The organism is Buttiauxella sp. (genome assembly GCF_049686335.1).
GTDB lineage: Bacteria > Pseudomonadota > Gammaproteobacteria > Enterobacterales > Enterobacteriaceae > Buttiauxella.
In genome coordinates, this window is sequence record NZ_JBAVHX010000025.1 from 1 (window position 1) to 57671 (window position 57671).

General features: G+C 51.1%; 53 protein-coding genes and 1 riboswitch (1 of these 54 running past the window's edge). Of the genes, 26 read left to right on the forward strand and 27 right to left on the reverse strand.

Annotated features, from left to right (window positions below; translation table 11 throughout):
- Positions 1-163 precede the first annotated feature (163 nt).
- Entirely contained in the window at positions 164-1030 is an 867-nt protein-coding gene (murI, locus tag WBL83_RS16295) for a glutamate racemase (protein ID WP_424590137.1), read from the reverse strand.
- Positions 975-2846, reverse strand: a complete 1872-nt coding sequence (btuB, locus tag WBL83_RS16300; RefSeq protein WP_424590222.1) for a TonB-dependent vitamin B12 receptor BtuB — start codon at positions 2844-2846, stop codon at positions 975-977. Before btuB ends, murI begins: the two co-directional genes overlap by 56 nt.
- Before the next feature lie 70 nt (positions 2847-2916).
- Positions 2917-3111, reverse strand: a riboswitch (cobalamin riboswitch).
- Between the two features lie 108 nt (positions 3112-3219).
- On the opposite strand from btuB, the gene trmA reads away from it, so the two are divergent.
- Complete coding sequence (trmA, locus tag WBL83_RS16305; RefSeq protein ID WP_424590138.1) at positions 3220-4320, forward strand: tRNA (uridine(54)-C5)-methyltransferase TrmA; 1101 nt, start codon at positions 3220-3222, stop codon at positions 4318-4320.
- Positions 4321-4365: 45 nt separating this feature from the next.
- On the opposite strand, the gene WBL83_RS16310 is transcribed toward trmA, so the two are convergent.
- Positions 4366-4722 carry a YijD family membrane protein gene (locus WBL83_RS16310; protein ID WP_424590139.1) on the reverse strand — a complete coding sequence of 119 codons (357 nt, stop codon included), beginning with the start codon at positions 4720-4722 and terminating at the stop codon, positions 4366-4368.
- Between the two features lie 10 nt (positions 4723-4732).
- Positions 4733-5374 carry an HTH-type transcriptional repressor FabR gene (gene fabR / locus WBL83_RS16315; protein ID WP_139881287.1) on the reverse strand — a complete coding sequence of 214 codons (642 nt, stop codon included), beginning with the start codon at positions 5372-5374 and terminating at the stop codon, positions 4733-4735.
- Between the two features lie 196 nt (positions 5375-5570).
- Between fabR and sthA the strand changes: the two genes are divergently transcribed.
- The gene (gene sthA, locus WBL83_RS16320; protein WP_424590140.1) at positions 5571-6971 is read left to right on the forward strand and encodes a Si-specific NAD(P)(+) transhydrogenase; all 1401 of its coding nucleotides are present in this window, start codon (positions 5571-5573) and stop codon (positions 6969-6971) included.
- Here sthA and oxyR read toward each other — a convergent pair.
- The 5 genes from oxyR to argC form a co-directional block, all read right to left on the reverse strand.
- Positions 6954-7871, reverse strand: a complete 918-nt coding sequence (oxyR, locus tag WBL83_RS16325; protein ID WP_424590141.1) for a DNA-binding transcriptional regulator OxyR — start codon at positions 7869-7871, stop codon at positions 6954-6956. The genes sthA and oxyR overlap by 18 nt on opposite strands.
- 265 nt (positions 7872-8136) lie before the next feature.
- On the reverse strand, positions 8137-9510 hold the full coding sequence (gene argH / locus WBL83_RS16330; RefSeq protein WP_424590142.1) for an argininosuccinate lyase: 1374 nt from the start codon (positions 9508-9510) through the stop codon (positions 8137-8139).
- Positions 9511-9636: 126 nt separating this feature from the next.
- Positions 9637-10854, reverse strand: a complete 1218-nt coding sequence (locus tag WBL83_RS16335) for an argininosuccinate synthase (protein ID WP_424590143.1) — start codon at positions 10852-10854, stop codon at positions 9637-9639.
- Positions 10855-10884: 30 nt separating this feature from the next.
- On the reverse strand, positions 10885-11658 hold the full coding sequence (gene argB, locus WBL83_RS16340; RefSeq protein WP_424590144.1) for an acetylglutamate kinase: 774 nt from the start codon (positions 11656-11658) through the stop codon (positions 10885-10887).
- 19 nt (positions 11659-11677) lie between these two features.
- Entirely contained in the window at positions 11678-12682 is a 1005-nt protein-coding gene (gene argC / locus WBL83_RS16345; protein WP_424590145.1) for an N-acetyl-gamma-glutamyl-phosphate reductase, read from the reverse strand.
- A gap of 184 nt (positions 12683-12866) precedes the next feature.
- Between argC and argE the strand changes: the two genes are divergently transcribed.
- Together argE and ppc are read left to right on the forward strand one after the other, a co-directional pair.
- On the forward strand, positions 12867-14018 hold the full coding sequence (gene argE, locus WBL83_RS16350) for an acetylornithine deacetylase (protein ID WP_424590146.1): 1152 nt from the start codon (positions 12867-12869) through the stop codon (positions 14016-14018).
- A gap of 238 nt (positions 14019-14256) precedes the next feature.
- Complete coding sequence (gene ppc / locus WBL83_RS16355) at positions 14257-16908, forward strand: phosphoenolpyruvate carboxylase (protein WP_424590147.1); 2652 nt, start codon at positions 14257-14259, stop codon at positions 16906-16908.
- A gap of 67 nt (positions 16909-16975) precedes the next feature.
- On the opposite strand, the gene katG is transcribed toward ppc, so the two are convergent.
- The 4 genes from katG to metB form a co-directional block, all read right to left on the reverse strand.
- Positions 16976-19162, reverse strand: a complete 2187-nt coding sequence (katG, locus tag WBL83_RS16360; protein ID WP_424590148.1) for a catalase/peroxidase HPI — start codon at positions 19160-19162, stop codon at positions 16976-16978.
- Between the two features lie 245 nt (positions 19163-19407).
- Entirely contained in the window at positions 19408-20298 is an 891-nt protein-coding gene (metF, locus tag WBL83_RS16365) for a methylenetetrahydrofolate reductase (protein WP_424590149.1), read from the reverse strand.
- 276 nt (positions 20299-20574) lie between these two features.
- Positions 20575-23007, reverse strand: coding sequence for a bifunctional aspartate kinase/homoserine dehydrogenase II (locus tag WBL83_RS16370; RefSeq protein WP_424590150.1), 2433 nt, complete (start codon positions 23005-23007; stop codon positions 20575-20577).
- Between the two features lie 2 nt (positions 23008-23009).
- Positions 23010-24170 (reverse strand): cystathionine gamma-synthase, encoded by a 1161-nt coding sequence (metB, locus tag WBL83_RS16375; protein WP_424590151.1) that lies wholly within the window; start codon positions 24168-24170, stop codon positions 23010-23012.
- Positions 24171-24432: 262 nt separating this feature from the next.
- Here metB and metJ point away from each other — a divergent pair, with 262 nt between their 5' ends.
- Positions 24433-24750, forward strand: coding sequence for a met regulon transcriptional regulator MetJ (metJ, locus tag WBL83_RS16380; RefSeq protein ID WP_034461414.1), 318 nt, complete (start codon positions 24433-24435; stop codon positions 24748-24750).
- Positions 24751-24936: 186 nt separating this feature from the next.
- Here the strand turns inward: metJ and rpmE are convergent, their stop codons facing one another.
- Positions 24937-25152, reverse strand: a complete 216-nt coding sequence (rpmE, locus tag WBL83_RS16385) for a 50S ribosomal protein L31 (protein WP_424590152.1) — start codon at positions 25150-25152, stop codon at positions 24937-24939.
- A gap of 208 nt (positions 25153-25360) precedes the next feature.
- Here rpmE and priA point away from each other — a divergent pair, with 208 nt between their 5' ends.
- The 7 genes from priA to rraA all read left to right on the forward strand — a co-directional run bounded on the left by priA (position 25361) and on the right by rraA (position 33398).
- The gene (gene priA / locus WBL83_RS16390; protein WP_424590153.1) at positions 25361-27556 is read left to right on the forward strand and encodes a primosomal protein N'; all 2196 of its coding nucleotides are present in this window, start codon (positions 25361-25363) and stop codon (positions 27554-27556) included.
- Between the two features lie 165 nt (positions 27557-27721).
- Positions 27722-28756: a DNA-binding transcriptional regulator CytR gene (gene cytR / locus WBL83_RS16395; RefSeq protein ID WP_424590154.1), complete on the forward strand. Its 1035-nt coding sequence runs from the start codon at positions 27722-27724 to the stop codon at positions 28754-28756.
- Positions 28757-28845: 89 nt separating this feature from the next.
- Positions 28846-29850 (forward strand): cell division protein FtsN, encoded by a 1005-nt coding sequence (ftsN, locus tag WBL83_RS16400; RefSeq protein WP_424590155.1) that lies wholly within the window; start codon positions 28846-28848, stop codon positions 29848-29850.
- 90 nt (positions 29851-29940) lie between these two features.
- Positions 29941-30471 (forward strand): ATP-dependent protease subunit HslV, encoded by a 531-nt coding sequence (hslV, locus tag WBL83_RS16405; RefSeq protein WP_064541694.1) that lies wholly within the window; start codon positions 29941-29943, stop codon positions 30469-30471.
- A 9-nt stretch (positions 30472-30480) separates the two neighbouring features.
- On the forward strand, positions 30481-31815 hold the full coding sequence (hslU, locus tag WBL83_RS16410; RefSeq protein WP_424590156.1) for an HslU--HslV peptidase ATPase subunit: 1335 nt from the start codon (positions 30481-30483) through the stop codon (positions 31813-31815).
- Positions 31816-31890: 75 nt separating this feature from the next.
- Complete coding sequence (gene menA / locus WBL83_RS16415) at positions 31891-32820, forward strand: 1,4-dihydroxy-2-naphthoate polyprenyltransferase (RefSeq protein WP_424590157.1); 930 nt, start codon at positions 31891-31893, stop codon at positions 32818-32820.
- Between the two features lie 92 nt (positions 32821-32912).
- Positions 32913-33398 carry a ribonuclease E activity regulator RraA gene (rraA, locus tag WBL83_RS16420; RefSeq protein ID WP_424590158.1) on the forward strand — a complete coding sequence of 162 codons (486 nt, stop codon included), beginning with the start codon at positions 32913-32915 and terminating at the stop codon, positions 33396-33398.
- A 168-nt stretch (positions 33399-33566) separates the two neighbouring features.
- Here the strand turns inward: rraA and zapB are convergent, their stop codons facing one another.
- The gene (gene zapB, locus WBL83_RS16425; RefSeq protein WP_120066733.1) at positions 33567-33806 is read right to left on the reverse strand and encodes a septal ring assembly protein ZapB; all 240 of its coding nucleotides are present in this window, start codon (positions 33804-33806) and stop codon (positions 33567-33569) included.
- A gap of 443 nt (positions 33807-34249) precedes the next feature.
- On the opposite strand from zapB, the gene WBL83_RS16430 reads away from it, so the two are divergent.
- The 4 genes from WBL83_RS16430 to fpr all read left to right on the forward strand — a co-directional run bounded on the left by WBL83_RS16430 (position 34250) and on the right by fpr (position 38615).
- Positions 34250-35101, forward strand: a complete 852-nt coding sequence (locus tag WBL83_RS16430) for an MIP/aquaporin family protein (RefSeq protein WP_424590159.1) — start codon at positions 34250-34252, stop codon at positions 35099-35101.
- A gap of 21 nt (positions 35102-35122) precedes the next feature.
- Positions 35123-36637, forward strand: coding sequence for a glycerol kinase GlpK (gene glpK, locus WBL83_RS16435; protein WP_424590160.1), 1515 nt, complete (start codon positions 35123-35125; stop codon positions 36635-36637).
- Between the two features lie 95 nt (positions 36638-36732).
- The gene (glpX, locus tag WBL83_RS16440; protein WP_424590161.1) at positions 36733-37743 is read left to right on the forward strand and encodes a class II fructose-bisphosphatase; all 1011 of its coding nucleotides are present in this window, start codon (positions 36733-36735) and stop codon (positions 37741-37743) included.
- Between the two features lie 125 nt (positions 37744-37868).
- Positions 37869-38615, forward strand: a complete 747-nt coding sequence (fpr, locus tag WBL83_RS16445; RefSeq protein ID WP_424590162.1) for a ferredoxin--NADP(+) reductase — start codon at positions 37869-37871, stop codon at positions 38613-38615.
- 14 nt (positions 38616-38629) lie between these two features.
- Here fpr and WBL83_RS16450 read toward each other — a convergent pair whose 3' ends face one another.
- Complete coding sequence (locus tag WBL83_RS16450; protein WP_034461428.1) at positions 38630-39049, reverse strand: DUF805 domain-containing protein; 420 nt, start codon at positions 39047-39049, stop codon at positions 38630-38632.
- 114 nt (positions 39050-39163) lie between these two features.
- Between WBL83_RS16450 and WBL83_RS16455 the strand changes: the two genes are divergently transcribed.
- On the forward strand, positions 39164-39763 hold the full coding sequence (locus tag WBL83_RS16455; RefSeq protein ID WP_424590163.1) for a YiiQ family protein: 600 nt from the start codon (positions 39164-39166) through the stop codon (positions 39761-39763).
- A 110-nt stretch (positions 39764-39873) separates the two neighbouring features.
- The gene (gene tpiA, locus WBL83_RS16460; protein WP_424590164.1) at positions 39874-40641 is read left to right on the forward strand and encodes a triose-phosphate isomerase; all 768 of its coding nucleotides are present in this window, start codon (positions 39874-39876) and stop codon (positions 40639-40641) included.
- 47 nt (positions 40642-40688) lie between these two features.
- Here tpiA and WBL83_RS16465 read toward each other — a convergent pair whose 3' ends face one another.
- The 5 genes from WBL83_RS16465 to cpxP form a co-directional block, all read right to left on the reverse strand.
- The gene (locus WBL83_RS16465; RefSeq protein WP_424590223.1) at positions 40689-41447 is read right to left on the reverse strand and encodes a CDP-diacylglycerol diphosphatase; all 759 of its coding nucleotides are present in this window, start codon (positions 41445-41447) and stop codon (positions 40689-40691) included.
- Between the two features lie 96 nt (positions 41448-41543).
- Complete coding sequence (locus WBL83_RS16470) at positions 41544-42533, reverse strand: sulfate ABC transporter substrate-binding protein (protein WP_424590165.1); 990 nt, start codon at positions 42531-42533, stop codon at positions 41544-41546.
- A 159-nt stretch (positions 42534-42692) separates the two neighbouring features.
- Positions 42693-43655 carry a 6-phosphofructokinase gene (gene pfkA, locus WBL83_RS16475; protein WP_424590166.1) on the reverse strand — a complete coding sequence of 321 codons (963 nt, stop codon included), beginning with the start codon at positions 43653-43655 and terminating at the stop codon, positions 42693-42695.
- Positions 43656-43838: 183 nt separating this feature from the next.
- Positions 43839-44741, reverse strand: a complete 903-nt coding sequence (gene fieF, locus WBL83_RS16480) for a CDF family cation-efflux transporter FieF (RefSeq protein ID WP_424590167.1) — start codon at positions 44739-44741, stop codon at positions 43839-43841.
- A gap of 124 nt (positions 44742-44865) precedes the next feature.
- Positions 44866-45363 carry a cell-envelope stress modulator CpxP gene (gene cpxP, locus WBL83_RS16485; protein WP_424590168.1) on the reverse strand — a complete coding sequence of 166 codons (498 nt, stop codon included), beginning with the start codon at positions 45361-45363 and terminating at the stop codon, positions 44866-44868.
- Between the two features lie 150 nt (positions 45364-45513).
- On the opposite strand from cpxP, the gene cpxR reads away from it, so the two are divergent.
- From cpxR to trmL, 3 genes are all read left to right on the forward strand, one after another.
- Entirely contained in the window at positions 45514-46212 is a 699-nt protein-coding gene (gene cpxR / locus WBL83_RS16490) for an envelope stress response regulator transcription factor CpxR (RefSeq protein WP_034461436.1), read from the forward strand.
- Complete coding sequence (gene cpxA / locus WBL83_RS16495) at positions 46209-47579, forward strand: envelope stress sensor histidine kinase CpxA (RefSeq protein ID WP_424590169.1); 1371 nt, start codon at positions 46209-46211, stop codon at positions 47577-47579. The genes cpxR and cpxA overlap by 4 nt, the downstream gene beginning before the upstream one ends.
- Before the next feature lie 89 nt (positions 47580-47668).
- Positions 47669-48142 (forward strand): tRNA (uridine(34)/cytosine(34)/5-carboxymethylaminomethyluridine(34)-2'-O)-methyltransferase TrmL, encoded by a 474-nt coding sequence (gene trmL / locus WBL83_RS16500; protein WP_424590170.1) that lies wholly within the window; start codon positions 47669-47671, stop codon positions 48140-48142.
- On the opposite strand, the gene cysE is transcribed toward trmL, so the two are convergent.
- The 5 genes from cysE to WBL83_RS16525 all read right to left on the reverse strand — a co-directional run bounded on the left by cysE (position 48139) and on the right by WBL83_RS16525 (position 51310).
- Complete coding sequence (gene cysE, locus WBL83_RS16505; protein ID WP_064541738.1) at positions 48139-48960, reverse strand: serine O-acetyltransferase; 822 nt, start codon at positions 48958-48960, stop codon at positions 48139-48141. The genes trmL and cysE overlap by 4 nt on opposite strands.
- A gap of 94 nt (positions 48961-49054) precedes the next feature.
- Positions 49055-50074 (reverse strand): NAD(P)H-dependent glycerol-3-phosphate dehydrogenase, encoded by a 1020-nt coding sequence (gene gpsA / locus WBL83_RS16510; protein ID WP_424590171.1) that lies wholly within the window; start codon positions 50072-50074, stop codon positions 49055-49057.
- Positions 50074-50541: a protein-export chaperone SecB gene (gene secB / locus WBL83_RS16515; protein ID WP_139881178.1), complete on the reverse strand. Its 468-nt coding sequence runs from the start codon at positions 50539-50541 to the stop codon at positions 50074-50076. Before secB ends, gpsA begins: the two co-directional genes overlap by 1 nt.
- 60 nt (positions 50542-50601) lie before the next feature.
- Entirely contained in the window at positions 50602-50853 is a 252-nt protein-coding gene (grxC, locus tag WBL83_RS16520) for a glutaredoxin 3 (protein ID WP_124022207.1), read from the reverse strand.
- Positions 50854-50878: 25 nt separating this feature from the next.
- The gene (locus WBL83_RS16525; RefSeq protein ID WP_424590172.1) at positions 50879-51310 is read right to left on the reverse strand and encodes a rhodanese-like domain-containing protein; all 432 of its coding nucleotides are present in this window, start codon (positions 51308-51310) and stop codon (positions 50879-50881) included.
- A gap of 245 nt (positions 51311-51555) precedes the next feature.
- Here WBL83_RS16525 and gpmM point away from each other — a divergent pair, with 245 nt between their 5' ends.
- The 5 genes from gpmM to WBL83_RS16550 all read left to right on the forward strand — a co-directional run bounded on the left by gpmM (position 51556) and on the right by WBL83_RS16550 (position 57574).
- Positions 51556-53103, forward strand: a complete 1548-nt coding sequence (gene gpmM, locus WBL83_RS16530; RefSeq protein ID WP_424590173.1) for a 2,3-bisphosphoglycerate-independent phosphoglycerate mutase — start codon at positions 51556-51558, stop codon at positions 53101-53103.
- Positions 53104-53112: 9 nt separating this feature from the next.
- Positions 53113-54396 (forward strand): murein hydrolase activator EnvC, encoded by a 1284-nt coding sequence (gene envC, locus WBL83_RS16535; protein WP_424590174.1) that lies wholly within the window; start codon positions 53113-53115, stop codon positions 54394-54396.
- 48 nt (positions 54397-54444) lie between these two features.
- Complete coding sequence (locus tag WBL83_RS16540) at positions 54445-55356, forward strand: divergent polysaccharide deacetylase family protein (RefSeq protein ID WP_424590175.1); 912 nt, start codon at positions 54445-54447, stop codon at positions 55354-55356.
- Positions 55357-55428: 72 nt separating this feature from the next.
- Positions 55429-56661, forward strand: a complete 1233-nt coding sequence (locus WBL83_RS16545) for a glycosyltransferase (RefSeq protein ID WP_424590176.1) — start codon at positions 55429-55431, stop codon at positions 56659-56661.
- Complete coding sequence (locus WBL83_RS16550; RefSeq protein WP_424590177.1) at positions 56654-57574, forward strand: hypothetical protein; 921 nt, start codon at positions 56654-56656, stop codon at positions 57572-57574. The genes WBL83_RS16545 and WBL83_RS16550 overlap by 8 nt, the downstream gene beginning before the upstream one ends.
- A 51-nt stretch (positions 57575-57625) precedes the next feature.
- Here WBL83_RS16550 and tdh read toward each other — a convergent pair whose 3' ends face one another.
- Positions 57626-57671, reverse strand: the end of a protein-coding gene (gene tdh, locus WBL83_RS16555; RefSeq protein ID WP_424590178.1) for an L-threonine 3-dehydrogenase. 980 nt of this gene lie beyond the right edge of the window; only the last 46 of its 1026 coding nucleotides appear in the window; its start codon lies beyond the right edge, outside the window; it ends in the stop codon at positions 57626-57628.

Here is a 57671-nt window from a genome sequence, read left to right on the forward strand (position 1 = left end):
ATATTACGTTTTCCTCTTTCAGAGTCAAGCATTTATTTTCGCTTTTCGTCTGACTGACGGGCCGGTTTGTAAGCCGTTGTGCCGTGTCAGTGGAGGCGCAGTATAGGGATTTTCTGGGAGCTGACAACCCCTATTTTCAATTTTTATTTCAACCGTCGTTTTTTTATTCAAAATCGCCGGAAACTGGCAGTTTTTCTAGCGTTGGAAAGCCATAACGCTGCAAAACGGGCGTTAATTGTGCAATCTCAGGCGTTAACCCCATACAGAAAGCAATATTCTCATCCGCAGATGTTGCATCCGGAGATTCATGCTCCAGGAGCCATACAGTACGGCGAGCAATCGCAGCACCTGAATCTATCAACCTTGTGCCTTCAGGAAGGACTTGCAGCAACTCTTCTTCTAATAGAGGGAAATGGGTGCAACCTAATACGACTGTATCTGGCGGCTCCTTCATTCGTAGCCACGGTCGAAGAATCTTGCGCAGTTCCTCAAGGTCAACAGGCTGACCATGTAACTTGGCTTCTGCTAATTCCACCAGTTCTGCCGAGCCGAGCATTTCGATTTTGCATTCCGATGCAAAGCGCGCCACCAGCTCATGCGTATAAGGACGGCGAACCGTACCGCGTGTCGCCAGTAAACCCACAACACCATTAGTCGTCAAACGCGCAGCAGGTTTAATCGCAGGAACAACGCCTACAACAGGGAAGGCGAATTTTTCTCGCAGAGCGGGGAGCGAAACGGTACTCGCAGTATTACAGGCGATGATGGCGAGGGCGAGTGGGTAACGTTCCTGAACCGCAGTAACAATTTCTACTACGCGCTCAACAATGAACTCTTCGCTTTTCTCGCCGTAGGGGAAAGCTACGTTATCGAAAGCATAGATATAGTGCAGGTCAGGCAAAAGCTGCCGGACTTCATCATACACAGAGAGCCCACCGACACCGGAGTCAAAAACCAGTACGGTGGGACGTGTATTAGAAGGTATAGCTGCCAGAGAGGTAGTATTCCCGTCCTGGGGTTTGATAGCCATAAACCGTCTCGTAATCTTTATCGAACAGGTTGGCGATTCTACCACGAACGGTTAACTGAGAGGTGACTGGATATGAAGCGGCAACATCAACTGTGCTGTAACTCGGCAAAATTTGCTGAGTCGGGTTATAAGCAGAGGTGTTGTTGTCATAGCGTTTTCCGTAATACTGCCACGCGATATCCATATTCAGGTTAAACATAGTCCAGTCGAGCTGGTACTTTGCCTGGCGCTTTGCGCGACGAGCCAGCACTTCATCATTCTGGTCATCACGTGGATCCATATATTGCAGCGTGACCTTATGAGTAAAGATGCCAGTATCAACGCTCCCCGTCCATTCAACTCCTTTAATGGTCGCAGACTTGATGTTGTCATAAGCTCCATCATAGGTGACCGGATCGGAATAATAGGTAATCAGGTTATCAATCGTGTAGTGATAAGCCGACAGGCGCCAGTCCACTGGCCCGGTCAAACCTTCAAGCCCTGCTTCCCATTGTTTGGACTCTTCTGGTTTCAGGTTTGGATTTGAGTCGATACCAAAGCGCGTCGAACCGTACTGCTGCCCCAGAGATGGCGCAAGGAAGCCTGTACCGTAAGAAACCGTTGCGCGATACCCTTCAACAAACTCCCAGCCTGCCGCCGTCTGCCATGTACCGTGCCAGCCGAATTGCTCGTCATGATCTTCACGACCTGAGGCTTCTAACGTCACATCCCCAAACTGCTGCTGCCCACTCAGATAGACGCCAGTGTTGTCGCGCTTATAGCTATCAGACATCGCGGTGTCTGAAGAGGTCAGACGCTGTTGCTGCCAGTCCACTCCAGCACTGATAGAACCATTCCCCACAAGGAAGTTGTTACCCCATTGGATATTGCTCTGGGTCATACGGTCGAGCGTGGTGCCATCGTTATAGCGGCCATACTCGCTGCTATAGTTGTAGTCCTTCACTTTTTGATAGCTTGCCAACAGCTGCGAAGAGTAGATCCCGGAATGAAAACGCAGGCCTGCATCGTAGTTCTGGTTATAGAGTTGATGCTCATCGGCGCTATACGCTGGCGTATAAGGAGGCGCACCTAAATCGTAATCACTGTTGTTGGTGTAGCCATAGGTACGGAAGAAGCCATCAAACTCATCGCTAAATTTGTGCTCAAGACCCGCCCAATAACTTTTGCTGCGGTAGCCATCGCTGTCGTTATCACCGCTATAAGTTGAGTGCGGCTGCACGTTGAAGCCTTTGGTGGATTCATAAGCACCAGAAACGGTCGCCACCGTATCACCAAAACGTTTACGCAAAGTACCATCGTATTGCTGGTAGCTATTCGAACCGACACCGGCGTTGATCTGCGATTTTTCTTCATCGGTCTGGGTGATGATATTCACCACACCACCAATCGCACCGGAACCATAAACGGCAGAGCGCGGGCCACGAATGTATTCCACTCGCTGCACTAAAGAGATAGGAATTTGGCTAACGTCAGAGGTATTGGATATGCCAGGACGCGCAAGCGGAACGCCATCCACCAGCACTAATACATGGCTGGCGCTCGTTCCGCGAACAAACATAGAGGAGCTCTGCCCCAAACCGCCGTACTGCACAATATCGACACCCGGTAAACGACGCATCACATCATTGAGTGACTTTGCCTGCCATTGGTCGATCTCTTCCCGGGTAACGATATCGGTTGGAGCCAGAACAGTATTCACCGGTTGCTGAAAACGATTTGCTGTTACCACCAGGTTTTCTTCAGAATTGCTGTCTTGCGCCCAGCCTGAAAAAGCCGTTACGGACAGAGCCGTAAGCAGCGAAAGTTTTTTTACCATCATTTTTAATAAGCATCCGCTTTCAAATAAGGATGCCGCAGACATAACCGATAGCACGCGATAGTTATGCAGATTGCGACGTATACCGGCAGGTCTTCGGGCTTGGATGTGTTTTACGGATCCGGATGATGACTTCCCACTTTTATAAGCAGTGTCTGCATATTGCACTCATCCCACAATTCCTTACCGCTGCGCGTCAGCCCCAGAATTACACTGGGTTCCCTTTTAACTCATATAAAAAGAGGCCGGAATCGCTATGCTACGATTTTGTTAATAAGTTTGTCTAGAAACATCAAAATGCAACAGCACTGGACATCACGTGCCTATTCCCTACAATCGCCGCGTAGTTTGACTTCATTAACAGGTAGGCGCTATGACCCCCGAACATCTCCCAATTGAACAGTACGACGCGCAACTGGCCGAAAAAGTCGCCCGCTTGCAAAGCATGATGGCCCCTTTTGCGGCACCCGCGCCGGAGGTGTTTCGCTCGCCGGTCAGCCATTACCGGATGCGTGCTGAATTCCGCATCTGGCACGATGAAGACGACCTGTACCACATCATGTTTGACCAGCAAACCAAACAGCGTATTCGGGTCAATAGCTTCCCGGCTGCGAGTTCGCTGATCAACGCGCTGATGCCTGCCATGCTCGACGGTGTTCGTTACATCCCTGCCCTACGCCATAAACTTTTCCAGATTGATTATCTGACGACCATCAGCAACCAGGCGGTGGTTTCCCTGCTTTATCATCGCAAGCTGGGGGAAGAGTGGCAGCAGCATGCTGAAACACTCCGCGACAATCTGCGCGCGCAGGGTTTCAACGTTCATTTAATTGGTCGCGCCACCAAAACTAAGATTGAGCTTGATCAGGACTTTATTGACGAACGTTTAACCGTGGCCGGTAAAGAGATGATTTATCGCCAGGTTGAGAACAGCTTTACTCAGCCTAATGCGGCGATGAATGTTCATATGCTGGAATGGGCGCTGGATGCGACGCAAGGTTCTAAAGGCGACCTGCTGGAACTGTACTGCGGCAATGGCAACTTCTCGCTGGCTCTGGCACGTAATTTCAATCAAGTTTTAGCGACGGAAATTGCCAAACCTTCTGTTGCTGCGGCGCAATACAACATTGCCGCAAACCAAATCGATAACGTACAAATTATCCGTATGGCAGCGGAAGAGTTTACTCAGGCGATGAATGGCGTGCGCGAGTTTAACCGCCTGAAAGGTATCGATCTGAAAAGCTATCAGTGCGAAACCATTTTTGTCGATCCCCCTCGCAGTGGTCTGGATGCTGACACCGTGAAAATGGTACAGGCGTATCCGCGCATCCTTTATATCTCCTGCAACCCGCAAACACTTTGCGAGAACCTGGAAACATTGAGCGAAACCCATAACGTGTCACGCCTGGCGCTATTCGACCAATTCCCGTACACGCACCATATGGAATGCGGCGTGTGGCTAACACGCAAATAGCAAAACGGACGCCTCGGCGTCCGTTTTTGTTTCTGGCTCAGCTAATTATTCAGCGACCTGCGATTTACGCGCGCGGACTTTAAAACCAATCCAGAACAACAGAGCGACTGAAAGCACCGCTGGCAAGAAGTTAGAACCAATCGCCGGATATTCAGCACGCACAACCGCGCTATACAGCAATACACCCAACACGAAACACGCGGCGGCAATACTTGGCAAACCCACCGGCATGGTGCGGTTTTGATAGCGTTGATGCAGACAGTACACGGTCAGCACCAGCGCGATAATTGGAAAAATGGAAAATGGCACCACCGAGCTAAACACCGCGGCAAACGTACCGTTTATCGCAAGGCCTGCAATAAACGCTAACCCGAGCGTACCTCTATCTTGTAACTGTTTCATTGCTCTTCCTTCACTCTTCAGATAGTTGAGCTAATGCCATTTTTTCTTGCTCCCGGCGATACCAGTAATACGCACCTTTAGAAATCATGCGCAACTGAAGCACCAGACGCTCTTCAAGCTGACGACGTTGATCGGCATCAACGTCCAACGCTTCGGCACCAGCACTAAAGACAATCGTAACCATCGCTTCTGCCTGCGCCTCAGTAAAGCTGCGCGGCATGCGATTTTCGAGTTCCAGATAGTCAGCAAGTTCCGCAATAAAGTGCTGAATTTCACGCGCGACGGCGGCACGGAATGCGGCTGACGTTCCAGAACGTTCACGCAACAACAAACGGAACGCGTTGGGATTATTACCGATAAATTCCATAAATGTTGAGACGGAAGTACGAATTACGCTCCCGCCTTTGGCAATTCTTTGACGAGCCTGGCGCATTAACTGGCGCAGCATCAGGCCGCTCTCGTCGACCATCGTCAGCCCAAGCTCATCAACGTCACGGAAATGGCGATAAAACGATGTTGGCGCAATACCCGCCTCACGAGCGACCTCGCGCAAACTCAGGCTGGCAAAACTCCGTTCAGCACTTAACTGGCTAAACGCGGCTTCTACCAGAGAACGCCTGGTTCTTTCTTTTTGTTGCGCTCTTACACCCATCATGTTGCCTGAATCTCTTAAATCGAAACCGCACTATACCAGAGATTAACTTAACTGGTTTTATACGGGATCGTGAATGATTGTTTACGCGACCTTCCTCGCGTTACGCAGCAAAAAGCACAACGACAATTGGGTTATCACGGCGTTGATGTTACCATCGTGTTGCTTTTATGTATAAGAACAGGTAAGCCTTACCATGTCACACACCTACGATTATGACGCAATAGTAATTGGTTCCGGCCCAGGCGGCGAAGGCGCTGCAATGGGGCTGGTGAAACTTGGAGCAAGGGTAGCCGTCGTCGAGCGCTACCATAATGTGGGTGGCGGTTGTACTCACTGGGGAACCATCCCCTCGAAAGCCCTCCGCCACGCAGTTAGCCGCATTATCGAATTTAATCAAAACCCTCTATACAGCGACCACACTCATCTTCTCCGTTCTTCCTTCGCCGACATTCTTAATCACGCCGACAGCGTTATTAATCAACAAACACGCATGCGCCAGAGCTTCTATGAGCGCAACCGCTGTGAGATGTTGCAGGGCGATGCACGTTTTGTAGATGAACACACTATTTCACTGGAATGCCACGATGGTTCAGTGGAGATGATCACCGCTGAGAAATTCCTGATTGCTTGCGGCTCAAGGCCTTACCGTCCGCCAGAAGTCGACTTCAGCCATCCACGCGTGTACGACAGCGATTCGATTCTCAATCTGCATCATGAACCACGCCACGTCATTATTTATGGTGCGGGGGTGATTGGTTGCGAATACGCGTCAATTTTCCGTGGCATGAACGTCAAAGTTGATTTGATTAACACCCGCGATCGCCTGTTGGCGTTTCTCGATCAGGAGATGTCCGATTCGCTCTCCTACCACTTCTGGAACAGCGGCGTGGTCATTCGCCACAACGAAGAGTTCGAGAACATCGAAGGCGTGGAAGATGGCGTCATTGTTTCGCTGAAATCTGGCAAAAAAGTGAAAGCCGACTGCCTGCTATATGCCAACGGGCGTACCGGTAACACGGATTCATTGTCACTGGAAAATGTCGGACTGGAAGCCGATGGACGCGGTCTGTTGAAGGTCAATAGCATGTACCAGACTGCGCAGCCGCACATTTACGCTGTGGGTGATGTCATTGGTTATCCAAGCCTGGCTTCAGCGGCTTACGATCAGGGTCGAATCGCGGCGCAAGCGATGGTCAAAGGCGAAGCGACTGCCCATCTGATTGAAGATATTCCAACGGGTATCTATACCATTCCGGAAATCAGTTCCGTCGGGAAAACTGAACAGCAGCTTACCTCGATGAAAGTGCCGTACGAAGTGGGACGCGCGCAGTTCAAGCACCTGGCTCGGGCACAGATAGTTGGAATGAACGTGGGTACGCTGAAAATTCTCTTCCATCGCGAGACGAAAGAGATTTTAGGTATTCACTGCTTCGGTGAGCGCGCGGCTGAGATTATTCACATCGGCCAGGCGATTATGGAGCAGAAAGGTGGCGGTAACACAATTGAGTACTTTGTTAACACCACCTTCAACTACCCGACGATGGCGGAAGCCTATCGGGTTGCAGCACTAAACGGCTTAAACCGCCTGTTTTAACGCTGGCTCAAAATGGCCATCCATGTGCGTACGGATGGCCTCTGCGAGTTGCTCATAGCGACCACGCAGTGGGGAACCCGGACGATAAACCAGGCCGATAGTACGGCGCGGTTCTGGTTTATAACACGGCAGATAAACGACACCATCCCGGCAGCGCTCATTCGGCACGGCCAGCGCGGGTAACAAGGTAATTCCGCTCCCAGCAGCCACCATGTTACGCAGCGTTTCAAGGCTGGTCGCACGGAAATGCGTATCTTCGTCAGCACCCGCTTCAAAGCAGAAACCCAGAGCCTGATCGCGCAGGCAATGCCCGTCTTCCAACATCAACAGCTTTTCACCTGCAAGATCCGACAATGGCACGCGATCGCGGTCTGCCCATGGGTGATCCTGGTAGATCGCCAGCATCATCGGCTCGTCGAATAACGGCACTTCGATAAACGCTTCACTCTCTTTCACCAAAGCCAGAATCGCACAATCAAGCTTGCCGCTATCAAGCTGCGCGAGCAGTTGATGGGTTTGCGCTTCGTGAAGGTACATTTCTAGTTTGGGGAAAGTTTTGTGCAGCATCGGGATAATCTGCGGTAACAGATAAGGCCCAACCGTTGGGATCAAACCAATGTGCAGCGGTCCTGACATCGCTTCACCCTGTTGGCTGGCCATCTCTTTGAGGACTTTTACTTCGCGCAGAACGGTACGAGCCTGATCCACCAGCAGCAAACCCGCTTGAGTGAACAGGACTTTTCGGCTGGTGCGTTCAAGCAGCATCACACCGAGTTCATCTTCAAGTTTACGAATCTGACCGCTCAGCGTTGGCTGACTGACATGGCAGGCATCCGCTGCCCGACGAAAGTGACGATGTTCAGACAACGCCACCAGGTATTCAAGATCACGAATATTCATTCTCTATCCTCCGTCGCCATGATAGCCCATGGCGATAGAAATCATAGCAATGAACGATTATCCCTATCAACCATTGATGGTAAATAATAGCCAGCAACAGCACAAACCATCCATGACCGTGGTTTTGCTACAGGGACGACCTATATGCCTGAATAAGTACTGAAGCCAACGTGAGTTTTTTAGCGGACATTATGTCCGCTTTTTTTTATCCGTTAAAAACAAAAAAACCTGGCACCAGACCAGGCTTTTCTTAGTGTGCAAAGATTTAAACCAGACGTTGTTTCGCGTCAGCAATCGCCTGTGCAACCTGCTGCGGAGAGACACCGCCTTTTGCTGCACGTTTATCCAGGCAAGATTGCAGTGATAAAATCGGATACACATCATCACCGATAGTCGCACTGAATTTTTGTAAATCGGCGAGCGGCAACGCTTCCAGCGCTTTGCCCTGGCGAATCGCTTCCACGACAGCTTCACCGACAATGTGGTGCGCTTCGCGGAACGGAACACCTTTCGCGACAAGGTAATCCGCCAGCTCCGTGGCATTGGCATAGCCCTGCTCGGCAGCTTCTTTACAACGCGGACGTTTCACCTGAATACCATCCAGCACCAACACGGACATATGCAGGCAATCGAGCCAGGTGTCGAGCGCGTCGAACAAGCCCTCTTTGTCTTCCTGCATGTCTTTGTTATACGCCAGCGGTAGCCCTTTGAGGGTCATCATCATGCCTGTCAGCGCACCCTGAACACGGCCACATTTGCCACGGATAAGCTCCAGCGCATCCGGGTTTTTCTTCTGCGGCATCAATGACGAGCCAGAAGTCACGCGGTCAGACAGCTCAACAAATCCTGCTTCGCCGGTGTTGAAGAAAATCAGATCTTCAGCGAAACGCGACAAGTGAACCATGCCGATAGAGGCATCAGAAAGCAGTTCCAGCACGTGATCACGGTCAGACACGCTATCCAGGCTGTTACGGGTTGCTGAAGCGAAACCTAACCAACCGGCCAGTTGCTCACGATCGATTTCATACGCGGTACCCGCCAGTGCGCCGCTACCCAGAGGGCTAACGTCCAGACGCTCAAGCGTGCTCTGCAAACGACTTTCGTCACGCGCCAGCATTTCTACGTACGCCAGACACCAGTGGGCAAACGTCACAGGCTGCGCACGTTGTAAGTGCGTATAGCCCGGCATCACCGCATCCTGATTGTTTTCTGCCGTTTCAATCAGCGCCTGTTGCAGTTGGCGAGTCGCCCCCAGCAATTCACTGATTTGCATTTTGCACCACAGTTTAAGATCAGTGGCGACCTGGTCATTACGGCTACGGCCAGTGTGGAGTTTCTTACCCAGCGCACCGACTTTATCGATGAGCTTGCCTTCCACCCAGCTGTGAATATCTTCCGCATCGCTTTCAAGAATCGCCTGCGGATTTGCCTGCACTTCTTCCAGCAGGAAGTTCAGTGCCTGCTCAAGCTCCAGTTGCTCTGCAACTGTCAGAACACCAACCGTGACCAGCGCTTTGGACCAGGCGACAGAACCGACAATGTCTTGTTCAGCCAGTCGATAATCAAAGCGCAATGAATCATTGAACGATTTGAAACGCTGATCTGCTGCCTGAGTAAAACGTCCACCCCAAAGTGCCATTTTGATGCTCCATTAAATTATCATCTTGTCCCCTCACCCCGGTCCTCTCACCCAGGGAGAGGGTGAAAACCGGACAATCCCCTCTCCTGTGGGAGAGAGTTAGGGTGAGGGTAATTATTTAAACCATTACTTCTTCAATTCGTTCAATGCACGAATACGTGATGACAACGAGAACAGACGGATAAAGCCGCCCGCGTGGCTGTGGTCATAAACTTCGTCTTCACCGAAAGTAGCAAATTCTTCGCTATACAGGCTGTTCGGAGATTTTTTCTGCGTCGCCGTGACCTGACCTTTATAGAGCTCCAGCACCACTTCGCCGTTCACTTCAGAAGCCAGTGATTCTGCGGAAGCCTGCAGAGATTTACGCAGCGGTGCGAACCAACGACCATCGTAAACCACGTAAGACATTTCCTGACCCAGTTGCTCACGCCATTTGAAGCTATCGCGGTCTAAAACTAACTGCTCAACACCACGCAATGCAGCCATCATGATGGTGCCTCCTGGGGTTTCATAGCAGCCGCGAGATTTAATCCCAACCAGACGGTTTTCTACGATATCAATACGACCGATACCGTGTTTAGAACCAATTTTGTTCAGCGTTTCGAGGCACTGGAACGGGCTCATGGTTTCGCCGTTAACCGCAACAACTTTGCCTTGTTTAACGGTTACAGTGACTTGCTCTGCCTGGTCTGGCGCTTCTTTAGGATCGACAGTCCACACCCAGCAATCTTTGTTTGGTGCATTCCATGGGCTTTCCAGCACGCCACCTTCGGTTGAGATATGCCATGCGTTTTCGTCACGGCTGTAGATTTTCTCAAGTGAAGCGGTGGTCGGGATATCACGCTCTTTCAGGTAATCCAGCAGCGCTTCGCGGGAACGCAGGTTCCACTCACGCCATGGCGCAACCACTTTCAGATGGGGAGCCAGTGCCGCCCAGGCGGATTCGAAGCGTACCTGGTCGTTACCTTTACCGGTCGCACCGTGGCACAGCGCATCTGCACCGACTTTATTCGCAACATCAACCAGTGCTTTAGCAATCAACGGACGCGCCATAGACGTACCCAGCAGGTAGGTGCCTTCGTACAGTGCACCAGTCTGCAAGACTGGATAAACGTAATCGCTGATAAATTCTTCACGTGCATCGACGACGTAGCACTCAGTTGCGCCCGAGCGCAGTGCTTTTTGCTCAACGCCTTTCAGGTCTTCGCGATCCTGACCGATATCCACCACACAGGCGACCACTTCACAGCCGCCGTAGTTTTCTTTCAACCATGGAATGATGGCTGAAGTATCAAGGCCGCCGGAGTATGCGAGAACGATTTTTTTGATGCCGTGATTTTGCATTGTCTTATCCTTCAAAAACTTATTTTAAAATTAAGCTAAGATCCGGGTGCCAATAGCCACACCGTTAAATAAAGAGGGTAACTGCTCCGCGTGACGCCAGGATGCGATATCCACCGGGCGACCCAGCGTGCGAGCTGCATCCAGCGCCGCGTTAACCTTAACAATCATGCCGTCGGTAATAATGCCCTGAGCGATTAACTGCTCAGCTTTTGCCGCCGTCATTTCTGCAATACGCTGCCCTTTGCCATCCAGAATGCCGCTGACATCTGACAGCAGAATCAGATCTGCGCCCAATGTGGCAGCCAGCGCCGTAGCAGCCTGATCGGCGTTGACGTTCATCAGTTCGCCTTCAGCTGTCACGCCAATGGAGCTAACAATCGGCAGAAAACCAGAGTCCAATAGCGTGTTAATCAGCTTAGCTGAACCGGGTTTCGCCAGGCCCACATGGCCCAACTCTTCGTCAAGTTTGGTCACCGTTACGCTGTCGCCATCGCCGAGGCAAAGACCGACTCCATTGATGTCATGTTTTTTTGCCCACGCCAACAACGTTTTGTTCGCTGTGCCCGCCAGCGCACCGGTAATAATGTCAATCTGGTCAGCAGGCGTCACACGCAGGCCGTTTTTCTTGGTCACCGGTAAGGAGAGCTTTTTCATCAGCTCATCGACCACGCAGCCGCCACCGTGAACAATCACCAGCGGGCGTTGATGCGACTGACGATAGTTCACCAGCGCAGTAAACAGACGCTCCAGCGCTTCTTCGCTATCCAGCAATACGCCGCCTAATTTGATAATTAATGGATTCATCGTGTCACCCAACTACCGGTTAAATAAGAGACTGCGTTTCGGCAAAGCCAAAACGAATATTCAGGCACTGTACCGCCTGAGCCGATGCGCCTTTCAGCAAGTTGTCTTCGGCTGCGACGACAATCAAGTGCTCGCCCTGCACGGCAAAACCGATATCGCAGAACGGCAGGCCAACCACGTTTTTCAGTGCTGGCACGCCTTTGTCATACAGACGCACTAAAGGTTTATCTTGATATGCCTGATTAAACACCTCGGCGACTTGCTGCTGGGTTACCCCGGCTTTCAGACGGCAGGTAATGGTCGCCAGGATCCCACGTGGGAAATTGCCCAGGTGTGGCGTGAAAATCACAGGCGTTCCGAGATGCGTGACAATTTCTGGATGATGGCGGTGATTAAAGATGCCATACGGTTGCAGGCTCACTTCGCAAAAGCTGTTGGAAATCGCAGCTTTACGCCCTGCTCCGCTGACACCGCTGGTCGCGTTGATTACAGGCCACTGGTTCAAATCCAGCAGTCCGGCATCAATCAGAGGTTTTAACGCCAGTTGTGAGGCTGTTGGGTAGCAGCCCGGCACCGAGATCAAACTGGTTTCTTTCAGTTTGTCACTCTGCCATTCCGCCAGGCCATAAACAGCCTGCTCCAGCAATTCAGGATGCTGATGTGTAAAGCCGTAGAAAAGTTGATAAAACTTAGCATCGTTGACGCGGAAGGCGCCAGAAAGGTCGATAACGACACAGCCTTTCTCCAGAAACTGCGGTGCCAGGTCATGGCTGACTTCATGGGCTGTAGCGAGGAACACCACGTCTACGCCATCAGTAAATTCGCTGATATCCGACATTGGCTGTAACGGCATGTCAACGATACCTTTTAATTGCGGATGCAAATCAGATATCAATTTTCCTGCGTCATTACTTTGCGCTGAAACCGTCAAAGCGGTTATGTTCATATGAGGATGGCGATTCAAATAGTTCACAAGCTCTGCGCCTGCATAACCGCTGGCACCAACAATCAGCGTATTCAACATCTCGGCTGTACACCTTCTTAGGTTGTGTCTGCTAAAGGTGTCAGCTGGTAAGCCATCACCCAACGTACATTTACGTGGTTAAATCCACCGGAACCTGGGGTTCCCTTACGGCAGAGAATATTGTATTTTTATTCAATATAACTGCATGATTATGTATACCAACCCGAGCTAAGGCCTGTCAACAGTGAAGATGAAATTACCTCCTTTTATCGAGATTTACCGCGCGTTGATCGCGACTCCTTCTATCAGCGCCACCGACAGCGCGTTGGATCAGAGCAATGAGTCTTTAATCAATTTGCTGGCGGGATGGTTCCGCGATCTTGGATTTAATGTCGAAATCCAATCGGTACCGGGTACGCGCAATAAATTCAATATGCTGGCGAGCACGGGTAGCGGCGCTGGTGGGCTGCTGTTGGCGGGACATACGGATACCGTACCGTTCGATGATGGACGCTGGACCCGCGATCCCTTCACGCTGACCGAGCATGAAAACAAACTGTACGGTCTTGGCACCGCCGATATGAAAGGCTTCTTCGCCTTTATTCTGGATGCGCTGCGTGATGTTGATGTCACGACGCTTAAAAAGCCGCTCTACATTCTGGCAACCGCCGATGAAGAAACGACGATGGCAGGTGCTCGTTATTTCTCTGAAAACACCAGTTTACGTCCGGATTGCGCCATCATTGGTGAGCCAACCTCCTTACAGCCGGTGCGTGCGCACAAAGGCCACATTTCTAACGCGATCCGCATCCTCGGCCAGTCCGGGCATTCGAGCGACCCGGCGCGTGGCGTGAATGCTATCGAACTGATGCACGACGCCATCGGCCATATCATGTCGCTGAAGAACACGCTGAAAGAGCGTTATCACCATGACGCGTTCACTGTGCCGTATCCAACGCTGAACCTCGGGCACATTAGCGGTGGCGATGCTGCTAACCGTATTTGCGCCTGTTGTGAACTGCACATGGATATCCGCCCACTGCCTGGGCTTACGTTAAATGATCTGAATGGTCTGCTGAATGAAGCATTAGAGCCAGTGAGCCAGAAATGGCCTGGGCGTGTGACGATTTCTGAACTCCACCCACCGATTCCCGGCTACGAATGCGCCAAAGACCACCAGCTGGTGCAAGTCGTTGAGAAATTACTGGGTGCACAAACTGAGGTCGTGAACTACTGCACCGAAGCGCCATTTATTCAGACGATTTGCCCGACGTTGGTTCTGGGGCCGGGCTCGATCAACCAGGCGCACCAGCCGGATGAATACATCGAGACACGCTTTATTGAGCCAACTCGCAAACTGATAACCCAGGTGGTACATCATTTTTGTTGGCATTAAAAAATAGCGTTTATGGGGGTTTTGCCCCCTTTTTAAACGACTTTTTAGTGGATCCTCATAAGAATTGCTTATCTACGAAGTTAGTAATTAAATTTCATGAATTAGCGCAATTTACTCGTTTGCTGAAACGATTTCGTAGCAATTGACGAAACAAAACTTACGTGGCTTTATAAAGACGGTGTTGAACCTTCACGGGTGAAATTAAGTTACATAAAAAGATGGGGTGTGTGGGACTACAATGAACGAACAATATTCCGCGTTGCGAAGTAATGTCAGTATGCTCGGCAAGTTGCTCGGCGATACCATCAAAGATGCGTTAGGCGAAAACATCCTTGACCGGGTAGAAACAATCCGTAAGTTGTCGAAGTCTTCACGGGCGGGCAATGAAGCCAACCGTCAGGAGTTGCTCACCACGTTACAGAACCTATCTAACGACGAACTACTCCCCGTAGCGCGTGCGTTCAGTCAGTTCCTGAATCTGGCCAACACCGCAGAGCAATATCACAGCATTTCCGCTAATGGCGAAGCCGCCAGCAATCCAGAAGTTATCGCTAAAACACTCCAAAAATTAAAAAATCAGCCGGATATTAGCGAAGCTGCCATTCGTGATGCTGTTGAGTCTCTGTCACTTGAATTAGTCCTGACCGCACACCCAACCGAAATTACCCGTCGCACCCTGATTCACAAGCTGGTTGAAGTAAATAGCTGCCTGAAGCAACTCGACCACAGCGACATCGCGGACTACGAACGCAACCAGATCATGCGCCGTCTACGCCAACTGGTGGCGCAAGCCTGGCATACCGATGAAATCCGTAAACATCGCCCTTCTCCAGTCGATGAAGCGAAATGGGGTTTTGCGGTAGTAGAAAACAGCCTGTGGGAAGGTGTCCCTAACTACCTGCGCGAGCTGAATGAACAACTCGAAGACAATCTGAATTACAAACTGCCGGTCGATTTTGTACCGGTACGTTTCACCTCCTGGATGGGCGGTGACCGCGATGGCAACCCAAATGTGACTGCCGACATCACTCGCCACGTGCTGTTACTCAGCCGCTGGAAAGCTACAGATCTGTTCCTGCGTGATATTCAGGTGCTGATTTCCGAGCTTTCAATGGTGGAATGTACTCCGGAACTGAGTGAACTGGCGGGTCCTGACGCCTCACAAGAACCGTACCGTTGCATTATGAAAGGCATTCGTCAGCAATTACTGGCGACTCAAGCGTGGTTAGAAGCCCGCCTGAAAGGCCAGCGCCTGCCAAAACCTGAAGGTTTACTGACGCAAAACGAACAGCTTTGGGAACCGCTTTACGCGTGTTACCAGTCGCTGCAAGCGTGTGGCATGGGCATCATCGCCAACGGCCAGTTGCTTGATACCCTGCGCCGCGTGAAGTGTTTCGGCGTGCCGTTGGTGCGTATTGATGTCCGCCAGGAAAGTACTCGTCATACCGAAGCGCTGGGCGAAATGACTCGCTATCTGGGCATTGGTGATTACGAAAGCTGGTCAGAAGCAGACAAACAAGCCTTCTTGATCCGCGAACTGAATTCTAAACGCCCTCTTCTTCCACGCCAGTGGGAGCCAAGCGATGACACCCGTGAAGTGCTGGAAACCTGTAAAGTGGTTGCCGAAGCACCGCGTGGTTCTATCGCGGCGTATGTTATTTCCATGGCTAAAACACCATCTGACGTGTTGGCCGTGCACTTGCTGTTGAAAGAAGCGGGTTGTACCTTCGCGCTGCCTGTTGCTCCGCTGTTTGAAACGCTCGACGACCTGAACAACGCCGATGACGTCATGACCCAGTTGTTGAATATCGACTGGTATCGCGGCTTTATTCAGGGCAAGCAGATGGTCATGATTGGCTATTCTGACTCCGCGAAAGATGCAGGCGTAATGGCTGCATCCTGGGCACAATACCAGGCACAAGACGCACTGATCAAAACCTGCGAGAAAGCCGGCATTACCCTGACGCTGTTCCACGGACGCGGCGGCTCTATCGGCCGTGGCGGTGCGCCAGCACATGCTGCTCTACTTTCTCAACCGCCAGGAAGCCTGAAAGGTGGCCTGCGCGTAACCGAGCAAGGCGAGATGATTCGCTTCAAATATGGTCTGCCGGAAATCACTATCAGCAGCCTGTCGCTCTATACCAGCGCGATTCTGGAAGCTAACCTCTTGCCTCCACCAGAGCCGAAAAAAGAGTGGAAACTTATCATGGAGGATCTGTCTGTGACCTCGTGTGATATGTACCGTGGCTACATCCGTGAAAACGAAGACTTCGTGCCGTACTTCCGTTCAGCCACACCTGAGCTGGAATTGGGCAAACTGCCGCTGGGTTCACGCCCGGCTAAGCGTAAACCTAACGGTGGCGTTGAGTCTCTTCGTGCTATTCCATGGATCTTCGCGTGGACGCAAAACCGTCTGATGCTTCCAGCCTGGTTGGGTGCCGGTGCCGCACTGCAAAAAGTTGTAGAAGATGGCAAACAAGACGTGCTGGAAACCATGTGCCGCGACTGGCCATTCTTCTCCACACGCCTTGGAATGTTGGAAATGGTATTTGCTAAAGCTGACTTGTGGCTGGCGGAATATTACGACCAACGTCTGGTGAAGCCAGAATTGTGGAAGCTGGGCACACAGCTTCGCGACCAACTGGAAGCAGACATCAAAGTGGTACTGGACATTGCCAACGATTCACATCTGATGGCTGACCTGCCGTGGATTGCCGAGTCCATCCAGCTACGTAACATCTACACCGACCCATTGAACGTGTTGCAGGCTGAATTGCTGCATCGTTCGCGTCAGTCGGAAGAGAAAGGTGAAGAGCCAGATGCGCAGGTAGAACAAGCGCTGATGGTGACCATTGCCGGTGTTGCCGCAGGTATGCGTAACACGGGTTAATCGGTAGTAAGCGTTTATTAAAAACCCCGCTTGCGCGGGGTTTTTTGTTTTTATGGCAGAGATAAATTTATTTCAGGTCAAAACGATCCAGATTCATCACTTTCACCCAGGCCGCCACGAAGTCTTTCACAAACTTCTCTTTAGCATCACCACTGGCATAAACCTCCGCCAGCGCACGCAAAATTGCGTTGGAACCAAAGACCAGATCCGCACGAGTCGCGATGTGTTTCACTTCATTCGTTTGGCGGTCACGGCCTTCAAACAGTTCAGAAGAGTCATCCGTCGCTTTCCACTCAGTGCGCATATCCAGCAGATTGACAAAGAAATCGTTGCTGAGTACACCCAGACGATCGGTGAATACGCCTTGCTTACCGCCATCAAAATTCGCACCTAACACACGCAAGCCACCCACCAGCACGGTGAGTTCTGGCGCGGTTAGTGTCAGTTGCTGAGCTTTATCAATCAGCAGTGACTCTGTAGACGCTGCATCCACACGGGCACGGTAGTTGCGGAATCCATCTGCTACCGGCTCAAGCAGGTTGAACATCTCGATATCCGTCTGCTCCTGGCTCGCATCCACACGTCCCGGAATAAACGGAACGCGTACACTAATCCCCGCTGCTTCAGCTGCTTGCTCAACACCCACAACGCCTGCCAGCACAATGATGTCGGCCAGAGAGGCTTTACCAGAGGCTTTCTGAATGGCTTCCAGTGCAGGCAGAGCGCGAGAAGCGGTAGCGTTGACATCCCAACTACGCTGAGGAGCCAGCGCCAGGCGCGCACCATTAGCGCCGCCGCGTTTATCGCCGCCACGGAAAGTCGATGCCGACGCCCAGGCGACAGAAACCAGATCACCTACTGACAAACCGGAATGGGAAATCTCAGCTTTCAGGTGATCGATATCAGCAGGCGTTGGGCTGAATGTCGCTTTCGGCAACGGGTCCTGCCAAATCAGTTCTTCTTTTGGCACTTCTGGACCGATGTAACGCGCAATCGGCCCCATATCGCGGTGAGTCAGTTTGAACCAGGCGCGAGCAAACGCTTCGTTGAATGCTTGCGGGTCATTGAGGAAACGGCGTGAAATTTTTTCAAATTCCGGATCGAAACGCAGCGTGAGATCGGTAACCAACATAGTCGGCTTACGTTTTTTCGAGGGATCAAACGGATCAGGAATGATTTCTGGCGCATCGACTGCTTCAAACTGTATGGCACCAGCAGGGCTGCGCGTCTGGACCCATTCAAATTTGAACAAGTTCTCAAAGAAGTAGTTGCTCCACTGAGTGGGTGTTTGAGACCAGACCACTTCCAGGCCAGAGGTAATGGCGTCCGCACCTGCACCTGAGCCGTGGCTGCTCGTCCAACCTAAACCCTGGGCTTCAATAGGCGCCGCTTCTGGGTCAACACCCACATGCGTTGCTTCAGCCGCACCATGGGTTTTACCTAGCGTATGCCCACCGGCGATAAGCGCAACCGTCTCTTCGTCGTTCATTCCCATATTGCCGAAAGTCGCACGAATGGCCGCAGCCGCGGAGAGCGGTTCACCACTGGCGTTTGGCCCTTCGGGGTTAACATAAATCAGCCCCATTTCGGTCGCAGCTAATGGGCGTTTGGCCAGTGCTTCTGGATTACGGTGCTCAAGCCAGGCTTTTTCATTACCCCAGTTCACATCGAGGTCTGGTTCCCAAACATCTTCGCGTCCGGCACCAAAACCAAATGTACGGAAGCCGGAGTTTTCCAGCGCTACGTTCCCCGCCAGCACATACAAGTCTGCCCAGGAAATTTTCTGGCCATATTTCTGTTTGACAGGCCACAGCAGGCGACGAGCTTTATCCAGGCTGACGTTATCTGGCCAGGAGTTAAGGGGAGCAAAGCGCTGCTGACCACGACCCGCGCCACCACGGCCATCTACGGAGCGATAGGTACCAGCACCATGCCAGGCCATACGAATAAACAGCCCGGCATAGCTGCCCCAGTCGGCAGGCCACCATGGCTGAGAATCGGTAAGCAATGCTTTTAGATCGCCTTTCAGGGCAGAGTAATCGAGTTTGCTAAATTCTTTGCGGTAGTCAAAGTCTTCACCCAGAGGGTTTGACCGAGTGGAATGCTGATTGAGGAGATCGACACGGAGTTGTTTTGGCCACCAGTCACGACTGCTTGTTCCGGCTCCAGCACTTTCATCAGGGCTACCCTGATGAAACGGGCACTTACCTGTTCCTGCGGACAACGTATTATGATCGCTTTCGTTTGTGCTCATCTTCCTGCTCCCTTCACTATTTTTTTACCAGGATATACAGCTCTGCAGATAAGTTATAGACGATAAAAACTACAGATTTGATAGCTAATTCCTACTAATCAAACATTAAGGTAGCAAATGTTTTTCAAAGAAACGTCAGCGCTCCCGTCAATCTTGAAAAATAGCCATTAAAAAAACAGGGATATTGAGAAGAGGAGAGGGATTAGTGCGGGGAAAGTAATGGCCCTGACGGGCCATTTTCTGAATCAGACGCCCGGGCGAACACCCAGGGTATGGCAGATTGCATAACTCATTTCTGCACGGTTCAGCGTGTAAAAGTGGAAATCTTTCACCCCTTCACGGCTGAGGATCTTCACCATATCCATCGCGATATTGGCGCCGACCATTTTGCGAGTCTCTGCATCGTTATCCAGCCCTTCAAACATTTGCGCCATCCAGTGTGGGACACGCACGTTGGTCATGGTGGCGAATTTATGTGCCTGCTTGTAGTTACTCACTGGCAGAATGCCCGGCACGATTTCGACATCGATACCCGCCGCGGCACAGCGGTCGCGGAATCGTAGGTAGCTTTCCACATCAAAGAAGAACTGGGTGATAGCGCGGTTCGCACCGGCATCTATCTTGCGCTTCAGATTGATAAGATCAGCCTGCGCACTTTTCGCTTCAGGGTGAACTTCCGGATAAGCGGCGACCGAAATATCAAAGTCACCGACATCTTTCAGTAACGTCACCAGATCCGAAGCATACATATCCGGCTTGCCGCCACCAGGGGGTAAATCACCGCGCAAGGCAACGATATGACGTATACCGTTATTCCAGTAATCCTGCGCAATGGCACGCAATTCGTCGCGGGAGGCATCGATACAAGTCAAATGCGGTGCCGCTTCCAGACCCGTGCGATCTTTAATGCCTTTGATGATGCTATGCGTACGGTCACGTTCGCCAGAGTTTGCGCCATAAGTCACGGAGACAAATTTTGGTTTCAGGCTGCTGAGTCGATCAATTGAGCTCCACAGGGTTTGTTCCATTTCACTGGTGCGCGGCGGGAAAAATTCAAAGGAAACGTTAATTTGCCCGGCAACTTCGGCCAGACTCTGATTCAGTGCTTCCCGCTGGTTGGCGTGAAAAAAGCTCATACCCTTACCTCATCAATCGCATTTTATTATGTGGTGTTGTGTTTTACTACATCCAGACGTTTAGACGTCCAGATAGCAAGATGAAGGAAAAGCATGACGCCGTCAACTGATAATTCAATACAAGAAATGAGGAATTCTCAATCAAATTGAATTTTCTTCATGTTGGGAAGATCGTAAGAAAAAACCCTCACCCCAGCCCTCTCCCTCAGGGAGAGGGAGAAAACCAATCGACTCCTTCTCCTGGGAGGAGAAGGTTGGGATAAGGGCGTGCAGAGATTACAGCAACTGCGCCAGACGGTTAAGGTCAGACTGAATCGCACCCGCTGTCACATCACGTCCTGCACCTGGCCCACGGATCACCAACGGGTTATCGCGGTACCAGCGGCTTTCAATGGCAAACACGTTATCGCATGGCAGCAGCGAGGCCAGAGGATGTTCCGGACGAACCGCTTCGACGCCCACACGCGCTTTACCGTTGGCGTCAAAACGCGCCACGTGACGCAGTACCAGGCCCATTTCCTGTGCCGCTTCCAGACGCTGAACCATCTGCTCATTCAGCTCTTCGCCATTTTCAAAGAAATGGTCAATGGAGCCTTCTTCGCTGCCGTTAGTCACCAGCGATTCAACACGCACCTGGTCCGGCTCGATGTCATAACCCGCTTCACGGGCAAGGATCACCAGTTTACGCATCACGTCCTTCCCGGAGAGATCAACGCGTGGATCCGGTTCGGTTAATCCTTGCTGCCAGGCCTGATCCACCAAATCGGTAAACGGCACCGTGCCATCAAATTGCAGGAACAGCCAGGAGAGCGTACCGGAGAAAATGCCGCTGATAGCGAGAATGGAATCACCGCTTTCACGCAAGTCCCGAACGGTATGGTTTACCGGCAAACCTGCACCCACGGTGGCGTTATACAGCCAGTGGCGACCAGTTTTGGTAAATGCGTTGCGGATTTCACGATATTTCTGGCTGTTGCTGGCACCGGCCAGTTTATTGGCGCTGATGACGTGGAAACCATGGCTTGCGAAATCAAGATACTGATCGGCTAACTGCTCGCTCGCCGTCACATCCAGAACCACCAAATCATCATACGGATGCGAGCGCATCCACTGGAACAGTGATTCTTCATCCTGCTCTACCGCTTCGTCGCTAAAGAAAGCGAGCGCACGGCTGGCATCCAGACCTTCGTAATTGAGCAAGCTGCGGCTACTGTCCACCACACCTGCCAGAACGAATTCAAAACCGGTACGCGCGGAGAGGGTTTCTTGCTCGCGGGCAAATAGTTCCAGCCAGCGAGAACCAATATTCCCTTTCCCGAAAAGCACCAGACCGACACGTTTTTCAGCGCGGAACAGGGACTTATGCAGACCCTGAATTAAGTTTTCAGTTGGGCCAACACGCAGTACCGCAACCAGGCTGATTCCGTCTTCAGACTGCCAGATAAACTCAACAGGCTGGTCTTTTAGCTGCTGCCAGAAACGGTGGCTATGCAGAGGATTACGGCACACACCCGCACCGACCATTGCTACCAGCGCCAGGCCTTCGCGCAAGCGCAATTCGCCAGGCAGACTCGCCTTCTGTAGCGTTTCTAACACGCTGCCTGCAACTTCTGAGGTGTAGCAAAGTTGCAGCAGGTTACGATCAGGGTGAACACCGACTGACAGCGGGCGAATCTGAGCACGTTTCAACAACGTATCCAGCTCTTTGTGCGCCAGTTTAAAATCTTGCTGCGGGGAAACCTGCAGTTCAATCAGGCAAACATCGTCGTGGCTGGTGACGATACGCGCACCAGTACCCGATGCCAGTACACGTTCGATACGTGTTGAGCCTTGCTCCGGGGAGTAGCTGCAACGTAATTGCAGGTCGATGTCACTACCGGAAACCGGCTGCAAGGTACGTGCGTGCAGGACAGGTGCTGCCAGACGCGCCAGTTCACTTGCTTCATCAAGACGTAAGAGTGGGAGCAGGCACGCATCTTTCACTTTACGTGGATCCGCGCTGTAAACCCCGGCAACGTCACTCCAGATGGTCACGCGGGAAACCCCGGCTAGCGCACCAATCTGGGTGGCTGAATAGTCAGAACCATTACGCCCAAGCAGCACGGTTTCGCCCGCGTCATTACGACAAATAAAGCCGGTCACAACGAGGCGTTTGTGCGGATGTTGCGCCATCAGTTCTTGCAGTAAAGGCCAGGATAAGCCTTCGTTAACTTGGGGTTGAGCAGCACGTTCAGCGCGCATAAATTCTCGCGCATCCAGCCACGCGGCTGGGTGACCTAACTGATTCAGCACCGCAGACATCAGACGTGCAGACCAAATTTCACCATGACCCACGACTTCGGCATACACTGCGTCGGTCATTTTGCCATCCAGCAGACCCGCCAGACGCTCAAGATCATGAATAAACTGACCGATTAAGCTATCAGCAACATCAGGTGCCACAAGGCCGCTAATCAACTCACTCTGATAACGACGTAACGCCTGTTGAACCTGATGAGCAGAAAGACGATCGCTTTGGCTCAACTTTAACCAATTTATCAACTGGTTAGTTGTGCTACCGGCGGCGGAAACCACCATCATATCGCCAGGATTAGAGTACTCGGCCATAATCCCTGCAACGCGCAGGTAACACTTCACATCTGCCAGACTACTGCCACCAAATTTATGCAGTTGACGAACCGGCGCCCCTGCTGGTGCTGAAACACTCATGCTTACCCCTCGGCTGCAACCCGGAATGCATTTTCCAGGTCAGCAATTAAATCTTCGCTATCTTCAATGCCAGTCGAAATACGCAGCAAGGTTTCTGAAATCCCCGCTGCCGCACGCGCTTCTGGTGCCATGCCCGCATGGGTCATCGTCGCCGCGTGTGAAATCAAACTTTCTACCCCACCCAGCGATTCCGCCAGAGTGAAGAGAGTCAGGCTACTCAGGAAGCGACGCAGCTTTTGCTCGTCACCATTAAATTCAAAACTCAGCATCGCGCCAAAACCCTTTTGCTGACGAGCAGCAATTTCATGGCCCTGGTTATCTGGCAGCGAAGGATGATACAGCTTTTTCACCAGCGGTTGCGTTTGCAGGAAGTCGACAATCGCCTGGGCATTTCGTTGCGCCACTTCCATTCGTGGTGAAAGCGTACGCAGGCCGCGCAGCAGCAAGTAGCTATCGAAAGCACCGCCGGTTACGCCAATGTTGTTTGCCCACCAGGCAAGCTCAGTGACGGTTTCCGCGTCTTTCGCAATCACCACACCCGCAACAACATCTGAGTGGCCATTCAGGTATTTAGTACAAGAGTGCAGAACCAAATCCGCGCCCAATGACAACGGGTTTTGCAGCGCCGGGCTCAGGAAGGTGTTATCCACCACACTGATTGCCCCAGCTTCACGCGCAGCGGCGCAGATTTTCGCAATATCTACCACTCGTAACAAGGGATTACTTGGGCTTTCGACCAGCACGAGTTTTGGTTTTTCGTTAAGTGCTGCACTTAATGCCGCTTCATCACCTTGATCGACAAACAAAACGCGATAGGCGCCGCGTTTTGCGAGACTATCAAAAAGTCGGTAGCTGCCGCCGTAACAGTCATGTGGAGCCACCAGCAGATCGCCAGGTTTCAGGAAAACAGTCGTGACCAGGTGAATTGCTGACATACCGGTATTTGTCAGCACTGCACCCGCGCCACCTTCCAGTTCGGCCAGTGCACGTTGGACAACATCACGCGTAGGATTCCCACGACGCGAGTAATCATGCGCGCGCGGCTCGTTAAATCCGGTGAAATTATAAGTACTGGAGAGATGGATAGGCGGTACAACGCAGCCGTATTGCTCGTCATCGTTTAAACCGCTACGTACTGCGATAGTTGCCTGTTTACGCGTCATGGCTCTCGAATCCTTGCTGGTCGAATAAAGGTCAGGCACCAGAGTAAACACTGCTGAGTTAGACGTCAATACATCTGGACATCTAAACTTCTTTGCGTATAGATTGAGCAAACGCGCAATAGCCGTTAAAATTATACGCTTTAGGGTGATAGCGTCGCAGACCGCGAATCAATAAACGCTGTACACTACGACCAGAAAATCGCTTCTCTCGCGACGCGTCCGATTGAGGCATATATACATTGATAAGAGGATTAAGTATCTCATGGCTGAATGGAGCGGCGAATATATCAGCCCTTACGCTGAGCACGGGAAGAAGAGTGAGCAAGTAAAGAAAATTACGGTTTCCATTCCTCTGAAGGTGTTAAAAATCCTCACCGATGAGCGTACCCGTCGCCAGGTGAATAACCTGCGTCACGCGACTAACAGTGAACTCCTGTGCGAAGCCTTCCTGCATGCGTTTACTGGCCAACCGTTGCCTAACGATGCAGATCTGCGCAAAGAGCGTAGCGATGAGATCCCTGAAGCGGCGAAGGTGATTATGCGCGAACTGGGGATTGATCCAGAGACCTGGGAATACTAGTTACAGGAATGATCCTTATTCTCTATAGCATTCGAGTCGTAGGTAGGCGGCAAGGGAGCAAATCCCCGGGAGCTTACTGAAAAGTGACTGGGGTGAGTGAGTGCAGCCAACACCCCTACGGCTTGAATGATGACGGGAATAACAAAAAAGGCGCCGTTAGGCGCCTTTTTCTTACCGTGCAGCGAATTACTTCTTCGCGCCTGGAACGCTGAAACGCTTGTTGAAGCGGTCAACGCGGCCACCGGTAGCAACATCACGCTGCTTGCCAGTGTAGAACGGGTGGCATTCGCCACATACGTCCAGGTTCAGATCATGACCCACGGTAGAGCGAATCTTGATAGAATTACCGCAAGAACAGTTTGCAGTAATTTCTGTGTAGTTCGGGTGAATATTCTTTTTCATGGAAAACCTCTGTATAAGGCCGCGTCGCTCTTCCAGCCCTAACGCCAGACACCACGCGAAGTTGATAAATTAGGTTTTTTGATACCAAAAACTGCGCATCAAAGGCGGCGAATCATACAGAACCCCGCGAATGGATGCAAACTGATCCGCATTTTCTGGAACACACAGTGTACACTATCTCGTCATTTTTAGCATTTCGGAATAATTAATGCCTGTCGCCCACGTCGCTTTGCCGGTTCCCCTTGCTCGAACTTTTGATTACCTCGTTCCCGCGGGAATGCAGGTGGCATCTGGTTGTCGCGTCATGGTGCCGTTTGGCAAACGCCAGGCTGTCGGAATTGTCGTGGCCGTCAGTGAGCACAGCGATTTACCGCTCAGCGATCTCAAACCCGTGGCAGACGTTCTGGAAAGCGAATCATTGTATCCCGAATCACTCTGGCGCGTTCTGCTTTGGGCCGCCGAGTACTATCACCATCCACTTGGGGATGTGCTTTTCCATGCCTTGCCTATTTTGCTGCGTCAGGGTAAAGCGGCACATCACGCACCGTTGTGGTACTGGTTCGCGACCGAAGAAGGCAAAGCTGTTGACCTTAACAGTCTGAAACGAGCCCCAAAACAGCAACAGGCGCTGGCGGCGGTTCGGCAAAATATCATCTGGCGTCATCAGGTAAACGAGCTGGAAATCAGTGAGGCGGGGTTACAGGCTTTACGCACCAAAGGTTTGTGCGACCTGAAAAGTGCCGCACCGGCTACCACTGACTGGCGTGACAGCTATTCCGTCGAAGGTGAACGTTTACGCCTGAACACTGAGCAAGCCACCGCAATCGGGGCGATTCATAGCTCGGCCGATCACTTTGCAGTCTGGCTTCTGGCGGGGATTACGGGTTCTGGTAAAACGGAAGTGTATCTCAGCGTGCTGGAAAACGTGCTGGCGCAAGGCAAGCAGGCCCTGGTTCTGGTGCCAGAAATCGGACTGACGCCACAAACCATCGCCCGTTTCCGCGAACGTTTTAACGCACCGGTCGAAGTTCTGCATTCCGGGCTAAACGACAGCGAACGTCTTGCCGTGTGGTTAAAAGCCCGCAGCGGCGAGGCCGCGATTGTCATCGGCACTCGCTCTTCACTGTTTACACCGTTCTGCCGACTCGGCGTCATCGTCATTGATGAAGAGCATGACAGCTCCTATAAACAGCAGGAAGGCTGGCGCTATCACGCCCGCGATTTAGCCGTGTATCGCGCCCATGCGGAAGACATCCCCATTATTCTTGGCTCCGCAACCCCTGCACTGGAAACCCTGCATAACGTTCAACTGGGGAAATATCGCCAGTTGCGTCTGACAAAGCGTGCCGGTAATGCGAGTACTGCCACGCAACAAGTCGTCGATTTAAAAGGACAGCCGCTGAAATCTGGCCTGGCACCTGCACTCATCAAAAAAATTGGCCAGCATTTGAAGGCTGATAATCAGGTGATCCTGTTCCTTAATCGCCGTGGATTTGCCCCCGCCCTGCTTTGCCATGAGTGCGGGTGGATTGCGGAATGTCCACGTTGCGACCACTACTACACCTATCATCAGGGCCAGCGCCATTTGCGCTGCCACCATTGCGACAGCCAAAGACCGGTTCCGCAGCAGTGTCCACACTGTGGTTCAACCAATCTGGTTCCGGTGGGAATGGGCACAGAACAGCTTGAGCATAGCCTTGCGCCAGAATTCCCGGGTGTGCCGATTTCGCGTATCGATCGTGATACTACCAGCCGAAAAGGGGCGCTCGAGCAGCAACTGGCGGAAGTGCATCGCGGCGGCGCGCGTATTTTGATTGGCACGCAAATGTTAGCGAAAGGCCATCACTTCCCGGACGTCACTCTGGTGGCTTTGCTGGATGTCGATGGCGCACTGTTTTCAGCCGATTTCCGCGCAGCGGAGCGCTTTGCCCAACTCTACATTCAGGTTTCTGGGCGTGCGGGTCGAGCAGGCAAACAAGGTGAAGTCCTGCTACAAACGCACCATCCTGAGCATCCTTTATTACAGACATTGCTCACCAATGGTTACGACGACTTCGCAAGCCAGGCGCTTAAAGAACGCAAAACAGTCTTCTTGCCGCCATTTACCAGTCACATCATGTTCCGTGCGGAAGACCAGAATAACCATCAGGCTCCGCTTTTTTTACAGCAATTGCGCAATCTGCTGGAGTCCAGTCCATTAAGAGATGAGCAGTTATGGATTATGGGGCCAGTACCTTGTTTACAGCCTAAACGAGGTGGGCGTTTCCGCTGGCAAATTCTGCTGCAACACCCTTCGCGAGCGCGTCTGCAACGCCTGGTTAGCCAGTCGCTGAAACTGGTCAATACCTTGCCGGAATCACGCAAGGTGAAGTGGATGCTGGACGTTGACCCGATAGACGGCTAGCACAAAGCCCTATGGATATGCGAAGCGGATCGAAAAATTCAACAACCATCACACTTTTAATGAAATAACTGTAACCAACGAACATCAATTTCTGCTAAGAATGTGAACATGGTCAGACACCAGGGACGTTGTCAGCACCTGTCGTGTGCACGCGAGGAGAAGAAGTTGAAGCCGAAGAATCAGGTTGCTAGTGCAACCATGAAAGATGTTGCTGTCCAGGCGAAAGTCTCAACCGCAACAGTGTCCAGGGCACTAATGAACCCGGACAAAGTATCGCAAAGCACTCGTAATCGTGTGGAAGAAGCGGCAATAGCCGTTGGTTATTTACCCCATTCTTTGGGGCGAAATTTAAAGCGTAATGAGTCTCGTACCATTCTGGTTATTGTCCCGGATATCTGCGATCCCTTCTTTAGCGAAATTATTCGCGGTATCGAAGTGACGGCAGCGGAACAAGGCTATTTGGTGTTGATTGGCGATTGTGCTCATCAAAATCAGCAGGAAAAAACCTTCATCAATCTGATCATCACCAAGCAGATTGACGGGATGCTATTGCTTGGTTCACGTCTTCCCTTCGATGCCAGCATTGAAGAGCAGCGCAATTTACCGCCAATGGTCATGGCGAACGAATTTGCCCCTGAACTGGAACTGCCAACCGTTCACATTGATAACCTGACGGCCGCGTTTAACGCCGTTTATTATCTGCAGCAGCTTGGCCATCAAAGAATTGCCTGTATTGCGGGCCCTGAAGAGATGCCGCTTTGTCACTACCGCTTGCAAGGGTACGTGCAGGCCTTGCGTCGCACGGGAACGGTCATCGATCCGCATTACATCGCGCGGGGAAACTTTACCTATGAAGCCGGTGCCGCGGCGTTAGCAAAATTGCTGGCGCTACCGAATCCACCGACTGCCGTGTTCTGCCATAGCGACGTGATGGCGCTGGGAGCACTGTCTCAGGCCAAGCGCAGCGGCTTACGCGTGCCGGAAGATTTATCCATCATGGGCTTTGATGACATTGCTCTTTCACAGTTCTGTGACCCACCGCTCACCACCGTAGCTCAACCCCGTTTCGACATCGGGCGAGAAGCTATGCTGTTGCTGTTGGATCAGCTTCACGGGCAAGCCGTGAGTAGTGGTTCGCGTTTACTGGACTGTGAGCTCATTGAACGAGGCTCCACCAGCGCACCAGGCAGTAGAAAATGAACCGCTTTAGGACACTGGATTCTGGTCAAAGGGATGTCCATTAAGTAACATGGCGGGCTGATAAACGTAAAAAATATAGCGAATCGATAGTGGCACAACGAGATTATGTACGCCGCGGGCAATCGGCAGGTACGCGGCGTAAGAAAAGTAGCACCCGCAACAAGCAACGCAGCCTGGCATCTGTCTCGCCGACAATGGTCGCCATTGCGGCAGCCGTTCTGGTGACCTTTATTGGTGCTCTGTACTTCATTACTCATCATAAGAAAGATGAAAGCGAAACCCTGCCTGGTCATAAAGTTACAGGTAATGGCCTTCCACCTAAACCAGAAGAACGCTGGCGTTATATCAAAGAGCTGGAGAATCGCCAGACTGGCGTGCGCAGTCCTACTGAGCCAACTGCCGGTGGCGAAGTGCAGAATAAAGATCAGCTCACCAGCGAACAGCGCCAGTTGTTGGAGCAAATGCAGTCGGATATGCGCCAGCAGCCAACTCAGTTGAATGAAGTGCCATGGAATGAGCAGACGCCAGAACAGCGTCAGCACACACTCCAGCGCCAGAAAGCCATTCAGCAGCAACAAGTACAACAACAGCCGTTCACTGCTCAACAAGTTGCGCCGCAACCACGAGCCGTACAACAGCAGTCGCAGCCCGTCACGCAGCAACCGCGTCAAGTACAGCAGCAGCCGCGTACCACTACGTCAACGCAGCAGCCGTACCAGGATTTGTTGCAAACCCCGCCGCATACTCAGCAGCGTGCAGCAACACCAGCGACACAACCGCGTGAACAGGCGCAACCAAAAGCGGTTCAACCGGCAGCGCCTATCGATGTGGTTAAACCGACTCCGGCACCTCAGGAGAAGCAGAAAGACGAAAAACGCTGGATGGTACAGTGTGGTTCCTTTAAAGGCAGTGAGCAGGCAGAAACCGTGCGTGCGCAGCTGGCATTTGAAGGCTTTGATTCACGCATTACCACCAATAATGGCTGGAACCGCGTGGTGATTGGCCCGATTAAAGGCAAGGACAATGCCGAAGGCACTCTGAATCGTCTGAAGATGGCCGGTCACTCTAACTGCATTCGTCTGGGCGGGGGTTGAAACCCCCAAAATCCCCCCCATCTATAATTGCATTCAGCCCCGATATAACATCGGGGTACTTATTTAGCTGATGCAATAAGGGGTCTGCTCGTGACAACAATAGTAAGTGTACGCCGCAACGGCCATGTCGTAATCGGTGGTGATGGTCAGGCCACGCTTGGCAATACCGTGATGAAAGGCAACGTCAAAAAAGTGCGTCGTTTGTATAACGACAAAGTGATTGCCGGTTTTGCTGGCGGTACCGCAGATGCCTTTACCCTGTTTGAACTCTTTGAACGCAAGCTTGAAATGCACCAGGGTCATTTGGTGAAAGCCGCGGTTGAACTGGCAAAAGACTGGCGTACCGACCGTATGCTGCGCAAACTTGAAGCTCTGCTGGCTGTCGCCGATGAAAATGCTTCGCTTATCATCACCGGTAATGGCGACGTTATCCAACCAGAAGATGACCTGATTGCTATTGGTTCAGGTGGTCCTTATGCCCAGGCAGCTGCGCGCGCATTGCTTGATAACACCGAACTGGGTGCTCGTGACATCGTAGAGAAATCGCTGGGGATCGCCGGTGATATCTGCATCTACACCAACCATTTCCATACTATTGAAGAATTAGCGTCTAAGGCGTAAGGAATCCCCATGTCTGAAATGACCCCACGCGAAATTGTCAGCGAACTGAACAAACACATTATTGGCCAGGACAATGCCAAGCGTTCCGTGGCGATTGCGCTGCGTAACCGCTGGCGCCGTATGCAGCTTGATGAAGAGCTGCGTCATGAAGTTACGCCAAAAAACATTCTGATGATCGGCCCGACGGGTGTTGGTAAAACCGAAATTGCTCGTCGTCTGGCAAAACTCGCTAACGCGCCGTTCATCAAAGTAGAAGCTACCAAATTCACCGAAGTGGGTTATGTAGGTAAAGAAGTGGATTCTATCATCCGCGATCTGACTGATTCCGCGATGAAAATGGTTCGTCTGCAATCCATCGACAAAAATCGCTTCCGTGCCGAAGAAATGGCTGAAGAGCGTATTCTTGATGTTCTGCTGCCACCAGCGAAAAACAACTGGGGCCAGGCTGAAGCACCACAAGAGCCTTCTGCAGCGCGTCAGTCTTTCCGTAAAAAATTACGTGAAGGCCAGTTAGACGATAAAGAAATTGAAATCGATCTTGCTGCGGCACCGATGGGCGTTGAGATCATGGCTCCTCCTGGCATGGAAGAAATGACCAGCCAGTTGCAGTCTATGTTCCAGAACCTCGGCGGCCAGAAGCAAAAACCACGCAAATTGAAAATCAAAGATGCGATGAAACTTCTAATTGAAGAAGAAGCCGCAAAACTGGTGAACCCTGAAGAACTGAAGCAAGACGCGATTGATGCCGTTGAGCAACACGGCATCGTGTTTATCGATGAGATCGATAAAATCTGTAAGCGCGGCGGCAACAGCTCCGGCCCGGATGTGTCTCGTGAAGGCGTGCAGCGTGATTTGCTGCCACTGGTTGAAGGCTGCACCGTTTCGACTAAACACGGTATGGTCAAAACTGACCACATCCTGTTTATCGCCTCGGGCGCGTTCCAGGTGGCAAGCCCGTCAGACCTGATCCCTGAATTGCAGGGTCGTCTGCCAATTCGTGTGGAATTGCAGGCGCTGACCGTTGAAGATTTCGAACGCATTCTGACTGAGCCAAATGCGTCTATTACCGTGCAGTACAAAGCGCTGATGGGCACGGAAGGCGTGACTATCGACTTCACCGCTGACGGTATTCGTCGTATCGCTGAAGCCGCATGGCAGGTGAACGAGTCCACTGAAAACATCGGTGCACGTCGTCTGCACACGGTACTCGAACGCCTGGTTGAAGACATCTCTTATGATGCCAGCGACCTGAGCGGCCAATCCATCCTGATTGATGCCGAATATGTGAGTAAGCATCTGGATGAGTTGGTAGCAGATGAAGACTTGAGCCGTTTTATCCTATAATCCCGCTCAACGTATTTTCTTCATTTCAAATGGAGGGCTTATGCCCTCCATTTTTTATATCTAACAGAGAGACTTATGAGCGAATCGCACTCTGTAAGCACCACTCAGGCCTGGCTTGAAAGCTTGCGTCCACGCACCTTACCCCTGGCATTTGCTTCAATCGTCTGCGGATCGGCGTTGGCTTTCTGGCAAGGCGTGTTTAATCCAGCCATTGCTTTACTGGCGTTGCTGACTGCGGGGCTACTTCAAATCCTCTCTAACCTGGCCAATGACTACGGCGATGCGGTAAAAGGCAGCGATAAAGAAGACCGCATCGGGCCACTACGCGGGATGCAGAAAGGGGTGATTACTCAGGCGCAAATGAAAAAGGCGCTGATTATTACCGTGGTGTTGATTTGCTTATCTGGCCTTGCTTTGGTCGCCGTCGCTTGCCGCACGCTGGCCGATTTCCTTGGATTCCTGGCGCTGGGTTTGTTGGCCATCATCGCCGCCATTACCTACACCGTTGGTACGCGTCCATATGGTTACATGGGGCTTGGCGATATTTCCGTGCTGGTCTTTTTTGGCTGGCTGAGTGTGGCGGGAACCTGGTATTTGCAGGCGCATTCTCTCGCGCCATTAGTGTTCTTCCCTGCGACCGCGTGCGGATTACTCGCAACGGCGGTGCTCAATATCAACAATTTACGTGATATCGACAGTGACCGTGAGAACGGTAAAAACACGCTGGCTGTGCGCCTTGGGCCGGTGTTGGCTCGTCGCTACCATGCCTGCTTGTTGGTAGGCGCTCTGGCGTGCCTTGCGCTGTTTAATCTGGTCTGGTTGCAAAGTCTGTGGGGATGGCTGTTTGTGTTGGCCGCACCGTTGCTGATTAAGCAAACGCTGTATGTATTACGCGAAACAGATCCGCTGGCGATGCGTCCAATGCTTGAACGCACGGTAAAAGCTGCATTGCTCACTAACCTGTTGTTTGCGGTAGGAGTTGTGCTAAGTACGGTGTCGTTTTAGCTGACAAATATCAATTAACAATTGATGATTTTGCCAACAGTTAACATTAAGCGATATACTGACAACTCGTGCAGCAACAGAACCCTAATCCTATGAAATATGATACTTCCGAGCTTTGCGACATCTACCAGGAAGATGTCAACGTCGTTGAACCGCTATTTTCCAACTTCGGTGGGCGGTCGTCCTTTGGCGGGCAAATCATCACGGTTAAATGTTTCGAGGACAACGGATTGTTGTATGATCTGCTCGAACAAAATGGCCGTGGCCGCGTTCTGGTGATTGATGGCGGTGGCTCTGTACGCCGTGCGTTGATTGATGCAGAACTTGCCCGTCTGGCGGCTCAAAACGAGTGGGAAGGCCTCGTGGTATACGGCGCCGTGCGTCAGGTTGATGACCTGGAAGAACTGGATATTGGTATCCAGGCGATTGCCGCCATTCCTGTGGGTTCCGCAGGTGTGGGTGTTGGCGAAAGCGATATCCGCGTGAACTTTGGTGGCGTGACATTTTTCTCCGGCGACCATCTGTATGCCGATAACACCGGTATTATCCTTTCTGAAGATCCCCTCGATATCGAATAACAAAACGGGCGCCCTTAGGCGCCCGTTCTTTTTCTTTTCGATCAATACCCTAAATAATTCAAGTTGCAGGTAGGCGGCAATTGAGTGAATCCCCAGAAGCTTACTAAAGTAAGTGACTGGGGTGAGCGAATGCAGCCAACGCCTCTGCGGCTTGAACTATGACGGGTATTACACTTCTTCCATCTTACCCAGCAGAGCGTGTAAACGATCCTGCCAAACATGCTGTTGTTCTTTCAGAGAATTGTTTTCGCGTACTAATTCTTCATGATTGCTCTGAGAATGCTGAACTTGTTGAGACAGATTGTTGTTAGTCTCTTTCAGCTCTTCGATTTCCATTTGCAGCAGGGTAATGGTATCAATCGCCTGCTGTACTTTTGCTTCCAGTTTCTCAAACACTTCAAATGACATTTCGAACCTCTCCTGAATTGCAAGGCGTTGATGGATGTCTAAATCCCCGTCCCGGATATTCCCCGAAGACACCTTATGAATATATGCGCACCACGCAGCGTGTCTCGATTGTAAGTAGCGTGAGTACCCGTGTCCAGCGAGTTCAAGCGCTCTTTGCGTAACATAACGTTTTTCGGCATATGCCGAATGACGGCGCGGGTAAAAATCACTATTTGTTAACGCATTAATATGTTCAGCGAACATCTGCGAACTCTTCCCTGGGTGATAATGCGCACAAATTGGCGCGAGATCGCTCATTTTTATGACGTGACACGCAAATTTAAAGCTCGATATTTCTCGTTTATGTTCGTTAACGATAAATTAACACTATGCCTACATGGCACCTGCGCGGCAGGGAAGCCCGAACAAACAATAATCATTAATTTTGCCTTCAGGACCCTATTATGAGTCAGACAGCTCCATCAACCTTGAAAGGTCAGTGCATCGCCGAGTTCATGGGTACCGCGTTGTTGATTTTCTTCGGTGTAGGATGTGTCGCCGCCTTAAAAGTGGCAGGTGCCAGCTTCGGACAGTGGGAAATTAGTATTATCTGGGGTTTAGGGGTGGCGATGGCTATCTACCTTACCGCAGGGGTTTCCGGCGCTCATCTTAATCCAGCGGTGACCATCGCATTATGGCTGTTCGCCTGTTTTGATAAACGCAAAGTCGTGCCATTTATTGTGTCGCAAGTTGCAGGTGCATTTTGCGCCGCAGCTTTGGTTTATGGCCTGTATTACAATTTATTCCTCGATTACGAGCAGACCCATCACATAGTGCGCGGTAGCGTAGAAAGTCTGGACCTGGCGGGGATCTTCTCAACGTATCCAAACCCGCACATTAATCTGGTGCAGGCATTCGCAGTAGAAATGGTGATTACCGCTATTTTGATGGGTCTTATTCTGGCGCTGACGGATGATGGCAACGGTGTTCCTCGTGGCCCGTTAGCCCCCTTGTTGATTGGTTTGTTGATTGCGGTTATCGGTGCATCGATGGGACCATTGACCGGATTTGCCATGAACCCTGCGCGTGACTTTGGCCCGAAACTGTTCGCCTGGTTTGCCGGGTGGGGCGACGTCGCCTTTACAGGTGGTCGCGATATCCCTTACTTCCTGGTTCCGGTATTTGGCCCGATAGTGGGTGCTGCGTTAGGTGCGTTTGGCTACCGTAAGCTTATTGGCCGCCATTTACCTTGTGATGTTTGTGTGGAAGAGGAAGAGAAATCCAGTACCTCCACGCAGCAAAATGCTTCTTTGTAAGACTGACTTCAGGACAAAATTATGACCCACGAAAAAAAATACATCGTCGCACTTGATCAAGGCACCACCAGCTCTCGCGCCGTCGTCCTGGATCACGATGCTAACGTCGTCAGCGTGTCACAGCGCGAATTTCAGCAAATCTACCCAAAAGCAGGATGGGTAGAACATGATCCGATGGAGATTTGGGCCACTCAAAGCTCCACACTGGTAGAAGTGCTGGCGAAAGCGGACATCAACTCAGACCAAATTGCCGCCATTGGTATCACTAACCAACGTGAAACCGCGATTGTCTGGGAAAAAGAGACCGGAAAACCGATTTATAACGCCATCGTCTGGCAGTGTCGTCGTACCGCAGAAATCTGCGAGCAACTCAAACGCGACGGCCTGGAAGAGTACATTAAATCCGCCACTGGCCTGGTGGTTGACCCGTACTTCTCGGGTACCAAAGTGAAGTGGATCCTTGACCATGTTGAAGGTTCGCGTGAACGTGCTCGCCGTGGTGAACTGCTGTTCGGTACCGTCGATACGTGGCTAATCTGGAAAATGACTCAGGGCCGCGTGCACGTTACCGATTATACCAACGCCTCACGTACCATGCTGTTTAACATCCACGATCTCGACTGGGATGACCGCATGCTGGAAGCGCTGGATATTCCACGCGCTATGCTGCCGGAAGTGCGCAAATCCTCAGAAGTGTATGGCCAGACCAACATCGGTGGTAAAGGCGGCACGCGTATTCCTATCGCCGGGATCGCCGGTGACCAGCAGGCCGCGCTGTTTGGCCAACTGTGCGTCAAAGAAGGGATGGCTAAAAATACCTACGGTACAGGCTGCTTTATGCTGATGAATACCGGCACGCAGGCGGTGAAATCCACTCACGGTTTGCTGACTACCATTGCTTGTGGCCCACGCGGCGAAGTGAATTATGCGCTGGAAGGTGCAGTATTCATGGGCGGCGCTTCTATCCAGTGGCTACGCGATGAAATGAAACTGATAAGCGATGCAACGGATTCTGAATACTTTGCCACTAAAGTCAAAGATACCAACGGCGTATATGTCGTCCCGGCCTTTACCGGTCTTGGTGCGCCATATTGGGACCCGTATGCCCGTGGTGCCATTTTCGGACTGACACGTGGCGTGAATGCTAACCACATTATCCGCGCAACGCTTGAGTCCATCGCTTATCAAACCCGTGATGTTCTGGAAGCGATGCAGGCCGATGCTGACATTCGTTTGCACGCCTTGCGTGTTGATGGCGGCGCGGTGGCGAATAACTTCCTGATGCAGTTCCAGGCGGACATTTTGGGTACCCGCGTTGAGCGTCCTGAAGTGCGCGAAGTGACAGCATTAGGTGCCGCGTATCTGGCAGGCCTGGCCGTTGGCTTCTGGCAAAATCTGGATGAAGTCAGCGAAAAAGCCGTTATCGAAAAAGAGTTCCGTCCGGGTATCGAAACTACCGAACGTAACTACCGTTACGCAGGATGGAAGAAAGCCGTTAAACGTGCTTTGGACTGGGAAGATCACGAAGAAAGTTAATCCCCTCCCCCAACCCCTCTCCCCCAGGAGAGGGGATCACCCATCCCCTCCTGTGCTAAACTCGGTCGCAATTAGGCTTGCGAAATGAGTGTGCAATGAGACGAGAACTGGCGATTGAATTTTCCCGTGTAACCGAAGCTGCAGCGCTTGCGGGTTATAAATGGTTAGGACGTGGCGATAAAAATATTGCGGATGGCGCCGCCGTTCACGCAATGCGTATCGTGCTCAATCAGGTCAATATTGACGGCCAGATTGTGATTGGCGAAGGGGAAATCGACGAAGCGCCAATGCTCTACATTGGTGAAAAAGTCGGTACCGGCCAGGGCGACGCGGTCGATATCGCCGTTGACCCGATTGAAGGCACCCGTATGACAGCGATGGGTCAGGCAAACGCGCTGGCGGTGCTGGCGGTGGGTGATAAAGGCAGCTTCCTGAACGCCCCCGACATGTACATGGAAAAGCTGATTGTTGGCCCAGGTGCTAAAGGCATAATCGACCTGAATCTTCCGCTGGCTGAAAACCTCTATAACGTCGCTGTAGCACTCAATAAACCGCTTAGCGAACTCACCGTCACTATTCTTGCCAAACCTCGCCACGATGCCGTCATTGCCGAGATGCAAAAACTCGGAGTGCGCGTATTTGCCATTCCTGACGGTGATGTTGCGGCCTCTATTTTGACCTGCATGCCGGATAGCGAAGTGGACGTGATGTACGGCATTGGCGGCGCACCTGAAGGCGTGATTTCCGCAGCGGTTATTCGCGCCCTGGACGGCGATATGCATGGCCGCCTGGTGGCTCGTCACCATGTGAAAGGTGACAACGAAGAAAACCGTCGTATCGGTGAGCAAGAGATTGCACGTTGCACAGCAATGGGCATTGAAGCAGGCGTGGTGTTGAAGCTCGATGATATGGCGCGCAACGACAACGTGATTTTCTCGGCAACCGGTATCACCAAAGGCGATTTGCTGGAAGGGATCACGCGCAAAGGGAATATGGCGACCACTGAAACGCTGCTGATTCGCGGTAAATCTCGCACCATTCGCCGAATCAAATCTATTCACTATCTCGACCGTAAAGACCAGGACGTACAGACCCATATTCTGTAAGCCCCCTCGTTTGTCTGATTGAGCTTTCCAGCGTTAACCGGCTGGAAATCTCTCACTTTTCTGGTGAAGATAGGACAAATACAACGCACCTGCGGCTTGAAGTAAGACGGTATAAGGAGAACATCATGGCGGAATGGGTCAACGGTAAAGTCATCAAGATTGAAAACTGGACTGACGCTCTTTTTAGTCTCACTGTTCATGCGCCTGTCGCCCCTTTCACCGCAGGGCAATTTACCAAGCTTGGGATGGAAATTGACGGGGAACGCGTTCAGCGCGCGTATTCCTACGTCAATGCACCGGGCGATCCGAATCTCGAGTTTTATCTGGTCACCGTACCTGAAGGTAAACTCAGCCCACGTCTGCATGCTCTGCAACCAGGCGATGAAATTATGCTGGTGAGCGAAGCAGCGGGATTCTTCGTGCTGGATGAAGTCCCGGATTGCCAGACCTTGTGGATGCTTGCGACGGGAACCGCACTTGGCCCGTATCTATCTATCTTGCAGGAAGGCAAAGGGCTCGAGCGTTTTGAGAATATCGTTTTGCTGCATGCGGTACGCTATGCGAAGGACCTAAGTTATCTGCCGTTAATGCAGCAACTTCAGCAACAATATGAAGGAAAATTGCGGATTCAGACGGTAGTTAGCCGGGAAACCATTGCAGGTTCATTAACCGGGCGCGTGCCTGCACTTATCGAAAGCGGTGAGCTTGAAGCGGCAGTTGGCCTGCCGATGAACATCGAAACCAGCCATGTGATGTTGTGCGGAAACCCGCAGATGGTGCGTGATACGCAGCAGTTGCTGAAAGATACCCGGCAGATGACCAAACATCTACGTCGTCGACCGGGCCATATGACTGCAGAACACTACTGGTAAGCGGAGAAATGACGTTAGCGGTACTTTACTTCGCTAGTATCTTTACCAAACCGGTTTTCACCCTGGGTGCCAACAAACGCGCCCAGATCCATGATAACCATAACCAAAATCAGTGTCGGGATGAAACGGCCAAGTCCCCACTGTGCTAAAGTTCCGAAAGTTTCCCAGTTACCTGCAAGCAGCAACCACGCAGGAATAAACAGCAGCGCCCACCAGCCTTTCTTATTTCGGTCATGCAGACGTTTCACAATCACAGCAGCTGTCGGTATCAATGAACCCGAGAGAAAGAAGCCGGCGGTTGAATAAGGCATGATTTCAGCACCCGCGAGGGTGAAGAGAATGATCAGCGCGACTAACCAGACGCCAATCCAAATCCAGAAATCACGGCGCCCTATACGCCCGTTAAAAGAGAACAGCCATTGCTGTATGGTCATGGTAAGGTCCATTTTATTGTTTAGCGCCGTAGTGTACCCCAGCTATGATGGGTTTTGACAAGCCAACGGAATGCCGATTTAATCGGAAAGCTGAATTCAAAGGAGAATTTGTCGATGAGACATCTGGTCGCAGCTCTGGCTTTACTGACACTACCCGTCGCGGTGGTTTGGGCTGATCCGCCTTCAGATTCCGCCTCAACGCTACAAGCCGCTCCCTATTTATTGGCAGGCGCTCCCACGTTCGACATGAACATCACGCAGTTTCGGGAAAAATTCAACACCGAAAACCCGACGCTGCCCATCAATGAGTTCCGGGCCATCGACTCCAATGCCGATGAAGTGAACCTGATGCGCGCCGCCAGTAAAATCAACGAAAACCTCTACACCTCTACTGCGCTTGAGCGCGGTACGCTGAAAATAAAATCTATTCAGATAACGTGGTTACCGATTCAAGGGCCTGAGCAAAAAGCCGCACGGGCAAAAGCGACAGAGTATATGGCTGCGCTGATCCGCACCTTTACGCCCTCGCTTTCCAAGGCGCAGAGCGTGGCAAAACTCACTAAACTGCTCAGTAATGGCAAGAATAAACGTTATTACGCGCAAACCGATGGCGCTATTCGCTATGTTGTCGCAGACAACGGTGAAAAGGGGCTTACCTTCGCTGTTGAACCGATTAAGCTGACGCTATCTGAAACACTTAACAACGGCGAATAAATGACAAAAAGCAAAGCCTTTCGCCTGTTGAGTCTCTATACTGTTTCACAGACCATGCTGCCCTGAATGGCAGCGATTCTTTTATTAGTTTGACCTTGTGGAGAATTAAGATGCGACATCCTTTGGTGATGGGTAACTGGAAACTGAACGGCAGCAAGCACATGGTACACGAGCTGATTGCTGGCTTACGCAAAGAACTGGCTGGCGTTGCTGGCTGTGGCGTTGCTATCGCTCCTCCTACTATGTATCTGGATCTGGCTAAACACGCCGCATCTGGCAGCCACATCATTCTTGGTGCTCAGAACGTGGACCTGAACCTGTCTGGCGCATTCACTGGTGAAGTTTCTGCAGAAATGCTGAAAGATGTAGGCGCTAAATACATCATCATCGGTCACTCCGAGCGTCGTACTTACCACGCAGAGTCTGATGAACTGATCGCTAAAAAATTCGCAATCCTGAAAGAAGTTGGCCTGACTCCTGTTCTTTGCATCGGTGAAACCGAAGCAGAAAACGAAGCGGGCAAAACTGAAGAAGTGTGCGCACGTCAAATTGACGCCGTGCTGAAAACTCAGGGTGCAGCGGCTTTCGAAGGCGTGGTTATCGCTTACGAACCAGTATGGGCAATCGGTACTGGCAAATCGGCCACTCCTGCTCAAGCTCAGGCTGTTCACAAATTCATTCGTGACCACATTGCTAAAGCTGACGCGAAAGTGGCAGAGCAAGTGATCATCCAGTACGGCGGTTCCGTAAACGACAAAAATGCAGCAGAGCTGTTTGCTCAGCCAGACATCGACGGCGCGCTGGTTGGCGGTGCTTCTCTAAAAGCTGACGCCTTTGCCGTTATCGTCAAAGCTGCGGCTGAAGCGAAAAAAGCGTAAGTTTCTCGCTTAGAAATGTTAAGGCTCTGCCAGTCATGGCAGGGCCTTTATTTTTTCAACAATCCACAGTCATGATCTTGTAGCTGCTCAGCAGAAGCCAGGTTGAGACGTAGCAAATTCCGCTCTGTCGCCAACGCTATCCACTCCCCATCTTTCAGTTTCGCCATCGCCAGGCTATAACGCCCCATGTTTTCTCTTGCCTGCGCAACCTCAGCGGCCAGCATCATAAATGGGCTATGTTGTGAAAACTCAGCGGGAGTGACTTTTCTGGCAATGTACGGGTTTCCGGCCAGAGATACCGGGAAGGTCTGCCAGTCAGTGTTGAGGGTATTCGCGTACTGATTTAGCTGTTCACGCACATCAGCGCGTAAACATGAAATATGGATATGAAGCTGATTCTGCGAGCGCCCTGTCTCGGAGTTGATGGTGAGTGAAATAACATCGTCAGGAACTTGAGCCCCGCGCCGTACACTCATCACGTTACGCTGTTGCCAGGCCAGCCATAAGAAATTCGCAGTTTTAGCATCCAATAATTCCGGGCTCTCCATGCCGCTTATTTTCGCAGTAGGCATCAGCAGGTATTGCAGCGGGCCATTGATATCTTTTAGCAGCACATATCCAGACTGCAAATCCACTTTGGCACAAGGCGCAGAGCTCTGATTATCACGCTGATGAGGAACACACTGTTCGCTGACGATGCGCCACAAGGCGTCTGGATGATGAAGGTGCTTTTGCAGGCTTAACCCACCCACAACAGCAACGACGAAGAAGAGAATAATAAAAACGATTGTGCGTCGACGGCGCAGCATTGAAACCTCAGGAACTGTTTAGAGGGCTGCTCAGCGTAACGCAAAGGGGAAAGTCACAAAAGCAAAACGGCCCCTTTCGGGGCCGATATTATATTAACGCTGACTAATCTGGTCGAAGGTACCACCATTCGAGAAGTGATCTTTCTGCGCTTTCGTCCAACCGCCAAACTCTTCATCAATGGTGAACAATTTAAGTTTAGGGAAGACGTTTTCATATTTCTTCGCCACTTCGGCATTACGTGGACGATAGTAGTTTTTCGCTACAATTTCCTGCCCTTGCGGTGAGTAGAGATATTTCAGGTACTCTTCAGCCACTTTCTGAGTGCCTTTCTTCTCTGCCACTTTGTCTACGACGGAAACGGTAGGCTCTGCAAGAATCGACTCACTTGGCGTTACGATTTCAAACTTGTCTTTACCCAGCTCATTGGTCGCCAGGAACGCTTCGTTTTCCCATGCAATCAGCACGTCACCGATGCCACGCTCAACAAAAGTACTGGTTGAACCGCGAGCACCTGAATCCAGCACTTCAACGTTTTTATACAGCGCTTTCACGAAATCCTGCGCTTTGGCTTGATCATTATTGTTGTGATGCAGGGCATAGCCCCACGCAGCCAGATAGTTCCAGCGTGCACCACCTGAGCTTTTTGGATTTGGAGTGATAACAGAAACGCCCGGTTTAATCAGATCGTTCCAGTCATGAATTTGTTTTGGGTTGCCTTTACGTACCAGGAAAACGATGGTCGAGGTGTAAGGTGCTGAGTTATCCGGCAGGCGTTTAATCCAGTTTTTGTCGATACGACCACGTTCAGCGATAGCATCCACATCATAGGCCAGTGCCAGGGTCACGACATCGGCTTCGATACCGTTAATCACGGATGTCGCTTGTTTGCCGGAACCACCATGCGACTGGCGAACAATCACGTTGTCACCGGTTTGTTGTTTCCAGTGAGCGCTGAAGGCTTTGTTATACTCGTCATAAAGTTCGCGAGTGGGATCGTAAGAGACATTAAGTAATTGAATATCTTTCGCCAATACACTTGTAGACGCCAACAGTAATGTAAGTCCAACTCCCCACTTATTCATTTTTCGCTCTCTTTAATCAGAAATCAGATTTGATAAAAGCAGCGTGCCAGAAAGTTATCCATTCATTAAAGAATAAAAAAAGATTGGCTATAACTATTGAGCATATAACAGGCAACAAAAAGCCGGGTTTCCCCGGCTTCATCATTCACGACGTGTGAATTAGTACAGTTTCTTCGCGCAATCCAGCCAGTCACCTTTGAACGGACGCTTCATGTTTTCGATAGCGTCAATAATGTCATGGTGAACCAGTTTCTCATTCTGAATACCTACGCAACGACCGCCGTGGCCTTGCAGCAGCAGTTCGATGGAGTAAGCACCCATACGGGAAGCCAGAATGCGATCGTAAGCAACCGGTGAACCACCGCGCTGAATATGGCCAAGGACGGTAGCGCGAGTTTCGCGTTTGGTTTCCGTCTCAATATATTGGGCCAGTTCGTCGATATCACAGATGTGCTCAGTAATAGCTACGATTGCGTGCTTTTTACCTTTAGCAATACCCGCTTTGATTTCTTCAACCAGGTCTTCGCGATTAAACTCAACTTCTGGCAAGACAACAAACTCACAGCCACCGGCAATGGATGCAGCTAAGGTCAGATCACCACAGTAACGACCCATCACTTCCACGATTGAAATACGCTGGTGGGAAGAAGAGGTGTCACGCAGACGGTCGATTGCTTCTACGACTGTTTCCAGAGCGGTGAAAAAACCGATGGTGTAATCGGTGCCTTTGATATCGTTATCTATGGTACCTGGCAGGCCGATACATGGGAAACCCATTTCGGTCAGGCGCTTAGCACCCATATAGGAACCGTCACCGCCGATAACAACCAGAGCATCAATGCCACGGTTTTTTAAGTTCTCGATAGCCACTTCACGGATTTTCTCATCACGGAATTCCGGGAAACGAGCGGAGCCCAGGAAGGTACCACCACGGTTGATCATGTCGGACACGCTGTAACGGTCCAGATTCACCATGCGGTCTTCATACAAACCCAGATAGCCGTCATAAATACCTGCGACTTCCAGACCTTCCGACAATGCTGCACGGACAACACCACGAATCGCGGCGTTCATACCCGGCGCATCACCACCACTCGTCAACACACCAATTTTTTTGATCATGACTACCTCTGAACTTTTGAATGCAAATTAATCCTGTTGCCGGAAACGGCCTGCGGCATGCCGAGGCGTCGACTCTGCTACGAATAGTATAACAACCGCTTCTTGCTGAATTGATTCAGGTCAGGCCATATATCGGTATTTTATCTAAAAAACATCGACTCTGTCTGACTTTACAACGAAAAATTAAAGCTCAAAATGCCCCTGTTTTTGCGTCGGGACAACCGAGCAGGGATCCTGGTGAATAATCACATCTGACCCAGGGAAACGACGTAAAATCGCCTGCTCCACTTGTTCGGCAATAACATGCGCTTGAACCAGTGGCAGGTTGTCTTCCATTTCGATATGAACTTGAATAAAGCGGGTCGGCCCTGACTGCCGCGTTCGTAGATCATGCGCCCCTTTAACACCAGGCCATGCATTGATGATATCAATAATTACCTGTCGCTCGTCATCGGGTAAAGCACGATCTAAAAGAGATTGCACCGCTTCATAACCCATACGTAGCGCGCTATACAAAATATAGACACCGATACCTAACGCAAATATTGAATCCGCGCGGTGCCAGCCATACCAGGACAACGCAAGCGCAACAAGAATTGCTCCGTTCATCATAACATCAGACTGATAATGAAGCATATCTGCTCGAACGGCCTGACTTTGCGTTTTCCGCACCACCCAGCGTTGGAATGTCACCAGAATTAACGTGCTGACCAATGCAATAACCGTGACCACCACACCCACTAAAGGCTGCTTCATCGGTGCCGGTTCAGCTAAATGCTGAATGCCAGTCAAAAACAGGAACAGCGCAGAACCAGAAATAAACATACTTTGCGCCAGTGCTGCCAGCGATTCCGCTTTACCGTGGCCAAAAGTATGTTCTTCATCGGCAGGTTGCAGCGAGTAACGCACGACAAGTAAGTTAGTCAGCGACGCGGCAATATCTACTAGCGAATCGACCAATGCGGCCAGAATACTGACCGAGCCCGTATTCCACCAGGCGAAAATCTTTATTAAAAGTAACAGTGAGGCCATAACCGTCGCGGCAATTGCGGCACGGCTGACCAGCATCCCATATTGTTGATTCATAGGGGCTCCAGCAAATCATTGCTGGCTAGTATAGCGGATTCATCTGAACCATCAGGCAAAAAAAACCCGCCTTGGTAGGCGGGGAAGACAGGGATGGTGTCTATGGCAAGGAAAACAGGGTTTGTTACTGGTTACTACGCTTACTGCTACTACTCAGTGCCTGCAACGAAGACATCTGTTGCAGATCCGCCAGCTCACGAACTTGATCCATGCGCTGTTGGTGTTTGTCATTTAAAACGGCCTGCTGTTCAGGTGTTAACAAGCGGTACATTTGATTGCGTACTTTCGCCATTTCAACCTGGCGAGCCACTTGTTCTTGTGCCATTTTTTCAGCCTGGACACGCACTGCCGTTTCATCAAAATTCTCAGCGATGACCAGTTTATGCATGGTCTCCATTTCGCTTACATTCACGGGTGGGCTATCATGCCGTGCCCGTTGCATTAGATCGCGCATTTGCTGGCGCTGTTGTTCGGACAGGTTTATCCCTTCGAACATATGGCTCTGAAGGTTATTACGCTTAAGTGCGCCTTCACCGCCTTGATACCAGTTATCGCTTGCCTGACTGGTCAGGGTTATCAGAGTCAATGTAGAGGCCATGACGGCAGCGGTAACATTGCGCATCACTTGCTCCTGAAATCATCTGTGCTGCGATTCAACGAGATTCAGTCTACGATTCCCGCTGCAAACTAGCGTCAGGGGGTGTAAAACAACGTAAAGTCATAGATTAGCGCGCCTTGATGACGTAATTTCTGCCTCGGAGGTAATTTAACAATGAATAAAATTCTGCTAGTTGATGATGACCGAGAGCTTACTTCCCTGTTAAAGGAACTGCTCGACATGGAAGGTTTTAACGTAATTGTTGCCCACGACGGCGAACAAGCGTTGGAGCTTCTTGATGACACCATTGACCTTTTATTGCTCGACGTGATGATGCCAAAGAAAAACGGCATTGATACGTTGAAAGAGTTGCGCCAGTCACACCAGACTCCTGTCATTATGCTTACGGCAAGAGGAAGTGAGCTAGATCGCGTTCTCGGCCTTGAACTGGGTGCAGATGACTATCTGCCTAAACCATTCAACGATCGTGAACTGGTGGCCCGTATACGCGCTATTTTGCGTCGTTCACACTGGAGTGAGCAGCAGCAAAACAGCGACAGCGGTTCTCCAACGGTCGAAGTTGACGGTTTAAGCCTGAATCCTGGTCGACAGGAAGCGAGCTTTGATGGACAAGCGCTCGATTTGACGGGTACCGAATTCACTCTGCTCTATTTGCTGGCACAGCATCTGGGACAGGTCGTTTCACGCGAACACTTAAGCCAGGAAGTTCTGGGTAAACGTCTGACTCCTTTCGACCGTGCTATCGACATGCATATTTCCAACTTGCGTCGTAAGTTACCGGACCGCAAAGATGGTCATCCGTGGTTTAAAACATTACGTGGCCGCGGCTACCTGATGGTGTCTGCTTCATGATAAGTAGCCTTACCGCGCGTATTTTTGCCATCTTCTGGTTGACGTTAGCGTTAGTGCTGATGTTAGTGCTGATGTTGCCTAAACTGGATTCGCGTCAAATGACCGAACTGATGGAGAATGAGCAACGTCAAGGCATCATGATTGAACAGCATGTCGAAGCGGAACTTGAAAACGATCCACCGAACGACCTGATGTGGTGGCGTCGTTTGTTCCGGGCCATTGATAAATGGGCACCACCGGGACAACGTTTATTACTCGTGACCAGCGAAGGGCGAGTTATTGGCGCCCAGCGCAATGAAATGCAGATCATTCGTAACTTTATCGGTCAGTCTGATAATTCCGATCATCCGCAAAAGAAAAAGTATGGCCGCGTTGAATTAGTTGGGCCATTTTCGGTACGTGATGGTGAAGATAACTACCAACTCTACCTGATTCGCCCTGCAAGTAACTCCCAATCAGATTTTATTAACCTGCTGTTTGATAGACCTTTATTGCTGCTTATTGTCACGATGCTGGTCAGTTCCCCCCTGCTATTGTGGCTGGCGTGGAGTCTGGCAAAACCTGCCCGTAAGTTGAAAAATGCCGCCGATGAGGTAGCTCAGGGTAATTTACGTCAACATCCTGAACTAGAATCTGGACCCCAGGAATTTCTGGCCGCCGGTGCCAGTTTTAACCAGATGATTACCGCGCTGGAAAGGATGATGACAACGCAACAAAGGCTGTTGTCCGATATCTCTCACGAATTGCGTACCCCATTGACGCGCTTGCAATTAGGCACAGCTTTATTGCGCCGCAAAACCGGTGAAAGCAAGGAACTTGAGCGTATCGAAACGGAAGCCCAGCGACTCGATGGGATGATCAACGACCTGTTGGTGATGTCCCGCAATCAGCAAAAAAATGCGCTGGCAAGCGAGACAATGAAAGCCAATCAAATCTGGGCCGAAGTGCTGGATAACGCAGCCTTTGAAGCAGAGCAGATGGGTAAATCGCTGGAAGTGACTTATCCACCAGGCCCGTGGTTGATGTACGGTAACCCCAACTCGCTGGAAAGCGCGCTGGAGAACATTGTCCGCAACGCATTACGCTATTCTCACACGAAAATTGCCGTTAACTTCTCCGTTGATAATCAAGGAATTACTATCACCGTTGATGATGATGGTCCAGGCGTTAGTCCATCTGATCGTGAACAAATATTCCGTCCTTTCTATCGTACAGACGAAGCGCGCGATCGCGAATCTGGCGGGACTGGGCTGGGGTTAGCTATTGTAGAAACTGCGGTGCAGCAACATCGTGGTTGGGTGAAAGCCGATGACAGCCCGTTGGGCGGATTGCGGTTAGTGCTTTGGCTGCCGCTGTATCATCGCTAAATTTTCATCGTATAGAACAGGCCCTCCGGGGCCTGTTTTCCTTCTGGTGATAAATTGATATTCTGCGCCCCAAGTCTTATGGGGGCAGTATGCTAAATATCGTTTTGTTTGAACCAGAAATCCCACCGAATACCGGGAACATCATCCGCTTATGCGCCAACACCGGTTTCCGCTTACACATCATCGAACCCACAGGTTTTGGCTGGGACGATAAGCGACTGCGCCGTGCCGGGCTTGATTATCACGAGTTCGCGGCTGTAAATCGCCATCAGAATTACGATGCGTTTCTTGAAGCGGAACACCCGCAGCGTCTGTTTGCGTTAACCACAAAAGGGACGCCAGCACACAGCGCAGTGAGCTATCAGGATGGGGATTATTTGGTGTTTGGACCGGAAACCCGAGGTCTGCCAGCCACGATACTTAATGCTTTACCTGCTGAGCAAAAAATCCGTATCCCGATGATGCCGGACAGCCGCAGCATGAATTTATCGAACGCAGTTTCGGTAGTGGTGTATGAAGCCTGGCGCCAGTTGGGTTATCCCGGCGCCGTTCTGAGAAGTTAGATTCCGTCACCGTATTCGAAGCCGTTGTTGGCTCCGTTAAAGTGCTGATCCATATCGATGGCAGGCATATCGCTTTCAGGCTTGCCAACAATTCGCGCCGGAACGCCAGCCGCCGTGGTATGAGGCGGCACCGGTTGTAACACCACAGAACCTGCGCCAATTTTCGCCCCGCGCCCTATTTCAATGTTGCCAAGGATTTTAGCCCCGGCACCAATCATCACGCCTTCACGAATTTTTGGATGGCGGTCGCCGCTGGTTTTACCTGTACCGCCCAAGGTTACCGACTGCAAAATCGACACATCGTTTTCGACAATTGCCGTTTCTCCGATCACTATGCCAGTCGCGTGATCGAGCATGATCCCACAGCCAATTTGCGCTGCCGGATGAATATCCACCTGGAATGAGACTGATACCTGATTTTGCAGGAAAATAGCTAACGCCCGACGTCCCTCTTTCCACAGCCAATGACCGATACGGTAGGACTGCAAAGCATGAAAGCCTTTCAGATATAACAGCGGAGTGGAATATTTATCGACTGCAGGGTCGCGGGTGCGCACCGCCTGAATATCACATGCAGCTGAGGCAATCATTTGTGGTTCTGCTGCGTAAGCTTCTTCGACAACTTCTCGAATGGCGATAGCCGGCATAATCGGGGAAGCTAACTTATTGGCGAGCATATAGCTCAACGCACTACCGAGATTTTCGTGCTTGAGAAGAGTTGCGTGGTAAAAACTGGCCAACATCGGTTCACAATCGGCAAGCGCTCGTGCTTCGGCTTTAATATTGTTCCACACCAGATCCAGTTCTTCAGACGACATTGCTCTCTCCAGACAGAAAAACAGCGCCCGGTACTCAGTACCGGAACGCTTCAGTTATTGCGGTTGTGTTGTTCCATCAAGTCGTAGCTATTTTTTAGCCTGAGTTCCGTTCATCCTTGCGCGTTCGACCCAGCAACGTTAATGCTGCCTCGCGAGCGTTTTTTCCGCAATACAATACCTGATAAATTTCCTCGGTTATTGGCATTTCGACGCCAACACGCGCTGCCAACTCCCGCACTTCTTTGGTATTGCGGTAACCCTCTACCACCTGGCCGATTTTCTGCTGTGCCGAATCAACGTCCGCACCCTGCCCCAGCGCCATGCCGAAGCGACGGTTACGTGATTGGTTATCCGTACACGTCAGGACCAGATCGCCGAGTCCTGCCATCCCCATGAAGGTTTCAGGATCCGCACCCAGGGCGCTTCCGAGACGAGTCATCTCAGCAAGACCACGGGTAATCAACGCCGTACGTGCGTTCGCCCCGAAGCCAATGCCATCTGACATCCCCGCGCCAATCGCAATCACGTTCTTCACCGCGCCACCTAACTGCACACCAATGAAGTCTGGATTGCTGTAAACACGGAAGCTTTTGCCGCAGTGCAGCAATTGCTGGAGGTCTTGAGCGAAGGTTTCATCCGTTGCCGCCAGTGCGATTGCCGTTGGCAATCCTGCAGCCAGCTCTTTGGCAAACGTCGGGCCGGAAATTACCGCTAACGGGATTTCGTCGCCAAGAGCTTCACGCGCAACGTCTTGCAACAAGCGTCCGGTTTCCGCCTCCAAACCTTTTGTCGCCCAGACGATACGAGCGTCTTGACGCATTAACGGTTTGATTTGACGCAACACTTCTCCGAAAACGTGGCTCGGCACGACAACCAGAATATTGCGGCTGGCAGACAGCGCTGTCGCTAAATCGCTTTCAAGGTGGAGAGTGTCAGGGAAAGGGACATCAGGAAGAAACGCCGCATTACAGCGATCGGCCTGCAAAGTAGCAAGGTGTTTAGGGTCATGGCCCCACAGAACAACGTGGTGGCCATTACGCGCCAGAGTGATGGCAAGAGCGGTGCCGTACGAACCGGCACCGATCACAGTCATTGAGGCATTAAGGCTTTTCATCAGGCATCCTGATGGTTTTCAGCACCTTCGCCGTTTTGCTGCTGCAGATAACTCATGAACAGCGCATCGAAGTTAACCGGTGCAAGGTTCAGCTGCGGGAAGGTACCACGAGAAACCAGGCTAGTGATTGCTTCACGTGCATAAGGGAACAGAATGTTCGGGCAGTAAGCACCCAGGCAATGTGCCATCTGCGGACCTTCGATCCCACCGATGGAGAAGATACCAGCCTGCTGAACTTCACACAGGAACGCAGTGTCTTCGCCCAGTGTCGCGGTAACAGTCACACGCAACACCACTTCATAGACGTCGTCTGCCAGTTGGCTGGAAGCGGTATCCAGATCCAGTTTCACTTCTGGCTGCCAGTCTTTCTGGAAAACGTGTGGGGCATTTGGTGCTTCAAAAGAAATGTCTTTGGTGTAGACACGCTGAATCTGGAAAGCCATTTCTGTGTTGTTTTGTTCTGACATTGTTAACCCTTAAAAAATTAATACGTCCTTAAACGGCAGTAAGCGACAAAAGGAGTAGCACTAGCGAAGTAGGGGATCGAGTCCACCACGAGCATCAAGTGCATACAAGTCATCGCATCCGCCAATGTGCTGTGCGTCAATAAATATCTGCGGCACTGTGGTTCGCCCACTGCGTTTAATCATCTCTTCACGCTTAACGGCATCACCGTCAATCGCTAACTCCTGAAACGTGACCCCTTTGCTTTGCAGCAGGTCTTTTGCGCGATGGCAAAACGGACAGGTTGCTTTGGTGTAGATTTCAATATTCGCCATGGTCTTCTCCAATGTGCCTTTCGATTTATTTACCGCGAACTAATGGCAGGTTTTCCCCGCTCCAGCCAGCAATACCTTCTTTAAGCAAGGTCACTTTCTCGAAACCGGCTTTGGTTAGCAATGCGGCTGATTCTTGAGAAGAAATACCATTGCCACAAACCACGATCACAGGCTGCGCTTTATGTTTTTCCAGCTCACCGAAGTTGCCACTTTTAATATCAGCTGGCAGCACATTCAATGAGTTAGCAATATGACCTTTACGGTAATCATCGCGTGAACGCACGTCGACGACAACGGCATCTTCTTTGTTAATGAGGCGTGTCGCTTCACCACGGGTGATGACCTTAACTTTGGAGGTTAAACCTTTAAAGGTCATGAAAAGTACGGCGGCAAACAAGCCAACCCACGCCAAACTAAGTATGGGATGACGACCGATGAATTGCATAATTTCTTGCATGGGGGGGTGTAGCTCCCGACTAAGTAATATGAAAAAACCAGGTGAGGAGTATACATTTGCGTTGTGCCAAATACAGCCAGTCTGCGTTAGGTTATGTAGATTCTGCGGACTGTTACGAAAAAAATTACCTTAACAACGTAAAACCGATCACAATCCAACCCCTTTCTTTGATCTTCTGCGGCTATTTACCCCGTGGGCTGTAGTAAAATTACGCAAATTTTGTCTTTGACTTAGAGGTTATCGCAATGTCAGTTACTAAAAAACCTATGGTTCTGGTGATTCTGGATGGTTATGGTCACCGCGAAGAGCAGCAGGATAACGCTATTCTGAATGCTAAAACCCCGGTTATGGATAACCTGTGGGCGCAGCGTCCTCATACCTTGATCAACGCATCAGGTATGGAAGTCGGTCTGCCAGACGGCCAAATGGGTAACTCCGAAGTGGGTCACGTAAACCTTGGCGCTGGCCGCATTGTTTACCAGGATCTGACTCGTCTGGACGTTGAAATTAAAGAACGTACTTTCTTCGCCAACCCAACGCTTACCGCCGCAGTAGACAAAGCTGTCGCCGCAGGTAAAGCAGTACATATCATGGGTCTGGCATCAGCCGGTGGCGTTCACAGCCACGAAGAACACATTCTGGCGATGATTGAGCTGGCAGCTGAGCGCGGCGCAGAAAAAATCTACCTGCACGCATTCCTCGATGGTCGCGATACCCCACCACGCAGCGCAGAGTCTTCACTGAAGAAATTTGCTGATAAATTTGCCTCTCTCGGCAAAGGCCGTGTTGCCTCGCTGATTGGCCGTTACTACGCAATGGACCGCGATAACCGTTGGGACCGCGTTGAACTGGCTTATGACTTGCTGACTCAGGCAAAAGGTGAATTCCAGGCAGAAACCGCAATTGCAGGCCTGGAAGCGGCATACGCTCGTGAAGAAAACGACGAATTTGTTAAACCAACCGTTATCCGCGCAGAAGGCGAAGCTGATGCCGCGATGAACGACGGCGATGCATTGATCTTCATGAACTTCCGCGCAGACCGTGCTCGTCAAATCACCCGTACTTTTGTTAACGCTGACTTCGACGGTTTTGCGCGTAAGAAAGTGGTTAACTTTGGTGACTTCGTGATGCTGACTGAATATGCAGCGGACATCAAAGCCGCCTGTGCTTACCCACCAGCATCACTGACCAATACCTTCGGTGAATGGATGGCGAAGCACGACAAGACTCAGCTGCGTATTTCCGAAACTGAAAAATATGCGCACGTCACCTTCTTCTATAACGGTGGCGTTGAAGAGCCGTTTGCTGGCGAAGACCGTATTCTGATCAACTCCCCGAAAGTGGCGACTTACGATCTGCAACCAGAGATGAGCTCTGTAGAACTGACTGAAAAACTGCTGGCAGCTATCAATAGCGGCAAATACGACACCATCATTTGTAACTATCCAAATGGTGACATGGTTGGGCATACCGGTGTTTACGAAGCGGCTGTGGCAGCAATCGAAGCGCTGGATAACTGTATTGCTCAGGTGGTTACCGCCGTTGAAAGCGTGGGTGGCCAGTTGCTGATTACTGCTGACCACGGTAACGCAGAGCAGATGGCTGACCCGGCAACAGGTCAGGCACATACCGCGCATACCAGCCTGCCAGTTCCGTTGATTTATGTGGGTTCCCGTAGTGTGAAAGCGGTAGAAGGCGGCAAGCTTTCTGACATCGCTCCTACTATGTTGAACCTGATGGGTATGGAAATCCCGCAAGAGATGACTGGCAAGCCGCTGTTCATCGTGGAATAATCCCTCCCCATGAGGGGAAAGGCGATTTTTTCAATAACATGGGCCGTGAAATCGAAAACGTTTTCAGTCAGGCCTATGATCTACGCCAGCGTTCTAAGCGCTGGCGTATTGTTATGCCCTTTTACCAGTCATGCCGACGATCGCGCCCAGTTGAAATCTATCCAGCAGGATATTGCGACTAAAGAACGCGCGGTACGCCAGCAACAGCAACAACGTTCCACGTTACTTGCTCAACTCCAGGCCCAAGAAAAAGCGATTGCTGAAGCCAGCCGCAAGCTGCGCGACACAGAAAATACGCTTGCCGATCTCAACCGCCAAATTGCCACCATGAATGCTTCCCTCGCAAAACTGCAAAAACAGCAGGCCTCGCAGGAACGTAATCTGGCCGCTCAACTCGATGCATCATTTCGCCAGGGCCAACATACGGGTATCCAGCTGATTTTAAGCGGTGAAGAAAGCCAACGCGGACAACGCTTGCAGGCTTACTTCGGCTATCTGAATGCCGCGCGTCAGGAAACCATCGAACAGCTAAGGCAAACTAAAGCGGAAGCGGCGGAGCAAAAAGCGAGCCTGGAATCGAAGCAAACCGAGCAACAGACATTGCTCTACGAACAACAAGCTCAGCAAACTAAGCTTGAAAGCGCACGTAACGAGCGTAAAAAAACACTCTCTACTCTCGAATCCTCTTTGCAGCAAGATCAGCAAAAGCTAAGTGAAATGCGTCAGAACGAATCACGTCTGCGCGATCAACTTGCCCGTGCAGAAGCCGCAGCCAAGGCGCGTGCCGAGAAAGAAGCGCGCGAAGCTGAACAGGTTCGCAACCGTCAAAAAGAAGCCACCAGCAAAGGCAGCACCTACAAACCCACCGAGAGCGAGCGTTCACTGATCTCGCGCACCGGCGGTTTGGGGGCACCTCGTGGGCAAGCATTCTGGCCCGTTCGTGGCTCAATCTTGCATCGCTATGGCGAACAGCTCCAGGGTGAGCTACGTTGGAAGGGGATTGTCATCTCCGCGGGTGAAGGCACTGAAGTTAAAGCCATTGCTGATGGACGCGTGATCCTTGCCGATTGGCTACAGGGCTATGGCCTCGTAGTGGTTGTTGAACACGGCAAAGGCGATATGAGTTTGTATGGTTATAACCAGAGCGCACTGGTTAATGTTGGAACACAAGTTCGCGCCGGCCAGGCGATTGCACTGGTAGGCAACAGTGGCGGTCAGGGCCGCCCGTCACTTTATTTCGAAATTCGTCGCCAGGGCCAGGCCGTCAATCCACAACCGTGGTTGGGAAGATAAGTTTTGCTTCAAATCCGTCGTGTGTTTTTCTCTCTCGTCAGCACACTTATGCTGACAACCCCCGTTTACGCCGGAAAACTGGCAATTGTGATAGATGACTTCGGTTATCGTCCTGCGCAAGAAAATCAGGTTATCGCACTCCCTTCTAATATTTCTGTTGCCGTTTTACCCAATGCTCCTCACGCACGCGAAATGGCAACCAAGGCACATAATGCTGGGCACGAAGTGCTTATTCACTTGCCGATGGCTCCGCTGAGCAAACAACCTCTGGAAAAAGACACCCTGCGCCCGGATATGAGCAGCGGTGAGATCGAAAGAATCATTCGTGACGCGGTCAATAAAGTGCCTTACGCCGTGGGTTTGAATAATCACATGGGTAGCGCCATGACATCCAGCTTGTTCGGAATGCAGAAAGTGATGCAGTCCCTCGGGCAATACAATCTCTATTTCCTCGACAGCATGACGATAGGAAATAGCCAGTCGATGCGGGCGGCTGCCGGGACTAACGTCAAAGTTATCAAACGTAAAGTATTCCTCGACGATACGCAAAACGAAGCCGATATTCGCTTCCAGTTTAATCGTGCCGTTGAGTTAGCGCGCCGAAATGGTTCAGCGATTGCCATCGGCCATCCGCATCCGTCGACCGTGCGCGTGTTGCAACAGATGGTGTACAACTTACCTTCGGACATTACTCTGGTGCGCCCGAGCAGTCTGCTTAATGAGCCGCAGGTTGATACCTCAAGACCCAATAACTCGCGTCCTGTGCAGCCCGTTAAACCGGCTGAACAACCCAGAAATCCTTTCAGCGGCGTGAAACTTTGCAAGCCTAATAAACCGCTGGAACCGGTGTATGCCACCACTTACTTCACGGTCCTGAGCGACAGCATCAGCCAAAGCACGCTGGTGAAATATATGCAGAATCAATGGCAGGGATGGAACACCGTTACTCCTCAGTCCTGATATTTCATATAAACCTGTGGCCCGAGCATTTATAATGCCGGGCAAATACTGACTTCAGAGATCCGGTCATCAATGGCGCAACAACGGCGTAAAATTCTCCTGCTGGATAATGGTAAAGAGTGGGGTGGCGGCACCAACAGTATGTTGGAATTGCTCAAACGTATTGACCGTCAGCGGTTTGATATCACGTGCTGCTTTTACTACAACTATGCGCGCGGAGAAGGCGAAACCATTGAGAAAGTGCTCAATAGCATTGAGATCCCTGTCATTTTCATCCCGCAGCGCAAACAGCCGGGTTGGGCAAAAGTCAGTAAAGAAGTGGCGCGCGCATTTTTGTTTTTCAGCAAAGCTGGGCGCAAAAAGATCACCGCGTATATTGATGCAAAGTGGCGAATACAGCCTAATGCGAAACGCATTCGCGAGTTACTCCAGCGTGATAAGTACGAAATTCTGTATATGAATAACCAGCCGGGTTCCAATCTGGAAGGTTATCTCGCGGCAGAGCCTCTTGATGTTGCAGTCGTTCAGCACTGCCGTATTGAGCCGGTGATGAGCCAGTCGATTACCAGAATCGTAAACCGTATCGGCGATGCCGTCATTGCTGTTTCTCATGGTGTTGAGAGCGTGCTGCTCAATCATGGGGTGAAAAAATCGCTGTGTATTACGGTTCCCAATGCCATTGATATCCACCAGCCACTCCCTTCAGGTATGGCGATACGTCGGTCGTTAGACGCTGAAGACGGCACATTTTTGTTTGGCAGTATTGGCTCATTAATTCCAAGAAAGTCCTGCCATCACACTATCGAAGCATTGCATCGCTTTCAATTGCAGCATCCCGAAGCTAAATGGAAATTTGTGCTGGTAGGTGAAGGTGCAGATCGCGAAAAATTAAAACGCCAGGCAGCAGAATACGGCTTTGCCGATCGGGTGATTTTTACTGGCTTCCGTAATAATCCGTTAGATTATTTGGCCGCGTTTGATGCCTTCATTCTTGCTTCGAAAAGTGAGGGATTGCCGCGCGTTGTTCTCGAATCCATGCTGCTCAAAACGGTAGTTATCGGTTCAAATGTGACGGGTACTGCTGAGTTAATCGACTCAGGTCGCACCGGTCTGCTCTACCCCTATGGCGATACCATTAAGCTCGCTTCGCAACTTCAGCAAGTGTGGCAAGATAGCGAATTACGTGAAGCTCTAATTCAGCAGGCTTACGTGCGCGTGATTGATAATTATGCGATCGAGCACTATGTTGCCGGTGTCGAAGCCGTTCTTGGCGCAGTAAAACCAACCCGGAATGAAAATGTTTAAATTTCTGAATGCAAAATATCGCCATATTACGGCGCGTCATAATATCCCTTATCAGGAGCCTGCAGCGGGAAGTGCGGCTGTGCCGGTAACATCGATTGTTATTCCTTGCGCGGGTGCGGATTACATCGAAGAAGGTTTGCTTTCAGCAACATTCGCGGCACGATTCGCGCCTGATGTTGAGGAGATCGTAATTGTTTCCGATCGCCCAGCCCTGGAGTTCGGTGAGCTTCCACCAAAAACACGAGTCGTGACGCTTGAGCTTGAACAACGTGAAGAAGGCTACCGTTACAAGCAAATCTACCTCAGTCGCTTAATCAAGCTGAATGCGCCTTTGCAAGCTCGCACCGACGGTATTTTGATGATCGATTCCGATCTTAACCTGCTGCAAATGCCACGTTTTAAAATCGAAGATCATCATATTTACTCCAGTTTCCGTCAGGGGAAAATGATCTCCAAGGTGGATAAAGCGCCGGTCGAAAAAGTCCCTGCGTATTACAAAGATACCGTTCGTCCATACATAGTCGATCACGTTAACGGGGCTTTTCTCGCAGCGTCGCGTAAAACCTGGCGTCGAATCTGCCCGTTATGGCTAACGTTATTCCAGGACACCTGGGAGCTAATGGATGATAGCCAGCCGCCGACTGACCAACTTCCTCTGGCTGCATTGCTGGATATGCTGGATATCAAAACGGTGAATCTGGGCGACTGGATGAACTGGCCAGTGTCCAAGAAAATTGGCGGTGTGCCCTCTGTTATCCCAAAACCGGTTGTCGGTGCACATGGCGGCTTCCCGTTATCTGAATGGCAAAAATATCTTGTCTCACCCGACAGTGAATTGCTGTTTAAAGGGCAAGATTACACCCGCAAAGTGCGGTATCTGACGGATGCTGAAAAGCTGACTGCCAGCGAATAATAAATATGAAAAAGGCCGGTATCCCGGCCTTTTTTAATCATCACAGATTGATTAATCCCAGCTGAGAATCACTTTGCCAGATTGCCCGGAACGCATC

What these genes read in the sequence shown, in the direction of transcription:
- menA (WP_424590157.1), top strand. Translation starts at nt 31,891, where the DNA reads ATGAGCGAATCGCACTCTGTAAGCACCACTCAGGCCTGGCTTGAAAGC.
- rpmE (WP_424590152.1), bottom strand. Translation starts at nt 25,152, where the DNA reads ATGAAAAAGAATATTCACCCGAACTACACAGAAATTACTGCAAACTGT.
- cysE (WP_064541738.1), bottom strand. Translation starts at nt 48,960, where the DNA reads ATGTCGTCTGAAGAACTGGATCTGGTGTGGAACAATATTAAAGCCGAA.
- ppc (WP_424590147.1), top strand. Translation starts at nt 14,257, where the DNA reads ATGAACGAACAATATTCCGCGTTGCGAAGTAATGTCAGTATGCTCGGC.
- murI (WP_424590137.1), bottom strand. Translation starts at nt 1,030, where the DNA reads ATGGCTATCAAACCCCAGGACGGGAATACTACCTCTCTGGCAGCTATA.
- tpiA (WP_424590164.1), top strand. Translation starts at nt 39,874, where the DNA reads ATGCGACATCCTTTGGTGATGGGTAACTGGAAACTGAACGGCAGCAAG.
- argH (WP_424590142.1), bottom strand. Translation starts at nt 9,510, where the DNA reads ATGGCACTTTGGGGTGGACGTTTTACTCAGGCAGCAGATCAGCGTTTC.
- trmL (WP_424590170.1), top strand. Translation starts at nt 47,669, where the DNA reads ATGCTAAATATCGTTTTGTTTGAACCAGAAATCCCACCGAATACCGGG.
- cpxR (WP_034461436.1), top strand. Translation starts at nt 45,514, where the DNA reads ATGAATAAAATTCTGCTAGTTGATGATGACCGAGAGCTTACTTCCCTG.
- metJ (WP_034461414.1), top strand. Translation starts at nt 24,433, where the DNA reads ATGGCTGAATGGAGCGGCGAATATATCAGCCCTTACGCTGAGCACGGG.
- WBL83_RS16310 (WP_424590139.1), bottom strand. Translation starts at nt 4,722, where the DNA reads ATGAAACAGTTACAAGATAGAGGTACGCTCGGGTTAGCGTTTATTGCA.
- glpX (WP_424590161.1), top strand. Translation starts at nt 36,733, where the DNA reads ATGAGACGAGAACTGGCGATTGAATTTTCCCGTGTAACCGAAGCTGCA.
- katG (WP_424590148.1), bottom strand. Translation starts at nt 19,162, where the DNA reads ATGAGCACAAACGAAAGCGATCATAATACGTTGTCCGCAGGAACAGGT.
- WBL83_RS16455 (WP_424590163.1), top strand. Translation starts at nt 39,164, where the DNA reads ATGAGACATCTGGTCGCAGCTCTGGCTTTACTGACACTACCCGTCGCG.
- fpr (WP_424590162.1), top strand. Translation starts at nt 37,869, where the DNA reads ATGGCGGAATGGGTCAACGGTAAAGTCATCAAGATTGAAAACTGGACT.
- WBL83_RS16370 (WP_424590150.1), bottom strand. Translation starts at nt 23,007, where the DNA reads ATGAGTGTTTCAGCACCAGCAGGGGCGCCGGTTCGTCAACTGCATAAA.
- zapB (WP_120066733.1), bottom strand. Translation starts at nt 33,806, where the DNA reads ATGTCATTTGAAGTGTTTGAGAAACTGGAAGCAAAAGTACAGCAGGCG.
- WBL83_RS16430 (WP_424590159.1), top strand. Translation starts at nt 34,250, where the DNA reads ATGAGTCAGACAGCTCCATCAACCTTGAAAGGTCAGTGCATCGCCGAG.
- WBL83_RS16540 (WP_424590175.1), top strand. Translation starts at nt 54,445, where the DNA reads ATGCTGACAACCCCCGTTTACGCCGGAAAACTGGCAATTGTGATAGAT.
- WBL83_RS16335 (WP_424590143.1), bottom strand. Translation starts at nt 10,854, where the DNA reads ATGCAAAATCACGGCATCAAAAAAATCGTTCTCGCATACTCCGGCGGC.
- cpxA (WP_424590169.1), top strand. Translation starts at nt 46,209, where the DNA reads ATGATAAGTAGCCTTACCGCGCGTATTTTTGCCATCTTCTGGTTGACG.
- WBL83_RS16550 (WP_424590177.1), top strand. Translation starts at nt 56,654, where the DNA reads ATGTTTAAATTTCTGAATGCAAAATATCGCCATATTACGGCGCGTCAT.
- metB (WP_424590151.1), bottom strand. Translation starts at nt 24,170, where the DNA reads ATGACGCGTAAACAGGCAACTATCGCAGTACGTAGCGGTTTAAACGAT.
- oxyR (WP_424590141.1), bottom strand. Translation starts at nt 7,871, where the DNA reads ATGAATATTCGTGATCTTGAATACCTGGTGGCGTTGTCTGAACATCGT.
- grxC (WP_124022207.1), bottom strand. Translation starts at nt 50,853, where the DNA reads ATGGCGAATATTGAAATCTACACCAAAGCAACCTGTCCGTTTTGCCAT.
- pfkA (WP_424590166.1), bottom strand. Translation starts at nt 43,655, where the DNA reads ATGATCAAAAAAATTGGTGTGTTGACGAGTGGTGGTGATGCGCCGGGT.
- btuB (WP_424590222.1), bottom strand. Translation starts at nt 2,846, where the DNA reads ATGGTAAAAAAACTTTCGCTGCTTACGGCTCTGTCCGTAACGGCTTTT.
- WBL83_RS16525 (WP_424590172.1), bottom strand. Translation starts at nt 51,310, where the DNA reads ATGCAAGAAATTATGCAATTCATCGGTCGTCATCCCATACTTAGTTTG.
- envC (WP_424590174.1), top strand. Translation starts at nt 53,113, where the DNA reads ATGAGGGGAAAGGCGATTTTTTCAATAACATGGGCCGTGAAATCGAAA.
- WBL83_RS16470 (WP_424590165.1), bottom strand. Translation starts at nt 42,533, where the DNA reads ATGAATAAGTGGGGAGTTGGACTTACATTACTGTTGGCGTCTACAAGT.
- secB (WP_139881178.1), bottom strand. Translation starts at nt 50,541, where the DNA reads ATGTCAGAACAAAACAACACAGAAATGGCTTTCCAGATTCAGCGTGTC.
- glpK (WP_424590160.1), top strand. Translation starts at nt 35,123, where the DNA reads ATGACCCACGAAAAAAAATACATCGTCGCACTTGATCAAGGCACCACC.
- fabR (WP_139881287.1), bottom strand. Translation starts at nt 5,374, where the DNA reads ATGGGTGTAAGAGCGCAACAAAAAGAAAGAACCAGGCGTTCTCTGGTA.
- argB (WP_424590144.1), bottom strand. Translation starts at nt 11,658, where the DNA reads ATGAATCCATTAATTATCAAATTAGGCGGCGTATTGCTGGATAGCGAA.
- argC (WP_424590145.1), bottom strand. Translation starts at nt 12,682, where the DNA reads ATGTTGAATACGCTGATTGTTGGTGCCAGCGGTTATGCAGGCGCAGAG.
- trmA (WP_424590138.1), top strand. Translation starts at nt 3,220, where the DNA reads ATGACCCCCGAACATCTCCCAATTGAACAGTACGACGCGCAACTGGCC.
- WBL83_RS16545 (WP_424590176.1), top strand. Translation starts at nt 55,429, where the DNA reads ATGGCGCAACAACGGCGTAAAATTCTCCTGCTGGATAATGGTAAAGAG.
- fieF (WP_424590167.1), bottom strand. Translation starts at nt 44,741, where the DNA reads ATGAATCAACAATATGGGATGCTGGTCAGCCGTGCCGCAATTGCCGCG.
- cpxP (WP_424590168.1), bottom strand. Translation starts at nt 45,363, where the DNA reads ATGCGCAATGTTACCGCTGCCGTCATGGCCTCTACATTGACTCTGATA.
- WBL83_RS16450 (WP_034461428.1), bottom strand. Translation starts at nt 39,049, where the DNA reads ATGACCATACAGCAATGGCTGTTCTCTTTTAACGGGCGTATAGGGCGC.
- hslU (WP_424590156.1), top strand. Translation starts at nt 30,481, where the DNA reads ATGTCTGAAATGACCCCACGCGAAATTGTCAGCGAACTGAACAAACAC.
- rraA (WP_424590158.1), top strand. Translation starts at nt 32,913, where the DNA reads ATGAAATATGATACTTCCGAGCTTTGCGACATCTACCAGGAAGATGTC.
- gpmM (WP_424590173.1), top strand. Translation starts at nt 51,556, where the DNA reads ATGTCAGTTACTAAAAAACCTATGGTTCTGGTGATTCTGGATGGTTAT.
- priA (WP_424590153.1), top strand. Translation starts at nt 25,361, where the DNA reads ATGCCTGTCGCCCACGTCGCTTTGCCGGTTCCCCTTGCTCGAACTTTT.
- metF (WP_424590149.1), bottom strand. Translation starts at nt 20,298, where the DNA reads ATGAGCTTTTTTCACGCCAACCAGCGGGAAGCACTGAATCAGAGTCTG.
- sthA (WP_424590140.1), top strand. Translation starts at nt 5,571, where the DNA reads ATGTCACACACCTACGATTATGACGCAATAGTAATTGGTTCCGGCCCA.
- gpsA (WP_424590171.1), bottom strand. Translation starts at nt 50,074, where the DNA reads ATGAAAAGCCTTAATGCCTCAATGACTGTGATCGGTGCCGGTTCGTAC.